This is a genomic window from Advenella sp. (assembly GCF_052108595.1).
Lineage (GTDB): Bacteria > Pseudomonadota > Gammaproteobacteria > Burkholderiales > Burkholderiaceae_B > Advenella.
Genome location: NZ_JBQEAU010000024.1, coordinates 1 through 40487, shown reverse-complemented (window position 1 = coordinate 40487; position 40487 = coordinate 1). Strand labels below are relative to the sequence as shown.

At 54.5% G+C, this 40487-nt stretch carries 43 protein-coding genes; 34 read left to right on the top strand and 9 right to left on the bottom strand.

Annotation, left to right across the window (positions count from 1 at the left end):
- Positions 1-74 precede the first annotated feature (74 nt).
- The 5 genes from ACTIKR_RS06485 (at position 75) to ACTIKR_RS06465 (ending at position 3819) form a co-directional block, all read left to right on the top strand.
- Positions 75-662 carry a TetR/AcrR family transcriptional regulator gene (locus ACTIKR_RS06485; protein WP_193089330.1) on the top strand — a complete coding sequence of 196 codons (588 nt, stop codon included), beginning with the start codon at positions 75-77 and terminating at the stop codon, positions 660-662.
- Between the two features lie 240 nt (positions 663-902).
- Positions 903-1406, top strand: a complete 504-nt coding sequence (locus ACTIKR_RS06480; protein WP_193089331.1) for a hypothetical protein — start codon at positions 903-905, stop codon at positions 1404-1406.
- Between the two features lie 119 nt (positions 1407-1525).
- Complete coding sequence (locus ACTIKR_RS06475; protein ID WP_442327401.1) at positions 1526-2161, top strand: hypothetical protein; 636 nt, start codon at positions 1526-1528, stop codon at positions 2159-2161.
- An 18-nt stretch (positions 2162-2179) separates the two neighbouring features.
- The gene (locus ACTIKR_RS06470) at positions 2180-3046 is read left to right on the top strand and encodes a cytochrome b/b6 domain-containing protein (RefSeq protein ID WP_442327400.1); all 867 of its coding nucleotides are present in this window, start codon (positions 2180-2182) and stop codon (positions 3044-3046) included.
- Entirely contained in the window at positions 3043-3819 is a 777-nt protein-coding gene (locus ACTIKR_RS06465; protein ID WP_442327399.1) for a molybdopterin-binding protein, read from the top strand. The genes ACTIKR_RS06470 and ACTIKR_RS06465 overlap by 4 nt, the downstream gene beginning before the upstream one ends.
- 234 nt (positions 3820-4053) lie before the next feature.
- Here the strand turns inward: ACTIKR_RS06465 and ACTIKR_RS06460 are convergent, their stop codons facing one another.
- Positions 4054-4911 (bottom strand): SDR family oxidoreductase, encoded by an 858-nt coding sequence (locus ACTIKR_RS06460; protein ID WP_442327398.1) that lies wholly within the window; start codon positions 4909-4911, stop codon positions 4054-4056.
- A 211-nt stretch (positions 4912-5122) separates the two neighbouring features.
- On the opposite strand from ACTIKR_RS06460, the gene ACTIKR_RS06455 reads away from it, so the two are divergent.
- From ACTIKR_RS06455 to ACTIKR_RS06440, 4 genes are all read left to right on the top strand, one after another.
- Positions 5123-6031 carry an AraC family transcriptional regulator gene (locus ACTIKR_RS06455; protein ID WP_442327405.1) on the top strand — a complete coding sequence of 303 codons (909 nt, stop codon included), beginning with the start codon at positions 5123-5125 and terminating at the stop codon, positions 6029-6031.
- A 235-nt stretch (positions 6032-6266) separates the two neighbouring features.
- Entirely contained in the window at positions 6267-6803 is a 537-nt protein-coding gene (locus ACTIKR_RS06450) for a TetR/AcrR family transcriptional regulator (RefSeq protein WP_442327397.1), read from the top strand.
- 60 nt (positions 6804-6863) lie between these two features.
- On the top strand, positions 6864-7742 hold the full coding sequence (locus ACTIKR_RS06445; RefSeq protein WP_442327396.1) for a DMT family transporter: 879 nt from the start codon (positions 6864-6866) through the stop codon (positions 7740-7742).
- Positions 7743-7794: 52 nt separating this feature from the next.
- Positions 7795-8502: an alpha/beta fold hydrolase gene (locus ACTIKR_RS06440; RefSeq protein WP_442327395.1), complete on the top strand. Its 708-nt coding sequence runs from the start codon at positions 7795-7797 to the stop codon at positions 8500-8502.
- Positions 8503-8540: 38 nt separating this feature from the next.
- Here the strand turns inward: ACTIKR_RS06440 and ACTIKR_RS06435 are convergent, their stop codons facing one another.
- Entirely contained in the window at positions 8541-9467 is a 927-nt protein-coding gene (locus ACTIKR_RS06435) for a LysR family transcriptional regulator (protein WP_442327404.1), read from the bottom strand.
- Between the two features lie 142 nt (positions 9468-9609).
- On the opposite strand from ACTIKR_RS06435, the gene ACTIKR_RS06430 reads away from it, so the two are divergent.
- The 8 genes from ACTIKR_RS06430 (at position 9610) to ACTIKR_RS06395 (ending at position 15550) form a co-directional block, all read left to right on the top strand.
- Complete coding sequence (locus tag ACTIKR_RS06430; protein ID WP_442327394.1) at positions 9610-10623, top strand: zinc-binding alcohol dehydrogenase family protein; 1014 nt, start codon at positions 9610-9612, stop codon at positions 10621-10623.
- A 25-nt stretch (positions 10624-10648) separates the two neighbouring features.
- Positions 10649-11071 (top strand): GlcG/HbpS family heme-binding protein, encoded by a 423-nt coding sequence (locus ACTIKR_RS06425; RefSeq protein WP_442327393.1) that lies wholly within the window; start codon positions 10649-10651, stop codon positions 11069-11071.
- Between the two features lie 72 nt (positions 11072-11143).
- Positions 11144-11542 carry a putative quinol monooxygenase gene (locus tag ACTIKR_RS06420; RefSeq protein ID WP_442327392.1) on the top strand — a complete coding sequence of 133 codons (399 nt, stop codon included), beginning with the start codon at positions 11144-11146 and terminating at the stop codon, positions 11540-11542.
- 45 nt (positions 11543-11587) lie between these two features.
- A complete protein-coding gene (locus ACTIKR_RS06415) occupies positions 11588-11884 on the top strand; it encodes a DUF1330 domain-containing protein (RefSeq protein WP_442327391.1) in 297 nt (98 codons plus the stop codon).
- Positions 11885-12375: 491 nt separating this feature from the next.
- Entirely contained in the window at positions 12376-12549 is a 174-nt protein-coding gene (locus ACTIKR_RS06410) for a DUF1330 domain-containing protein (RefSeq protein WP_442327390.1), read from the top strand.
- A gap of 138 nt (positions 12550-12687) precedes the next feature.
- The gene (locus ACTIKR_RS06405; RefSeq protein WP_442327389.1) at positions 12688-13308 is read left to right on the top strand and encodes a TetR/AcrR family transcriptional regulator; all 621 of its coding nucleotides are present in this window, start codon (positions 12688-12690) and stop codon (positions 13306-13308) included.
- Between the two features lie 48 nt (positions 13309-13356).
- Positions 13357-14565 (top strand): MFS transporter, encoded by a 1209-nt coding sequence (locus tag ACTIKR_RS06400; RefSeq protein ID WP_442327388.1) that lies wholly within the window; start codon positions 13357-13359, stop codon positions 14563-14565.
- A gap of 49 nt (positions 14566-14614) precedes the next feature.
- On the top strand, positions 14615-15550 hold the full coding sequence (locus ACTIKR_RS06395; RefSeq protein ID WP_442327387.1) for an alpha/beta fold hydrolase: 936 nt from the start codon (positions 14615-14617) through the stop codon (positions 15548-15550).
- Positions 15551-15966: 416 nt separating this feature from the next.
- Here ACTIKR_RS06395 and ACTIKR_RS06390 read toward each other — a convergent pair whose 3' ends face one another.
- On the bottom strand, positions 15967-16863 hold the full coding sequence (locus tag ACTIKR_RS06390) for a LysR family transcriptional regulator (protein WP_442327386.1): 897 nt from the start codon (positions 16861-16863) through the stop codon (positions 15967-15969).
- A 165-nt stretch (positions 16864-17028) separates the two neighbouring features.
- On the opposite strand from ACTIKR_RS06390, the gene ACTIKR_RS06385 reads away from it, so the two are divergent.
- From ACTIKR_RS06385 to ACTIKR_RS06365, 5 genes are all read left to right on the top strand, one after another.
- Entirely contained in the window at positions 17029-17628 is a 600-nt protein-coding gene (locus ACTIKR_RS06385; RefSeq protein WP_442327385.1) for an NADPH-dependent F420 reductase, read from the top strand.
- 3 nt (positions 17629-17631) lie between these two features.
- On the top strand, positions 17632-18135 hold the full coding sequence (locus ACTIKR_RS06380) for an SRPBCC domain-containing protein (protein WP_442327384.1): 504 nt from the start codon (positions 17632-17634) through the stop codon (positions 18133-18135).
- 120 nt (positions 18136-18255) lie between these two features.
- Positions 18256-19050, top strand: a complete 795-nt coding sequence (locus ACTIKR_RS06375) for an SDR family NAD(P)-dependent oxidoreductase (protein ID WP_442327383.1) — start codon at positions 18256-18258, stop codon at positions 19048-19050.
- A gap of 89 nt (positions 19051-19139) precedes the next feature.
- Positions 19140-19634, top strand: a complete 495-nt coding sequence (locus ACTIKR_RS06370) for an SRPBCC domain-containing protein (protein WP_442327382.1) — start codon at positions 19140-19142, stop codon at positions 19632-19634.
- Between the two features lie 51 nt (positions 19635-19685).
- Positions 19686-20111, top strand: coding sequence for an acyl-CoA dehydrogenase family protein (locus tag ACTIKR_RS06365; RefSeq protein WP_442327381.1), 426 nt, complete (start codon positions 19686-19688; stop codon positions 20109-20111).
- Positions 20112-20128: 17 nt separating this feature from the next.
- On the opposite strand, the gene ACTIKR_RS06360 is transcribed toward ACTIKR_RS06365, so the two are convergent.
- Positions 20129-21037 (bottom strand): LysR substrate-binding domain-containing protein, encoded by a 909-nt coding sequence (locus ACTIKR_RS06360; RefSeq protein ID WP_442327380.1) that lies wholly within the window; start codon positions 21035-21037, stop codon positions 20129-20131.
- 110 nt (positions 21038-21147) lie between these two features.
- On the opposite strand from ACTIKR_RS06360, the gene ACTIKR_RS06355 reads away from it, so the two are divergent.
- Positions 21148-21855: an SDR family oxidoreductase gene (locus ACTIKR_RS06355; RefSeq protein WP_442327379.1), complete on the top strand. Its 708-nt coding sequence runs from the start codon at positions 21148-21150 to the stop codon at positions 21853-21855.
- Positions 21856-22140: 285 nt separating this feature from the next.
- Here the strand turns inward: ACTIKR_RS06355 and ACTIKR_RS06350 are convergent, their stop codons facing one another.
- The 3 genes from ACTIKR_RS06350 to ACTIKR_RS06340 all read right to left on the bottom strand — a co-directional run bounded on the left by ACTIKR_RS06350 (position 22141) and on the right by ACTIKR_RS06340 (position 26105).
- Complete coding sequence (locus ACTIKR_RS06350) at positions 22141-23100, bottom strand: Bug family tripartite tricarboxylate transporter substrate binding protein (protein ID WP_442327378.1); 960 nt, start codon at positions 23098-23100, stop codon at positions 22141-22143.
- 456 nt (positions 23101-23556) lie between these two features.
- Positions 23557-24525 (bottom strand): tripartite tricarboxylate transporter substrate binding protein, encoded by a 969-nt coding sequence (locus tag ACTIKR_RS06345; RefSeq protein ID WP_442327377.1) that lies wholly within the window; start codon positions 24523-24525, stop codon positions 23557-23559.
- A 122-nt stretch (positions 24526-24647) separates the two neighbouring features.
- A complete protein-coding gene (locus tag ACTIKR_RS06340) occupies positions 24648-26105 on the bottom strand; it encodes a short-chain fatty acyl-CoA regulator family protein (protein WP_442327376.1) in 1458 nt (485 codons plus the stop codon).
- 174 nt (positions 26106-26279) lie between these two features.
- On the opposite strand from ACTIKR_RS06340, the gene prpC reads away from it, so the two are divergent.
- The 4 genes from prpC to ACTIKR_RS06320 are packed head-to-tail and all read left to right on the top strand — an operon-like array spanning position 26280 to position 32168.
- A complete protein-coding gene (prpC, locus tag ACTIKR_RS06335) occupies positions 26280-27434 on the top strand; it encodes a bifunctional 2-methylcitrate synthase/citrate synthase (protein WP_193089368.1) in 1155 nt (384 codons plus the stop codon).
- A gap of 5 nt (positions 27435-27439) precedes the next feature.
- Positions 27440-30043: a Fe/S-dependent 2-methylisocitrate dehydratase AcnD gene (gene acnD, locus ACTIKR_RS06330; RefSeq protein WP_442327375.1), complete on the top strand. Its 2604-nt coding sequence runs from the start codon at positions 27440-27442 to the stop codon at positions 30041-30043.
- A gap of 17 nt (positions 30044-30060) precedes the next feature.
- The gene (gene prpF, locus ACTIKR_RS06325; RefSeq protein ID WP_442327374.1) at positions 30061-31251 is read left to right on the top strand and encodes a 2-methylaconitate cis-trans isomerase PrpF; all 1191 of its coding nucleotides are present in this window, start codon (positions 30061-30063) and stop codon (positions 31249-31251) included.
- Positions 31252-31307: 56 nt separating this feature from the next.
- Positions 31308-32168, top strand: coding sequence for an isocitrate lyase/PEP mutase family protein (locus ACTIKR_RS06320; protein WP_442327373.1), 861 nt, complete (start codon positions 31308-31310; stop codon positions 32166-32168).
- 201 nt (positions 32169-32369) lie between these two features.
- Here ACTIKR_RS06320 and ACTIKR_RS06315 read toward each other — a convergent pair whose 3' ends face one another.
- Entirely contained in the window at positions 32370-33203 is an 834-nt protein-coding gene (locus ACTIKR_RS06315; protein WP_442327372.1) for a helix-turn-helix transcriptional regulator, read from the bottom strand.
- Positions 33204-33306: 103 nt separating this feature from the next.
- Between ACTIKR_RS06315 and ACTIKR_RS06310 the strand changes: the two genes are divergently transcribed.
- The 3 genes from ACTIKR_RS06310 (at position 33307) to ACTIKR_RS06300 (ending at position 36828) form a co-directional block, all read left to right on the top strand.
- The gene (locus ACTIKR_RS06310) at positions 33307-34833 is read left to right on the top strand and encodes an MFS transporter (RefSeq protein WP_442327371.1); all 1527 of its coding nucleotides are present in this window, start codon (positions 33307-33309) and stop codon (positions 34831-34833) included.
- Between the two features lie 245 nt (positions 34834-35078).
- Positions 35079-35519: a DUF2231 domain-containing protein gene (locus tag ACTIKR_RS06305; protein WP_442327370.1), complete on the top strand. Its 441-nt coding sequence runs from the start codon at positions 35079-35081 to the stop codon at positions 35517-35519.
- Positions 35512-36828, top strand: coding sequence for a PQQ-dependent sugar dehydrogenase (locus ACTIKR_RS06300; protein ID WP_442327369.1), 1317 nt, complete (start codon positions 35512-35514; stop codon positions 36826-36828). Before ACTIKR_RS06305 ends, ACTIKR_RS06300 begins: the two co-directional genes overlap by 8 nt.
- 62 nt (positions 36829-36890) lie before the next feature.
- Here the strand turns inward: ACTIKR_RS06300 and ACTIKR_RS06295 are convergent, their stop codons facing one another.
- On the bottom strand, positions 36891-37604 hold the full coding sequence (locus ACTIKR_RS06295) for a haloacid dehalogenase type II (protein WP_442327368.1): 714 nt from the start codon (positions 37602-37604) through the stop codon (positions 36891-36893).
- Between the two features lie 552 nt (positions 37605-38156).
- On the opposite strand from ACTIKR_RS06295, the gene ACTIKR_RS06290 reads away from it, so the two are divergent.
- The 4 genes from ACTIKR_RS06290 to ACTIKR_RS06275 all read left to right on the top strand — a co-directional run.
- Positions 38157-38468 (top strand): BufA1 family periplasmic bufferin-type metallophore, encoded by a 312-nt coding sequence (locus tag ACTIKR_RS06290; RefSeq protein ID WP_442327367.1) that lies wholly within the window; start codon positions 38157-38159, stop codon positions 38466-38468.
- Between the two features lie 39 nt (positions 38469-38507).
- Positions 38508-39425, top strand: a complete 918-nt coding sequence (gene bufB, locus ACTIKR_RS06285; RefSeq protein WP_442327403.1) for an MNIO family bufferin maturase — start codon at positions 38508-38510, stop codon at positions 39423-39425.
- Entirely contained in the window at positions 39391-40179 is a 789-nt protein-coding gene (locus tag ACTIKR_RS06280) for an HvfC/BufC family peptide modification chaperone (protein WP_442327366.1), read from the top strand. Before bufB ends, ACTIKR_RS06280 begins: the two co-directional genes overlap by 35 nt.
- A 41-nt stretch (positions 40180-40220) precedes the next feature.
- Positions 40221-40487: DoxX family membrane protein (locus ACTIKR_RS06275; RefSeq protein WP_442327402.1), on the top strand; the 267-nt coding region annotated here is incomplete at its 3' end.

The following is a 40487-nucleotide window of genomic DNA, read 5'->3' as shown; positions in this document are numbered from 1 at the left end:
ACGTCATCGCTGAGAAACGATTTTAGTGTCTTGCAGTCAGTATATGTCTGGACGCCAACTTAATAGAATTCATTATGAGTGTAGAACTTTCCCCCAGGGCAACTGAAATTGCCGAGCACACGAAGCAGTTGATCGCCGCAGGCGGCTACAACGGGTTTAGCTATGCCGATATCTCCGAGCGGGTGCATATCGGTAAAGCCAGCATCCATCATCATTTCCCGAGCAAGGCAGATCTGGTGCATGCCGTTGTCGTGCGGCACCGCGAACAGTCGCGGGAAGGGCTGGCTGCACTTGATCAGCACATCAGTGATGCGCCGGGGCGCCTGAAGGCCTACACAGATTACTGGGCCGGTTGTATTCGTGACGGTCAATTGCCTATTTGCATCTGCGCCATGCTGGGCGCAGAATTGCCCATGCTCCCACAAGAGGTTGCCAGCGAGGTTCAGCGGTATTTTGAAGACCTGACCGCCTGGCTGCAAGCCGTGCTGGAGACAGGCGTGGCACAGGGAAAGTTTCATTTGCGTGATAGCGCTTTTGTTGAGGCGCAAACCTTTATGTCTGTCGTACACGGCGCGATGTTGACGGCACGGGCCTTGAATAGTCCCGAGGCATTCGAGGCAATTTCACGAACGGCGATCAGGCAGCTGACCGCATCGAACTGATCTGTCTGTATTGTGAAGAGATGAGTGCATAATTTTTTATCTACGTAACCTATCAACTAGTTGGTTGTTATTTATCAATTGTTTAGTAGTCAATTGTTTATTAGTCAATTGTTATTAGTTGATTGATCCAAAAGTAAATCGGCGCGCAGCCTGACAGGCTCATCTGTTTATTTATCGGGCTGGCATCGTTGGTATTAAGCCGACCAGGCCCAAGCAATATTTTCAAGGAGTTTTCATTTCATGCCTCATCCTATTTCCGCCTTAGGCGCAGGCCATACAATTATCAGCCTCATTCCGCTCATAGCCGGCGTCTACAGCTTTGCCCGCTACCGCAAAATTGACAACACAGTGCCTGCTGGCAAGATTTATCTCATCGGCCTGGTGCTGGCAGTGTTGACGTCGTTTGGGCTATCGAGCACCGGTGGCTTTAACGTCGGTCATGCGCTGGGCATCCTGGCGCTTTTGGCCACAGGCGGCGCGCTATACGTGCCGCGGGTGTCTTTTCTGGGACGCTTGCGGCCCTATCTATCCCAGTTTGGTCTCACATTCAGTTTCTTTCTGCTGATGGTGCCAGGAATCAATGAAACCCTGACACGTCTGCCTGTCGCGCATCCCCTGGCAGCGGGACCCGATTCCCCGGCGGTGCGCGGCACATTGGCTGCCTGGACCATGCTCTTTGTCGTGGGATTCGCGTTGCAGAGCTGGTGGACGCGCACGCAGCACAGGGGCACCGGTCCCGCTTAGTCAGACACCGTTTTCGCTATTTATTATTGAGAGCTTTTAAGGCGCAGCTTTCGGTACTTTTCTTAGCTCATGCGCCCTTTATTTACAGTGCGATATTTCTATCGCCAAGGAGATTTACCATGTTTGTTTTACGACTTCGCCATTTTTTCGCAACCGGCCTGACAACGGCAGTACTTGCGACCGGCGGTTTGACCGCCGCCTCTGCCGCCAGTGCGGCTGAACAGGGGGTTCGCGTGCGAGGCACCGTTGTCGCGCTGGCGGGTGATCAGTTGCAAGTGAAATCGCGTGATGGCCAGGCTATCGATGTCAAACTCAAGGACGGCTGGATGGCCTCCGCAGTAAAAAAAGCCAGTTTCAGCGATATCAAGTCCGGTGATTTTGTCGGGATCGCATCGCTTCCCAAGTCTGCAGGCGGTGATGGCGCCCTGGAAGTCTTGATTTTTCCGCCTGCGCTCAAAGGTAGGGGAGAGGGCAGTTACAGTTGGGACTTGAAACCTAACAGCACAATGACCAACGCCACGGTAGGCGATTCGGTCAAATCAGTGGATGGTAGCGTTGTCACGCTTAACTATCATGGCAAAGAAAAGAAAATTTCTGTTCCTGACGGTACCCCGGTTGTTACGCTTGCGCCAGCAACGCACGATGATGTCAAACCCGGCACCGTCGTTTTCATCCCTGCCCAGAAGGGTGCAGACGGTACCCTGTCAACCGGCCAACTGATCGTGGGTAAAGATGGAGTCGTCCCTCCTATGTAATGGGGGACGAGTGTTCATATGGATAAGCCTAAATTGAAATGCCTGCCAGCATCACGTGCACCAGCAGGTTCCCGCCAGTCTGTGCGGCGGCATTCGGGGGTCGTCCGTATGACCCATTGGGTAAATGTGCTGTGCTTTTCTGTCCTGCTAATGAGCGGGCTACAAATTTTCAATGCACACCCCAGGCTGTATTGGGGGCAATACGGTGCTGATTCGGACCAGGCATTTATTGCCATTGGATCCGAACAGCATGGCGACAGACTGAAAGGATTTTTTCAGATTGGCCGGCTGAAAATCGAGACGACGGGTATTCTTGGCGTCTCCCGTGAGGGCGATGCGGCCACAGAAAAGGCATTTCCTTCCTGGCTCACGATTCCTTCCTACCACGACCTGGGGGCGGGCAGAAATTGGCACTTCCTCTTCGCCTGGTTGCTGCTCATCAATGGTTTTGTGTACCTGGCACACGGATTATGGCGAGGACATATTCGCCGGGATCTGTTGCCGAACCGGGACCAACTGGGATGGCGGCACGTATGGCGAGAAGTGGTAGACCATGCGCGCCTTCGTTTCGCCAAAGGCGAGCACGCGCGGCGCTACAACAGTCTGCAGAAGATGACCTATCTGCTGGTGGCATTGGTATTGCTGCCGCTGATGGTTCTGACAGGACTGACGATGTCGCCCGGTTTAAACGCGGTTTTTCCATTCCTGCCTGATCTGTTTGGCGGGCGCCCCTCTGCGCGAACACTGCATTTTCTGACTGCGTCTTCGCTTGTCCTGTTTGTAGTGGTTCACGTACTGATGGTTGTCCTGTCAGGTTTCTGGAATAACCTTCGCTCGATGATGAGCGGGCGTTATGTTATCGATCATTCAGGAGATACAAAATGACGCAGAGGTTCTCTCGCCGCCGGATTCTGACCGGTCTGTTGTCTGGCGTTGGCGTCTCCATGCTGGCAGGATGTGATCGTCTGACGCAAAGCGCCGGTTTTGGACACGTGTTACGCCAGACCGAGAAACTGACCATGGGTAGCCAGCGACTGCTGCTGGACCGAAAGACACTGGCGCAAGAATATAGCACGTCCGATCTTTCGCCAGTGTTTCGCGCCAATGGCACACAATTACCCGATTCCGAAGAGTACGCGCGCCTGCTTGAAGAGGGCTTTGTCGATTGGCGCCTGCAGGTGGACGGCCTGGTAAATCGACCGCTTAGCCTGTCGCTTGAACAATTGAAGCGCCTGCCGGCGCGCACGCAAATCACCCGACACGACTGTGTCGAGGGATGGAGTGCGATCGGACAATGGCAGGGCGTACCCCTTGGGCGGATTCTTGATCTGGCGCAGTTGAAGCCGGGCGCGCGCTATGTGGTATTCCATTGCGCAGACGAGCTGGAAGTCACCTTCGATGGCAGCGGGCGCTACTACGAGAGCATCGATCTTATGGATGCGTATCACCCTCAGACCATTCTTGCCTATGGCATGAATGGCAAGCCTCTGCCGGTAGCGCACGGCGCCCCTTTGCGACTTCGGGTCGAAAGGCAACTTGGTTATAAGCATGCTAAATACTTGATGCGCATTGAGGTGGTCTCCGCGTTCGACACACTGTGGGGAGGGCGGGGCGGCTACTGGGAGGATCGTGGCTACGAATGGTATGCGGGCATCTGAATTCATATAGTGATGCTCAATTTTGATTGTTGGCAATAGCGTAATACTGAATGTGCTTTATCAGTTTACTTAGCGTGGCTTAGCCGTATTTTGTGTCGAAGACAAGCGCTGAGAAATAACCATGGAGTCAAGCTTTCCCGCGGCTCGTTCGGATTATGTCAAACATGGCATAAGCTTTTTGCCGGGCTGAGATGGCCGCGTGGCGAATCGCCACACGGTCTATACAAGAGAGAATCAGTCGATGAAATCAGTGGCGTCCGAGGCATCTCGCCACGTATCCAGATCACCACGTAACGCCTGCATCTTCTGCTCGACTAGCATGGTGGCGATCTTGCCCGCAAACAGATGCACCGGCGGTTTGACAGCATCGGCCGCTTGCAGGATCAGCGTTGCCACTTTCTCCGGATCACCCGCCTGCTTGCCATCCAGACCGTTCAGATGCAGATCAAGCGAGGCTTGTGCTTCGGTGTAATCGGCAATTGAACGCTGTGCCACGACCAGCGTATTCTTTGATAAAAAGCCCGTGCGCACCGGGCCAGGATAGACTACGGTCGCCTTGATGCCCAGCTCGGCAACTTCGGCAGCCAGGGTTTCGGTCAATCCGGCCAGCGCGAACTTGCTGGAGACATAGCTTCCCCATCCTGCGTAACCGCCCTGAAAGCCGACGATGGAGGCCACGTTGAAGAGATGGCCGCTGCGCTGTCGGCGCAGGTGCGGCAAGGCATGGCGCAGCACATTTAATGGTGCGAACACGTTAATGTCAAAATTGCGGCGCAGTTCGACATCGGTCAGCGCCTCGATCGTACCTTGCTGGCCATAGCCGGCATTGTTCACGACGCGGTCGATGCGGCCGAAGGTGGCAATGGTTTTCTCGATGGCTGCCTGTACGCTCGCCTCACTGACAAGATCTACCTCTAAGGCGAGCAACTGTGCGCTGTCTTTGCCGAGTGTCTGGTATAAGCTGTCGATCGCGCGCGAGGTGGCGGCCACGGCGTCACCCTGCGCCAGCGCCTGGCGGGCAAGCGACAGGCCGATACCGCGGGCGGCGCCAGTAATGAACCAGACCTTGGCATAGGATTTTTGTTGTTGCATGGATTGTTACTCCTAATGATTGTAAAGACCAGAAGAAATTGTAGAATTACCGAGCCGCTCGGACTAGGCGAAAAGCTCTTGCGTTATTGCCTATTTCTATTTATATGATTATTATTTGAATATTATTTATATTAAAAATATGATTTTCATATCATTTGTTGGGAAATTAATTATGCGTAGTCACCAGCCAGACACGGCGCGACAGCGTGAAATGGTCACTCTGATCCAACAACTGGCTCCGCACGAAGGCCATACCCGATCATTGCTCGATGGCGTGCGGCTGATGCGGGCCGATCGGCCCCTGGGTCGTACACCTGTGCTCTACGAGCCGAGCATCGTGATTGTCTGCCAGGGGCATAAGCGCGGCTACCTGGCTAATCGCATCTACCATTACGACCCGCTGCATTATCTGGTGTTATCGGTACCGCTGCCGTTCTCGACCGAGACCGATGCCAGCCTGGAAGAACCCTTGCTGGCTGTGTCGGTGCGGTTGGACATGACCGCCGTGGCAGACTTGGTCATCGATGTGGATCAATATGCTTCCAACGCTATCTGCCCACCGGCTGGCATCGTTTCTACAGAGTTAGACGCCACGCTGGCGGATACGACAGTGCGCCTGCTCCGTGCATTACGCTCACCGCTCGAAGCCCGGGTGCTGGGACCGGCCATCGTGCGTGAGCTGTGCTTCCGTGTCCTGCTCGGCGAGCAGGGGGGGGCCGTCAGGGCGGCGCTGGCCAGCCATGGCAACTTCGGGCGCATTGCCCGCGTCCTGCGGCACATCCACAGCGATTACGCTCAGCCGCTGGACGTGGGCTCGCTGGCGAGCGAAGCAGGATTGAGCATCCCAGCCTTTCATGTACACTTCAAGGCCGTTACTGCTACCTCTCCCATTCAGTACATTAAATCAGTGCGATTGCACTATGCGCGACTGATGATGATACGGGACAATGTCACTGCGGCTGGTGCCGCGGTAAGGGTTGGCTACGAGAGTGCATCGCAGTTTAACCGCGAGTTCAAGAGATTCTTCGGTCGCAGTCCTGGAGAAGAGGCGCGCGAAATGCGCTCAGCCTTTGCTCTCATGGCTCCTGCTCAACTTGAAGCGATCGCAGTGACTCTTTAGTGCGCGCAAGCCGAATTGACGCCCCAGCCGACCCTATGTGCTGCCTTTCTAATAAGTAGAAAACCGGGTAGGCAAGGCCAAACTTGACATAGATTCGTCAATAGCTATCGATGGTCGCTTTACATTTCTGGACTAATCGATCTATAATTTCCCGATGCTCAACACAAAAACTGTATCCGACCGACAGAGAGGGCGTCCTCGCGAGTTCGATCCTGACCAGGCTATCGAACAAGCCATGCAGATTTTCTGGACAAAGGGCTATCAAGGCACCTCCTTACCGGATCTCATGGGGGCGACCAAGCTTTCCCGCGGAAGCCTGTACGCCGCCTTTGGCGACAAGCACGGTCTATTTCTTCTGGCCCTTGATCGCTACATCAGTCAGGCGCTCAATCGTCTGGACCAAGAGCTTGCTTCTGGTCGGAATGCCCTGGAGGGTCTCAAGGCGTGCATGGACGGCTACGTCGCGCGTACTGACGGCGCGGCTGGCCAGCGCGGCTGCCTGGTGGTGGCGACCGCCATGGAGCTTGCCGCCTGGGATGAGGAGATTTCGCACCGAATCGCTCATTTTTTCGGGGCGATGCAGGGGCGTTTAGTCAAGGCCTTGGTCCGTGCACAAGAAGAGGGCAGTTTGGCCCGGCACGTCAGCCCGGCTGCAGCCGCTCACATGCTGGTTTGCTTCCTCGAAGGCTTGCGTGTCGTTCGCAAGATCGACGTAGCGCCGCAAAAAGCAAGGGCTGCCGTACATGTTCTGATTAGCAGCCTCGCAGCCTGATCACTAAAGATGTAGGTGTAAGGTGTTTTTTTTATTAATTTTAGACTGATCGGTTTATAAATGAACGTTTTTCATATCGTGGCAGCGCTGCTTGTACCGTTGCTGTGGGGCATTCAATATGTTGTTATCAAGTCCGGGCTCACAGTGCTGCCGCCACTGTTCTTTGCCGGACTGCGATTCGCAGTGATCGCGGCGATTCTCATTCCTTTTGTCGGGCGCATCCGAAAGCCGGAGATTCGGCCGATCTTCTTGATCTCTCTTTTCATGGGCGGCGTGAACTTTGCTGGTGCCTTCATCGGTCTGACCCAGGCACCAGCTGGTATTGCCGGGATTGCCAACCAGCTTTGGACTCCATTCACACTAATGCTTGCCTGGCCCATGCTCGGCGAGAAACCTTCTGCTCGCGTGATGCTCGGCGTTGGTGTTGCGCTGTGTGGTGTCGCATTTGCCGTTGTCGATCCCGGCTTGGAAGTCCCCCTGGTCCCGATGCTCTTCATCCTGGTCTCTGCGATTGGATTGGCAGTCGGAAATGTGCTTGCGAAAAAATTCGGTCCATTTGACCCGGTGAGGCTCTTTGCCTGGATGTCGTTCTTCACGGGTATCCAGCTTCTTGGGCTTTCGCTGATCGTGGAGAGCGATCAGATGCACGCTTTTCAAAGCGCATCAAGTTCAGAGTGGCTCGCTTTTGCCTTCACCGTCATGCTCGGCGGCATCGTCGCATTTATCACTTGGTTCTGGTTAATTGCCCGGTTCTCAATGGCCCGGGTCGCGCCCTATGCCTTGCTTCAATCATTCTTCGCGATCGGCGCGGGCGTCGCCTTCAGGCATGAACCGTTGACCCCAATGCTGATGCTGGGTGCCGTTATTTGTGTTTCTGGTGTTGCGCTCAGTCAGTGGCCAGTATCTATTGGACAGCACACAAGAAATAAGGCGCAGTGAATCATGCCAGAGGGCAGCACGCGCGTGTTTATATTAATTATAGGAATCAATCATGGCGAAATTCGTTTTAGTGCACGGCGCTTTTCAAGGCGGCTGGGTTTACGCAAGGGTCGCCCGCAAGCTTCGCGAAGCGGGTCACGATGTCTACACGCCTACGCTGACAGGTCTCGGAGAGCGGGCTCACTTAGCTGACCGAGCGATCAATCTGGACGCCCATATTCAAGACATTGTGAACGTATTCAAGTACGAGGCTCTTTCCGACGCCATATTATGTGGTCATTCGTATGGTGGACTGGTCATCACCGGCGTTGCGCATGAGATTGGAGATCGCATCCGAACGCTCTTCTATCTTGATGCCTATGCGCCAGCAGATGGACAGTCCCTTATCGATATCACAGGCGCCGAAACAGCGCTGGCTTTCTTGGCGCAGGCAAATCGCAATGGCGGAATGATCCCACCGATTCCAGCTGCGGTATTTAACGTGAATGAAGCAGACGCGGTCAGAGTCGACACAATGTCTGTACCGCAGCCGCTGGCTACCTTCGTGCAAGGTGTGAAAGCAGGCGTGGATTCAGCGCCGGTTGCCAACCGTACCTACGTGTTCGCTACGAAGAATGGCGGGGATTGGTTTGTGCAAACGCATGCGCGCTTGAAAGGTGATCCTCGGTGGACTGTCCATGACATTGCGTGCGGACATGCAATCATGCTGGACCGGCCGGACGATCTGGTCGCGTTGCTATTGACCGAAGCGGCCAAATGACGTTGCGCTAGCTGTCGCTCTCGTGCCGCCTGGTCAATTCAGCCAATGTCGTCTCGCGGTGGATGGCTAGCCAGCAAGGTATCACAACGTTCCCTCAGGAAACGATGTAATTCGTTGATCGCGGGCGTCAGCCGCGAGCGGTGGGCACAGATCAGGTTCAACGGCGCAGGCTCGCAATGCGCTGGTGCAAACAACTCCACCAGCCGCCCGGCCTTTAGATCGTCGATGAGATCCAGTCTCGATTTGTAGACCAGGCCTTCACCAGCAATGGCCCAGCGGCGCACGGCATCGGCATCGTCGCTCATCCGGTTGCCCGTAATCGCTACGGTACGCTCACCGCCGGGCAGGGTAAAGCGCCAGCGTTCATGCACTTGTTCGCTCCATACGTACCGAAGGCAGTTGTGTTGCCGCAGGTCGTCGGGCTTGGTTGGCGCGCCGTGCCGTTCGATGTACGCTGGTGCGGCGCACAACGCACGCCGGTTGTTACCGGCCAGAACCAGGGCCAGAAGCGATGAATCGGGCAGCGTGCCATAGCGTACAACGGCATCTAGCGGCTGGCGGATGAGGTCAGCGGCGCGGTCGCTTATTTTTAGGTGCAACGACAGACCTGGATGCTGGTGCTGGAAGTCGTCCAGCCACGGCAACAGGAGGTTGCGTCCGAAGTCGGAGGGGACCGATAGCCGCAGCGGGCCGGTCAGTGCCGATCTACCGCCAGCCAAGGCCAGGTCGCCTTGCTCCCGCGCGTCCACCATAAGCCGCGCATGCGGCAAATAGCGCTCACCGGCCTCCGATAGTTGCATGCTGCGCGTGGAGCGCGTGAACAAGCGGGTATCCAGGGCCTTCTCGAGCCTTTGCACACAAGCGCTCGCTTGCCCGGGCGCGATGTTCAGCTGGCGTGCCGCTTCCGAGAAACTGCCGGCGTCTGCTGTGCGCACAAAGATCTGAACGTCATCAAGTCGAATGATTTTCATTGAATCACAGAAAGTGTTTTGGTTTTCAGCGGGTTTATCTGCAAATTGAAGAAGAATAACATGAAGCTCTTCCATCCCCGAAAGCTAATGGCCTTACGGGATCTCGTTCTCTTCCGATTATCAAAGGAGTTTTCTCATGAAGGCAATAGGCTTTTCTCAAAATCATCCAATCAGCAACCCGCAGGCCCTGCAAGACATTGAGGTGGCCAACCCCGAACTACGTGACTATGACCTGCTGGTCGAAGTCAAAGCGGTATCGGTCAACCCGGTGGATACCAAGGTCCGGCTCGGCGGCGATATTCCTGCGAGTGGATCTCGTATCCTTGGCTGGGACGCCGCAGGCATCGTTCGTGCCACAGGACCGCTGGCGACCCGCTTCAAGCAAGGTGACCGCGTGTGGTATGCCGGCGACATTACGCGACCGGGCAGCAACAGCGAACTGCAGGCCGTGGACGAGCGCATCGTCGGGCCGATGCCAGTCTCGCTGGATTTCGCCGAAGCCGCATCGCTGCCGCTGACGGCCATCACTGCCTGGGAGTTGTTGTTTGACCGTCTGCGTGTTCAGGCCGCCGATCCGACCGACAACAACATCCTGCTGATCATCGGCGCGGCAGGCGGCGTAGGCTCCATCCTGACCCAATTGGCGCGCACCTTAACGGGCATGACCGTTATCGGCACAGCGTCGCGGGCAGAGACCCGTCAGTGGGTTCTGGAGCATGGCGCGCATCACGTGATTGATCACCGCCAGCCGTGGGCGCCGCAATTGGCCGAGCTCGGCATCCAGCAGGTCACCCACGTCGTTGGACTCAATCAAAGCGCCGTCTATGTTCCGCAGATCGCCGCCGTGTTGCGTCCCGAGGGCCAGTTCGCGCTCATCGACGACCCGGTGGATCTGGATATCGGACCATTCAAAGGCAAGTCCATTTCAATCCACTGGGAGCTGATGTTCACCCGAGCCATGTTCACCACCGGCACCATCAGTCGCCAACATGCCTTGCTGCGCCGAGTGGCCGAACTGGTTGATCGGGGAGACATCAAGCACACCCTGACTCAGCGTATCGACGGCATCAGTGCGGCGAGCCTGAGACACGCACATGCTCTGGTCGAGGCCGGAAACATGATCGGCAAAGTTGTGATTGCCAACGCCTGAACCTGACTGGAAAAGAAGCACGCATATGACACAGAAAATTATCGACACGGCAACGATCAGCCTGGAAGCTGCACAAGCATTGCTGGCCGAAGCGCGCCGCGCCTGTGCCGCGCGGGGATTCGCTGCGACCATCGCCATCACCGATGCAGGAGGTCACCTGCGTGCTTTTGAGCGCGCAGATACGGTTCCTTTTCTCACCGTCGGTGTTGCCACTGACAAGGCCTGGACGGCGGCCTCGTTTGGCATGACCACGCATCAATGGAACCAGTACATGGCAGACCCCACCGTGGCTGGTCTGGCCCATCATCCGCGCATGACACCGGTGGGTGGTGGCGTGCCCATCATTGATGATGAGCGCCTTGTAGGCGGTATCGGTATCTCCGGCGGCACCTCTGTCCAAGACCACGAGGCTGCCGAGGAGGCGCTGCGTAACGCCGGTTTTCTATAACGAGGCGAATTTTACAAAAAATGCAGGCTATTTATAGATAGATAGCCTGCATCCATCTGCATGGATAAACACATGAAAAAAACGCGCTTATGTGCACTGTCGCTCGTCGTCGCTGCGCCCATGGTCCTGTCGTCCACCGCTGGCGCCCAGTCGCCGGACAATGTCTCGACCGCTCTTGATGCAGCCCGCTACGGCTTGCTCGTGAAGCTTCCTGTTCGGCCGGAAAGCCGCGCTGACTTCTTGCGGATCATTAAGGATCGTGTCGCGGCAAGTCGTCAACGTTCCGAGGTTGTTGACTTTCGAGTGCTTGCAACGCCCGACCCCAATGTCTACATCGCATTTGAAAGTTTTCGAAATAAAGATGCATTTAGTACCTTCGAGAAACTGCCGGAATCGCAAAATTTCCTGAATGTGCTTCAACCGCTTTTGAGCGGCTCCCCCGAAGTGTCAATTTTGCAACCTCTGCCCTGAAGACGCACACAATTTTCAACGAACGATTATTAATAAGGTAAAAAAATGAGCGCTTACATCGTCTTTCAGCGAGTAATCACGACAAACAAGGCCAGCCTGGCACAATATTCACAAGAGGTTGGCGACTCTTTCAAAGAGACGCTGGTTGATTTTCTGGTGGCTTATGGGAAACAGGAAACACTTGAAGGTGCGCCAACAGAAGGTACCGTAATCCTTAAATTTGGCAGTATGGCTGCAGCAAAGGGGTGGTACTACAGCGATGCCTATCAAAAAGCAGCACAGCACCGGTTTTTGGGCGCTCAATACAACGCAACGCTCGTAGAAGGGACGGATACAGAGTAGATTTAGGGTTTGGGGGAACAGCATTTTGTCCCATAGAAATTTATGAAGACCAAAGCGTGTAAAAAGTCAGTCTGGAGAAAAATAGGATATCAATAAGAAAACTAGAATCTTATAATTAGTTGTTTTTTTTAAAAAGCCAATATCGATATCCCGAAACTTCGACAGGGGGCTATCGATTGTTATTGAGTTCTGAAGTTTCGTCACTCAGTTCTGAACTATTCTTCGTAAAGATATGGGGCGCCATGCACGATTGCTTCGCGCGTGGATGTACTGCCGAGGGCTTGCTGCCAGGGGCATTCAAGGTAAGACGTCGGGCGGCAACATAGCACAAGTTGCTGACTACATCTATAACTTGGGGGGAAATTTGCCTGATCCTATTTCAATCACGGAGTGGGTAAACCTATTCGCTCTTGCGATTAACCAGGAAAATGCAGCCGACGGTAAAATAGTACAAGGATAATATTCTGGCCCGCGGAGGGTAGTATCGCACCATGGAAGGCCCCAAAAATTTTCAACGATATGTGGTAATTGAGTTTCCTACATTTGAACAGGCTGTAATGTGTTTCGAATCCTCTGAATACAAAACTGCCGCGGCTTTCCGTCGCGCTGGAGCCGGCGTCGTGGAAAACACCATCGTTGAATCAGGCGATGCCACCGTGTGCTGAAAATATAGAAATCGGCATATGACAAAAGTTGGCGTTGTAAGTATGAGAGCTTGCGTTTCTCTATCACTGAAGCACCTTATATGGGATGGGGAACTGTTTAACTTGATTTGGAAATGATTATTTCCTATAATTACACGCATGACTTCACCAAGTATCTCACATCAGCCACGCCGTGGTGCGGGGCGACCCCGCGAATTCGACATAGACGCATCGCTCGACGGCGCTATTCTGGTGTTCCGTAAGCGAGGCTACCATGCAACGTCGGTGGAGGATCTCTGTTCTGCGATGAACCTGACCGCCGGTAGCATATATAAAGCTTTCAAAGATAAGCGAACTGTTTTTCTGGCCGCTTTCGATCGATATACAAGTCAGCGAAGTACCCAATTGCAAATCCGCCTCAAAGACAAGACAAGTGGATTGGAAAAAATCCGTGCCGTGCTGCATTTCTACGCCGAGTCTTCCTCTGGCAACGAAGGCACACACGGATGTCTAGTCGTAGCCAGTGCAACGGCTCTAGCCACATTCGATGAAGAAATGGCAAATCGAGTTGAAGATACCTTATTGCGACTGGAGCGCATGTTGAGGGATTTCGTTCGTGAGGGGCAAGAAGATGGTTCAGTATCTCCTGCCATCGACACTTTCGCAGCGGCACGCAGTCTGCTGTGTCTGTTGCAGGGGTTTCGGATCATTGGGAAGCTCGGGCGCAGCCGTAGCGAAATGGTGGCAGCGGCGGACGAGGCGATACGCGCGTTCGTCTAAATTTTTTATCTAATTAGGAAATGTATATTTCCATATTAAAGGATTTTTATGCAAACTCCATCGATCCATGGGCAAGCGATTCAAGCACCTGGCAGCTGGGTGTTCCTGCTGCTCGCCACCGCCTGCGGCATGATCGCTGCCAATATCTACTATGCACAGCCGCTGATCGGGCCGATCGCAGTTTCACTCGGCCTATCAGTGCAGTTTGCGGGCTTGGTCGCGACAGTGACGCAGGTAGGCTATGGCATCGGGTTATTGTTGATAGTACCCCTGGGCGATCTGATGGAGAACCGGCGCTTGGTCATCACGACTCTCGGTGTCACCACGCTCGCTCTGGTTGCTACGGCATCGGCTACCCATGCGTTCACATTTCTAGCTGCCGGAGTACTGATCGGCCTTGGGTCTGTAACCGTGCAGCTATTAGTGCTTTACGCAGTACATCTTGCGCCCTCGGCTTTGCAGGGCCGCATTGTCGGTATTGTTACTGGCGGACTAATGCTTGGTATTATGTTCGCGCGGCCCGCAGCGAGCTTCATCACCGGCATGGGGTCGTGGCGTACGGTATTCATGGGCTCGGCTGTAACCATGATAGTTCTGGCAGCCGTATTGCGGATCGCACTGCCGATTCGCCTCCCGGTACAGGGGCTACGCTATGGCAGTCTACTGGCATCCATGGGGCCCTTGATCTGGCACACCCCTGTGCTGCGCCGCCGGGCCTTTTATCAATCCTGTTTGTTCGGTGCGTTCAGCCTCTTCTGGACCACAGTCCCCCTGCTGTTGGCTGACAATTTCCAATTTTCCCAGACCGATATTGCAGTGTTTGCGCTTACTGGCATAGCCAGCGCCTTGGCTGCTCCGCTGGCGGGCCACGCGGCTGATCGCGGTTGGGACAGATCTGCCACCTGCATCGCCATGCTTGCCGTTGCGGCTTGCTTTGTATTTGGGCGATTGGGGTCGTCCGCAAGCGTAATCGGTCTTATGGGCCTCGTCTTGGGCGCGATTTTCCTTGGCTTCGGTGTTTCTGTGCATGCTGTGCTCGGACAGCGTGCCATCTTCTCGCTGGATCCGCAATCGCGCGGCCGGCTTAATGGCCTATTCATGGCTACTTATTTTACAGCAGGCGCGTTAGGCTCAATCCTCGGCACCTGGGCATACACAAATGGTGGCTGGCCGCTAATAAACTGGATCGGTTTCGGCCTGTCTGTGCTCGCCCTCATCAGCCTGTGCACAGAACGAAATCATTCAACGCCACGTTAGATTATCCAACGCCGTAGGTCTTGCGGCCTTCACCTTAAGGAGTATTACCATGTCAACACAAAACACCATTTCCCAGCTAGCGACCCAGCATATTGAAGCAATGCCAAACTCCCAGCCTGTATCGGGCATGGCTGGCTTCGAGCACCGGTACGAGACCGTTCACGGGATTAGACTTCATTACGTCATCGGCGGAATAGCCGACGGCGATACCGTCGTACTCCTTGCCGGCTACCCGCAGAGCGGGTATGCATGGCGCAAGATCATGCCTATACTTGCACAGCGCTACCGCGTCATTGCTCCAGACATCCCCGGGCAAGGCGACTCGGACCGCCCCATTGACGGTTACGATACCCAAACGCTGGCCATCATGACCCACGCATTACTCCAGCAACTGGACATTTGTCAGTATGCACTTGCCGCACACGATATCGGTGCCTGGGTAGCCTACCCCTATGCAATGCTTTTTGGCGACGAGATCAAGCACCTGGCGCTGCTCGATGCAGGAATTCCTGGCATCACACTGCCCGACGCCTTGCCAATTGCACCGGACCGCGCCTGGCGCACTTGGCATTTCGCCTTCCATTCGATACCGGACCTGCCCGAAGTGCTGATCACCGGACGCGAGCGCGAATACCTTGAATGGTTCCTGCGCCGTAAGACAGCCAATCCAAGTACCTTCACCGAGGCTGACATTGAAGAGTATGTGCGCGTTTTCAAGAAAGATGGGGGCCTGCGTGCCGGATTGGGGTATTACCGTGCCGTACCGTTGTCGGCACGCCAAAACCGAGAGCTAAGTGCAAAGGGCAAGCTGAAGATGCCAGTCCTTGCACTCAGCGCAGACCAAGGCTCCATCCCGGATATGGCTGGGCCACTGCGAGCTTACGCGAAAGAGGTTCACGCCGCCATGATTGTTCAATGCGGTCATTTTTTACCCGAGGAACAACCCGATGCCGTTGCCGGCGAACTGATGGCGTTCTTCGGGTAGGGCTCCGAGCCAATACGTTCTGAACCGCCTAATTCTAGGGTGCAAGTTTTACGGCGTTAGGATTGCCATTACTGTGACCATCGCTCTTGCGGGGCCGCGTTGATGTTTGCTCTGGTCATAAAGAGCAATCCTGACTCCATCGCGAAGCTCGAAGCGATGTAGCTGTCGTTGCACAAAGCTGGTTTCCAACTCATTACCTCTGAGCTTGTCGAGATAGCGGAAAAATTCCCCTTGGAGGGATTGCCAGAAGACACATTGCCTAGGTTGCAGAAACGCTAAGAGTTAATTGATTTTTAAGGGAACTCAATATCGATATTCCGAAACTTCGACAGAGGCTGTCGATTGTTATTGAGTTCTGAACTTTCGTCACTCAGTTCTGATCTATTTTTCGTAAAGATATGGGGCGCCATGCAGGGTTACTGCCATAACGTCTTCAAGTGGTCGACGAACCATTTACCGGCAGGTCCAGGTGGTTGCGATGGTCGGTGAAATGCCGACATTGTCAACATCCACCCAGTAGGCGGCATTTCGTCTACATCCAGAACGACCAACGTGCCTGCAGCGATGTCTTTCTCGACCATATGCGAGGGCATGCCTCCCCACCCGACGCCATCTTTGAGAAAGGCATGCTTGGTCGATAAATCGGCCAGACGCCAGGTCGATGTGGATGCGACCCCGAAGTCATGACCGCTTGTCAGGTCGGATCTGTCGGTAAGCACAAGTTGAACGTGTTTTGCCAGCTCATGCCGCGGTATTCGTTGATTGAAGCTTGCGAGCGGATGCGTTGCCGAAGCGACTGCGATCAGTGGTAATTCTCCCAGCCGCTCGCTGACCAACGAGGGAAATGCCCGTGGCAGTGGTGGGAGTATGCCTAAACTACATCGGCCGTCCAAAACAGGCTGATAAGCCGCTCCCAGACCCTCCACAAAGAGACGTAATGGGGTTAGCGGAAATTGAGTCACGAACGCCTTGGCGACGGAGCTTATCACCGACGTCGGAAAGAATACATCGATCACCACTGAGAGTTCGGCCTCTACGCCTGAGGTCATAAGTTTGGCTCGCGCCTTCAACGTGTCCACGCGGGAAATGATGGCACGGGCATCTGCAAGCAGCAGCACACCTTCCGGCGTGAGTTTGGGAAAGCGGCCCGAGCGGTCAAAGAGCTTGACCCCTATTTGTTCTTCCAGTCCACCGACCCAGCCGCTTACCGCTGATTGAACTCTGTTGAGTTTGCGGGCCGCAGCCGAAAAGCTGCCTTCATCCACCGCAGCAATGAAAGTTCTGAGTTGATCCAACGATACGCCATCTAGCATGCTTTTTTAATCCATCTTTAATATAGATGGATTATATCTCAATATATTGGCTATTCAGATATATGTTCGGATCTTAAAATGCCTGAACACATAGCCGATCCCGTACGTAGAGCAGCAGCGACTTTGGCATGTGCACATTCAAGACAGTTAAATTAAGGAATTATTATGACTTATGCAATTATTGGTAGTGGCAACGTCGGAAGGGCCCTGGCCAGTCAATTTGCCCGTAACGGTATCACTATTGGCATGGCAAATACGCGCGGAGCGGATTCGATGGCATCGGTTGCGAAGGAGTACGATAATAAGGTGCTCCCGCTGACGATCCAGGAAGCAGTCAAGGCTGATGTGATCATTCTGGCAGTGCCATTCTGGGCGCACCGCGACATCGCCCGGGCAGTCGAGACTTGGCAGGGGAAAATTGTCATCGATGTCACCAATGCCTTTGGTGTACCACTATCAGACCTGGATAATCTGCCCTCGTCGGCTGTAGTGGCAAATGCGTTGCCAGGAGCACGCCTCGTTAAAGCGTTTAATCATCTGCCCGCCGGCGTGCTGGCGCAAGAGCCGGCTTCGGCCGGGGGGCGCCGGGTAATCTTTGTCTCAAGCGATCACGAAGATGCAAGCACGACAGTTGCCTCCCTGGTCGACAAGCTCGGATTTGCACCTGTCAGTCTTGGCAAGATTGCGCAGGGTGGTCAGCTCGTTCAGGCCCGAGATAAGCGCTGGGCGCCTTTGATTTTCCAGGATTTATTCAAAAGAGATTGAGTCATGTATAACCATGTAATCTGGCCTGAGCGTTTTGATCCAAAAACGTCGGCTATTTACGCACTCAACGACATTGACGTAAAAGCGCCGCCTGAAGTCGTGTGGGCGTTGCTCGTAGATGCGGAAAACTGGTCGCGTTACTTTCCTGCTGAGGACCAGGTGAAAATACTAAACAACGATAGGAGATTGGCGTTTGGAACCCACTACAGTCGGGTAACTGTTGGTTTTCCCATGAGCCTTATCGTAACGGAGTTCGAGCCATTCCGAAGGCTCGCCTGGGCGACGACGGTTGACGGCGATGAGAGTGGTTCGAGTGCTTACCACGGCTGGGTAATAACACCTACAGACGAGGGGTGTCACGTGTTGACGGAAGAAACGCAACAAGGTCCCTGGTTCCTCGATCTTCTTGGACAGAAATATCCTGGTGGACTTTATCGCTATCACCAGGAATGGGTCGAACGCCTCGCTGGTGCCGCCGAGGCGCAAACAGAAAAGTTAGCGCGCTGACTGGTTCTCACCCTGAGCGCAGTGTGTGAAATATATCTTCGCGCGAGTGTTTTTTGGCAGAACGTGCTGCGGCTCGCGGCAGCGACTCTATGGCTCTGCCTGCAACTGGAGAAAAATTGCATGAACATCGAACTTAAAGGCCGCAAGGCAATGGTTACCGGATCAACTGCAGGTATCGGTCGCGCGATTGCCGAGGGGCTCGCGCGAGCGGGCGCTTCGGTCATCATTAACGGACGTGGAGAACAGCGTGTCGCTACCGCGTTAAAAGAGCTGCGCGATCTGTTACCCAACGCCAATATTACTGGCATAGTTGCTGATCTCTCGACGGCGGAGGGATCCGCCGCGCTTGCCGAGCAGGTGCCGGATGTTGATATCCTCGTCAATAATCTGGGTACCGCACTTCCTAACGGTTTCTTTGATCAGGACGACAATGAGTGGCTAGATCTCTTCCAGCTCAATGTTATGAGCGGCGTGCGTGCCGCAAGGCACTATGTGCCAGCGATGGTTAAACGCGGTTGGGGAAGGGTGGTTTTTATCAGTAGCGAGTCGGCGATCAACATTCCCAAGGAGATGATCGACTACGGCATGACAAAAACGGCACAGCTCGCCGTATCTCGGGGGCTGGCAGAGCTGGTTGGAGGAACGGGTGTCACCGTTAACGCTGTTCTTCCTGGCCCGACCCGCTCCGAAATTTTGTCTAATTGGATGAAGGGCACCGCTAAGGAGCAGGGCATCACGCAGGAGGAGGCAGAGCAAAATTTTCTGAAAACAATGCGTCCAACGACACTCATTAACCGTTTAACGACGACTGAAGAAATCGCAAACATGGTGGTTTACGTCTGCTCTGAGCAAGCCTCCGGTACGACCGGTGCAGCACTTCGCGTTGACGGCGGCGTCGTGCGCTCGATCCCTTGAAAGGGACTGGGTGCAGGACCGCTGGCGCGAACAACGCCTCCTGGCTGCTGAAAATCAGGCGGCCTAATAAAAAGTTTTAGGACAATAGTATGTTTGAAGCAATTAACTGGCCGGCAGATATGAAACCTAGCCGATCTCCCATTCATTTTACTAATGAGCTCGAAGTTGCTGTCTCTACTGAGACGATCTGGTCGCTTCTTATTGATACGATAACTTGGCCCCGATTTTATCCGGGAGTCAAACAGGTCGACCTGTTGGACGGACATGAGATGTTGCAACACGGTACTCGCTTTGAGACCAATTTGGCAGGGCAGGATATCTTGGCGTCGGTGCAAGAGTTTGAACCCTTAACCCGCATAGCCTGGGGCGGGGGTCCAAAAGTTTCTAGTGAATCAAGAGCCTATCACGCCTGGATCATCACGCCAATCGCGGGTGGCTGTCACGTCTGGACGGAAGAGACAATGCAGGGACCACTTTGGCTAGAATTGGCCAAGCAGGCGCCGGACGTCTTTTGGCGTACACATGAAAAACTTCTGGAAGATCTCGCTAAAGTGGCGCTCGAACGCGAAGCGCTGAGCATTTAAAAGAGCGCTTGCTGTATACAGGAATGAGACATCCTGCGAACTGGCATCAAGATGAGTGTGGGTCGCATCCTGGTCGGCGCGACAGGGCTGGGCCTCGCTCGCCGCGCCATCGACCTTGCCAAATCCTTTGGTCGCGATCGCAAGGTTTTTGGCAAGTCCATCCTCGAGCATCAAGGTTTATCGTTTCCGCTTGCCGATATATTGACCAAAATCCATGCGGCGGAGCTGATGGTTCGTAACGCGGCCACTTTGGTCGACGAAGGACGCCCTTTTCGCAATGAGACCGGCATGACAAAGCTATTTGCCAGCGAACTGGCAGTGGAAGCCGCGTTGAAGGCCATCCAGGTCCACGGTGCCTACGGCGTGTTTGAAGAGTATCCGGTATCCGGTCTTTTGGGAGAGGCCAAGGTATTGGAGATCGTCGAAGGCACGAGTGAAATCCAGCGGCTGGTGATCGCCCGGGAATTGCTCGATTAAGCACGCTGCAACGATCATTATTCAAAATGCTGAATATCACCATTTTTAAAACTCAGGAGCCATTCTCCGACGACTCTGGTTGGCCCATCCCAGCGATGTCTCGGGGCGACGATATAAAAATCCGATCTGCCTCGCAGAGACCCTTCGTAGAGCCGGGTCAGCCTGCCTTCTTTGATGTCCTGCTCAACGAAAAAACTGTTGGTCAGCGCAATGCCCTGACCGGCAATGGCTGCCTCTATGGCGTGTGCGGTTTGATTGAACTTAATGCCAATGTTCGAAGGCACCGATGCCGGTCCGATTACGGATTGAATAAACTCGGGCCAGAAATTGTGAGTATCGCCCAATAAGAGAAACTGCTTCAGATCATCCGCGTTCTTTGGTCTGCCGCCCATTTTAGATAAAAGGCTGGGACTGCAAACGGCAATAATATCTTGCTGGTATAGAAGTTCTGTATGCAGCCCCGATCCAAATGGAGGCCGACCGTACCTGATGGCAAGATCCACTTTGTCCAGGTGAAAGTTTGATATCCGTTCAGTGGCAACGATCTGTAAATCCAGCGACGGGTTTCTTGAAAGAAAGTCCGGCAGGCGGGGGATTAGCCATTTGGAAGCGAACGTAGGTGTGACACTGAGCGTGATTCGTCTTGGCTCGGGTTTTATTTGGAGCGTTGCCTCGGTGATGATGTCAAATGCGCGGCTGATACCGGCAATATAGGTTCTCCCTTCGCTGGTCAATTGTAGCGAACGAGATAATCGATCAAAGAGTTTGATGCCAAGCTCCGCTTCCAGTTTTCGGATCTGTTGCGCGACCGCGCTTTGGGTGACCCCCAGCTCTTCGGCTGCGAGACGGAAATTCAGGTGCCTGGAAGCGGATTCGAATATCCGCAGGCCGTTTAACGAGGGAAGCGGTTTGGTTTTGTCATACATACAATAGATTTTCTACAGAAAATTTAAAATTTAAGTGCTCAATGCCGAATCCGGAAAATGATATTCTTTACAGACATATTTATCTTACTGCATATTCACGGAGCATTTTAATGACTGTAGAAAAAGTTGCACTTGTTATGGGCGGGGGCAGTGGTATGGGCGCAGCGGCAGCGCGTCGGCTGCACAATGATGGGTATCACGTCGCTATCCTGTCTTCTTCCGGCAAAGGTGAAGCATTGGCCAGGCAGTTGGGCGGGATTGGCATCACGGGCTCAAATCAGTCCAATGAAGATATCAGGCTTCTTGTAGACGAAACGGTAAAAAAATGGAACCGTATTGACGTGCTGGTCAATAGTGCTGGGCATGGACCCCGTGGTCCTATACTGGAAATGACAGATGAACAGTGGCATGAGGGCATGGACGTGTATTTCATGAATGTTGTCCGGGCAACAAGGCTGGTGGCGCCCATCATGCAAGCGCAAAAGTCTGGCTCGATCATCAATATATCCACTGCCTGGGCGTTCGAGCCGGCATCCATGTTTCCCACATCTGCCATTTTCCGTGCAGGCCTGGCCTCATTTACAAAACTCTTTGCCGACCAATTGGCCGCTGACAATGTTCGCATGAACAACGTTCTGCCAGGCTGGATAGACAGTTTGCCCGAGCTGGACGAGCGACGGCAGGCAGTTCCGATGCAACGGTATGGCCGCAGCGAAGAAATCGCCGCAACTATTGCCTTTCTGGCGTCTGATGGCGCCGGATACATTACAGGGCAGAATATTCGAGTGGATGGCGGCCTGACCCGCTCCATTTCCTAGATCTGACCCAATTGTTCTATTTAGGTGTGCGTGGTTTGCAGCTTTAACCGAATCTGTCAGGCATGCGCACCCAGCCCATTCCTCCAAAAATTTCTAATAATTGTTAGCACGTAAATATATGCCAGCTGAACCCATTTGTATATTTCAAATAGAATATCCTTTTTCAAGGTGAGACTGGCATGATGCCAGTCTCACCTTGAACCACTTGGATTTTCTGTACGCCGCAGGTTGCGGATGCGCTTAGCGCGATCGCATTGACGAACAGTAAAATTATCGGCCTTTGGATCACTTCACCGTAATGTCGTTTTCCTTGATAATTTTTTCGTAAAACGACGAATCGGTTTTGATCAACTGTGCCAGTTCAGCAGGCGTGCTGCCAACGGGAACAAACCCTGCCGCCTTGAACTTTTCCTTCACGTCAGGATCTTTTGCTACCTCAATCAAGTTTTTGGATACGGTGTCGATGATATCCTGCGGCGTGCCTTTTGGTGCCATGAGCGATGCCCAGGATTTCATGATAAAGCCCTTGTATCCTGCCTCTTGCATGGTCGGAATATCTTGTTCGTCTTCCCAGCGCTTTGCAGAGGTAATCGCCAGTGCTTTGAGCTTGCCCTGTTTCGCGTATGCCATAGGAACTAATATCGGGTCAAAGACCATGGAGACCCGACCGGCCAGAAGATCGGACAAAATAGGCGCACTGCCTTTGTACGGGACATGTGTCATTTGAATGCCTGCCACTTGCGCAAAGTTTGTGCCAGTCAGATGGGCGCTGGATCCAATACCGCTTGATGCGTAGGTCAGGCGGTTTTTCTTTCCATATTCGACCAGCTCTTTCAGGTTATTTGCCGGAATGGTGTTGTTGATGAACAGGAACAGCGGCAGGTCGGCCATATGTGAAACCGGCACGAAATCATCATCGCTATAGTTAAGTTTATACAGGTGAGGGTTGATCGAATGAGCCGCCAATACGGTAACGAATGTGTAGCCATCCGGTTTTGCCCTTGCCGCCTGGCCGGTACCGATCGTCCCGTTCGCGCCAGGTTTATTTTCAATGACGATGGGCTGCTTCAAGCGCTCGGACAGTTTTTGCATAACTACCCGGCTGACTGTATCGGTTGCGCCACCAGGTGTGTAGGGGACGATGACTGTGATGGGTTTTTCAGGCCATGCTGCTTGCGCTGTAACGGGAGCAGCAAGTGCAGCGAGCATGGAAATGATGAACAGATATGTCCCTGTTGTTTTCATTATCGTTTTATCCTTGGTTAGGTTTAATGCTTTTTAGAATAACAAAAATTCAATAAAAGATAACGAGGGATTTCACTAGAAAAGCATGCGATTCTGCTTGAAATGCAACACTAAGCCGAAAATGAGCAAGGCCGGGCAAGCGAGACTTTTGCACAGCGGAACATGTTCTCGGGTTCGTGGCCTGATCAGCGTCGGTGGCGTTGTTTGTCGCAGATTGACTGTCCAAGTGGGTGCAGTACTTGATGTGTCAAGAATAGATCTGTCACTGTCAGTTTTCAAATGTTCACCAGATTTGCAGCTATAGTGCGCGACGACATTAAGCACTGGTTTTTTAGGCTTGGTCGATATACGTCTCGGGTAAAAAAACGCCCCGGCAAAGCCAGGGCGACACAGCGTACCGATCCGATACCGATTGAAGACGGCGTCAAAGCCGAACTTCAATCAGGCTTGTGGCGTTCACTTATTGTTTTCGTTCATTTTGCTCACAATATCCTTTTCCTCGGCGAACGTTTTTACAGCAAACTCGGCGTACTGCGTGTGATTCATGTAATAAGTCTGAATCCCGTAGGCGCCGATGGCTTTCAAAAATACCGGATCCTTAACTGCTGCAGCAACCGCTGCATCCAGTTTTTCCACGATCGAGGAAGGCATGCCTTTTGGTCCTGCCAACCCCAGAGGGGAGGGGATGACGACAGGATAACCGGCTTCCGTGAATGTGGGGACGCCGTCGAATGCCTTGAGCCGCTCCTTGGATGCGACCGCCAGGACACGGACGCTTCCCGCTTCCATATAGGGCAGGATGCTATTGGTGGTGATGGCCGCTTTGATATGGCCACCCAGCAGTGCCGTGATCGCCTCGGCATCGCCCTTGTAGGGGACGTGCGTTAATTTGGCGCCGGTGGCATTGCCCAGCTCGACCATGACCATCTGGTTTCCGGTAAAGCGCCCGGGTGTGCCGACACTGATCTCGTCAGGATGCTGCTTGGCATAATCGACAAATTCCTTGACGGTTTTTACTTGTGATTTGGCATCCACGACAAGCGCAAAATCATAGGTTGAAAACGATGCAATATAGGTCAGGTCCTTTATCGGATCATAGCGGGTCTTTTGCAGATAGGGTTGTCTGAAAATGCCATGGGGCGCCAGTGTCAATTTGTAGCCGTCGGGTCGGGCCCGGACCATTTCCTGTGCGCCCATGGAGCCCGCAGCGCCTGGCTTGTTTTCGATGACGATTGTTTGTTTAAGGTATCGTCCCATACTTTCGCCCAGCGCGCGTCCGATCAGATCCGTCGAGCCGCCTGCCGCATACGGGACCACGATGCTGATGGCTTTGTCGGGATAATTGCCGGCTGCATGAGCAAGGCATGGTGCGATAGCCAGGAGCGCGATATTCATAAACTTGATTGGATTGATCATTTTCTTCATGTGTTGCCTGTGGTTATTAACGCAGACAGAAGCTGCCTGCTGATGCAATTAAACGGCAATTATAAATGTATTAATTTCAAACACATAACGGGCTGTAGCGCGTTCTGCGTACCGGAATTTTTTTAGTTGTTCATGGGGTAGGGAGACATGCTGCTGACGTTTTCATTGACATCCAGTTCCCGACCAATATAGGGAAATGCACGTTGCGCGCATTGCGGCCGCTCGCACACCCGGCACCCCATGCCGATGGGTGTCGGCGTATCCGGATTGCTGAAATCCAGTCCTTTTGCATAAACAAGGCGATGCGCGTGCTTCACATCGCACCCTAGCGCCACAGCGAAATCCTTTGTCGGTTGTCCGAATCCGCCGGTCTGGTGACATACCGTACGCGCAATCCACAGGTAAACGCGCCCATCCGGCATGCGGGCCAGTTGCCTGAGAATCCGGCCTGGACTCGAGAAGGCTTCGTATACATTCCATAAAGGACAGGCCCCACCGACACGAGAGAAATGAAAGTGAGCCGCAGACTGACGTTTTGAGATGTTACCCGCGCGGTCCACCCGAATAAAGAAAAACGGCACGCCGGTTGCGTCGGGCCGCTGCATGGTGCTCAGGCGATGGCAGACTGTCTCGAAGCTGACGCCAAAGCGTTGCCCTAACAGGTCAATGTCGTATTGCAATTGCTCGGCGGACTCCAGGAACTGCCGGTAGGGCAGGATAAGCGCTGCCGCAAAATAGTTGGCCAGACCCAGGCGTACTAATTTGCGTACAGCCTGACTGGAAAATCGAGGCGCGTCCACCATGCGCTCCAGCATGTTGTTCAGTTCCAGAAATGCCAGTTGTGTTCCCATTTGAAAGGCCCGCTGTCCGGGCGTTATATGTGGGGGCAGGCTAAGGCGACGAAGCGCCGGGTCGTAAGCACGCTGCAAACCCTTTTCTGCGGGCAGCGTGTCTACAATGACGCCGTGCTGCTCGCGCAAACGCTGCGCCAGCCGTTCGGCCAGGCCTTGTGGGGCGACGTCAGAAAGCCCCCAGGATAGATGGCATTGCTCAGCGTGAGCATCCAGTTCCGAGAAATGGTTGTGATGGGTGAAGAAAAAATCGCGCGCTTCCTCGTAGGGTTGTGTCTGTATCATCAGCGCGTCTGCAGGATCCTCGGGATCCTTATAGGTCATCTTTTCTGCCATCGCTTCCAGTCGGTCCGCCGCTTCGCGGTGACGTCGATGCAGGTCGATCAAAACCCGGCCCACGGCGGGCATGTTCGTTGCGATTTCGCGCATTTCAGCATGAGAGATTCGCGCCGCTTCGCGTCCGCCAAGCGCAGACGCCGGCAGGGTAGCCGCAACCTCATGCAGCGCAGCCACCATACGCGTCTGCTCGTCGTCTGAAAACGTATTGACGTCCATATTGAACACTTCGCTCAAACGTAACAGGACCGACATCGTCAACGGCCGCTGGTTCTGTTCGATCTGATTCAGGTAGCTGGCTGACAGGCCCAGCATGCGAGCCAGCCCTATCTGGGTCAGTTTTCGCTCTTCGCGCAAACGGCGTAACCGTACGCCCATAAATATTTTTCGCATGGTGCCCCATTCTATAAAAGCCGCATTCTTATTAAATTCGCAAAATTCGCAAATTCTCAGTAAGGAGTTTACCAACATTCGCCTTCTTATTGATGCAATTGCCGGTTGTTTTGCGTAAACTGCAAATCTTGATTGTTGCGCAATATTTCTATTGCATAGAAGAGGGTGGATACGATGACACAAGCATCTGAAGTAAAGGGCTTTAAACCAAAGAAATCGGTCGCGCTGTCCGGCGTGGTGGCCGGCAATACCGCGCTATGTACCGTGGGCCGCAGCGGGAACGATCTGCACTACCGCGGTTACGATATTCTGGATATTGCGCAAACCTGTGAATTCGAAGAGGTGGCCCACCTGCTCATCCACGGAAAACTGCCCAATAAGGCAGAACTGGCATCCTATAAATTGAAGCTGCGTCGCTTACGCGGCCTGCCGGCTCAATTGCAACATGCGCTTGAAGCCTTGCCCGCTTCCAGTCATCCAATGGATGTTATGCGCACGGCGGTATCGGTCTTGGGGTGTGTGCTGCCTGAAAAAGACGATCACAATCTGCCGGATGCGCGCGACATTGCAGACCGCTTGATGGCCAGTCTGGGCTCGGCCCTGCTGTATTGGTACCACTACAGTCATAACGGCAAGTGCATAGACGTTGAGACCAACGATGACAGTATTGGCGGGCATTTCTTACACCTGCTGCATGGCGAGGAACCCTCCGATGAGTGGGTTCATGCCATGCATACTTCACTGAACTTATACGCTGAACACGAGTTCAATGCTTCCACTTTCACGTGTCGTGTCATTGCCGGTACGGGTTCGGATATGTATTCGGCTATTACCGGTGGGATTGGTGCGCTGCGTGGCCCCAAGCACGGTGGTGCCAATGAAGTCGCTTTTGAAGTACAAAAACGCTATGAAACACCGGATGAAGCCGAAGCCGATATCCGTCGTCGCGTAGAAAACAAAGAGGTGGTCATCGGCTTTGGTCATCCTGTGTATACTGTTTCCGACCCACGCAACAAGGTAATAAAAGAGGTTTCGCGCAAGCTGTCGGCAACGCAGCAGAACATGAAGATGTTCGACATTGCTGAGCGCCTGGAAAGCGTCATGTGGGACAGCAAGAAAATGTTCCCCAACCTGGACTGGTTCTCGGCCGTGTCCTATCATATGATGGGTGTACCTACTGCCATGTTCACACCGCTGTTCGTTATTGCGCGCACCGCAGGCTGGGCTGCTCACATTATCGAACAACGTATCGATAACAAGATTATTCGTCCGACGGCCAACTATACTGGTCCGGAAGATCAGACATTCATCCCGCTGGACCAACGCTAATTCCTATGAATACTATAAACCGCAAGCCACTGCCCGGCACGGGGCTGGATTACTTCGATGCGCGCTCGGCGGTCGATGCGATTGAGCCCAATGCCTACGATACATTACCGTATACCTCCCGCGTATTCGCTGAAAACCTGGTGCGTCGTTGCGACCCTGCGACGCTGACGGACTCACTGCGGCAACTGATTGAACGAAAGCGCGACCTGGATTTTCCGTGGTTTCCAGCGCGCGTGGTGTGCCACGATATACTGGGTCAGACCGCGCTTGTGGACCTGGCCGGGTTGCGCGAGGCCATTGCCAAACAAGGTGGCGACCCAGCCCAGATCAATCCGGTGGTCCCTACGCAGTTGATCGTAGACCATTCATTGGCCGTCGAATATGCTGGTTTCGACAAGGACGCCTTTGCCAAGAATCGCGGCGTCGAGGATCGCCGCAATGACGATCGCTTTCATTTTATCAATTGGACAAAGAAGGCATTCAAGAATGTCGATGTCATTCCGCCGGGCAACGGCATTATGCATCAGATCAATCTGGAGCGGATGTCGCCGGTCATCCACAGTCGCGACGGGGTCGCCTTCCCTGATACCCTTGTTGGTACCGACAGCCATACCCCACACGTAGATGCGCTGGGCGTCATCGCTATTGGCGTGGGTGGTCTGGAGGCCGAGAGCGTGATGCTGGGTCGCGCCTCCTGGATGCGTTTGCCAGACATTATCGGTGTCGAACTCACCGGGCAACTGCAGCCTGGCATTACCGCCACTGATCTGGTTCTGGCGTTGACCGAGTTTTTGCGCAGCCAGAAAGTGGTATCGTCGTACCTGGAGTTTTACGGCGAAGGTGCGGCCCGCCTGACGCTGGGCGATCGCGCCACGATTTCGAATATGACGCCCGAGTATGGCGCCACCGCAGCGCTGTTTTATATCGATCAGCAAACGATTGATTATCTGAAGCTGACCGGACGCGACGATGAGCAGGTCAAGCTGGTGGAGACCTATGCCAGGCAGGCTGGTCTATGGGCCGACAGTTTGCAAACAGCCCAGTACGAGCGCGTACTGACATTCGATTTGTCATCTGTGGTGCGCAATATTGCAGGCCCATCCAATCCACATCGTCGTGTGCCCACCTCCGAGCTTGCCGGGTTTGGGATTTCTGGCGTGGTCGAAGACCAGCCTGGTTTAATGCCCGATGGGGCCGTGATCATTGCAGCGATCACCAGTTGCACCAACACGAGTAACCCACGGAATGTGATTGCGGCCGGGCTGTTGGCGCGTAACGCCAACGCGCGAGGCCTGTTACGCAAATCCTGGGTCAAATCATCGCTGGCGCCTGGTTCCAAGGCGGTCCAGCTCTATCTGGAAGAAGCAAATCTGCTGCCAGAACTGGAGAAGCTGGGCTTTGGCATTGTGGGCTTTGCCTGTACCACCTGTAATGGCATGAGTGGCGCCCTGGATCCCGTAATACAGCAGGAAATTATCGACCGCGATCTGTATGCCACAGCGGTCCTATCAGGCAACCGCAATTTCGACGGTCGTATCCACCCATACGCCAAGCAGGCTTTTTTGGCATCGCCGCCTCTGGTCGTGGCTTACGCCATCGCCGGCACCATCCGCTTTGACATAGAGAAAGACGTTTTAGGCACGGACCAGAACGGTCAGCCCGTTACGCTCAAAGACATCTGGCCTACCGATGAAGAAATCGATGCCATTGTCGCCAGTAGTGTCAAACCCGAGCAGTTTCGCAGCGTATACGAACCGATGTTTGCGCTTAGCGTGCGTGATGGCGAAGCGGTCAGTCCTTTGTATGACTGGCGCCCGCAGAGCACCTACATTCGCAGCCCACCATACTGGGAAGGTGCGCTGGCAGGCGAGCGTGCACTCAAGGGCATGCGTCCGCTGGCGGTGCTGGGGGACAATATCACCACAGACCACCTGTCGCCGTCCAACGCCATCCTGCTCAACAGCGCTGCAGGCGAATACCTGGATAAGATGGGCCTGCCGCAAGAGGACTTCAACTCTTACGCAACGCATCGGGGCGATCATCTGACGGCGCAACGGGCCACCTTTGCCAACCCCAAGCTGCTTAATGAAATGGTGCAGGAAAACGGCGCTATCAAACAAGGCTCCCTGGCTCGCATTGAACCGGAAGGCAAGGTTGTGCGCATGTGGGAGGCCATCGAAACGTATATGGAACGCAAGCAGCCACTGATTATCGTGGCGGGGGCAGATTATGGCCAGGGTTCTTCACGAGACTGGGCAGCCAAGGGTGTACGTCTTGCTGGTGTAGAGGCCATTGTTGCAGAAGGCTTTGAACGCATCCACCGTACCAATCTTGTCGGTATGGGCGTATTGCCGCTTGAATTCAAACCCGGCGTTAATCGCCAGACGCTTAACATTGATGGTACAGAAACCTACGATGTGGTTGGAACGCCCGAACCAAGATCAACGCTCACACTTGTGATCCTTCGTAAAAACGGTGAACGCCTGGAAGTGCCGGTTACCTGCCGTCTGGACACGGCCGAAGAAGTGTCCATCTATGAGGCCGGCGGCGTCTTGCAACGCTTCGCGCAGGACTTCATTGAGATGCCGGCAGCCAGCCAGGGAGCATGACAGACATGGAAAAACCAATGACTCACGCACCACAGATTAAAATTGCCGCGACCTATATGCGTGGTGGCACCAGCAAAGGGGTTTTTTTTCGGTTGAATGATCTGCCCGAATCCGCTCAGGCACCCGGCGCCGCGCGCGACGCGCTCTTGTTGCGTGTGATTGGCAGCCCGGATCCTTACGGCAAGCACACCGACGGCATGGGCGGCGCCACATCGAGCACCAGCAAGGTTGTCATCCTGTCCAAAAGCGAGCGCGCCGGGCACGATGTAGACTACCTGTTCGGCCAGGTATCCATCGACAAACCCTTCATCGACTGGAGCGGCAATTGCGGAAACCTTTCGGCCGCCGTGGCGCCGTATGCCATCAGCAACGGATTGATTGACGCCGACCGTATCCCGCAAAATGGGGTTGCCACCGTGCGCATATGGCAGGCCAATATCGGCAAGACCATCGTGTCGCACGTGCCCATCACCAACGGCGCGGTACAGGAGACCGGCGATTTTGAGCTGGATGGGGTTACCTTTCCCGCAGCCGAAGTGCAGCTCGAATTCGTGGACCCGGCCGCAGAAGAAGACGGTGCGGCAGGCGCCATGTTTCCAACTGGCAATCTGATCGATGACCTGGACGTGCCCGGTGTCGGTAAGTTGAAGGCCACCATGATCAATGCCGGTATTCCTACCGTCTTTGTGAATGCCCGGGATATCGGCTTTACCGGCACAGAGTTGCAGGATGCGATCAACAGCGATGTCAAGACGTTGGCCATGTTTGAAGCCATACGCGCCCATGGGGCACTGCGTATGGGACTCATTGCCAACATTGAAGAGGCCGAACATCGTCAGCACACGCCCAAAGTGGCCTTTGTCGGTCAGTCTGCCGACTACACCGCATCCAGCGGCAAGCAAGTTTCAGCCGGCAACATTGATCTGGTCGTACGGGCGCTTTCCATGGGAAAATTGCACCATGCGATGATGGGCACCGCCGCAGTGGCCATCGGTACGGCAGCGGCCATTCCCGGCACCCTGGTCAATCTGGCTGCCGGCGGGAGCGAGCGCCAGTCCGTGACTTTCGGCCATCCATCGGGTACGCTGCGGGTTGGCGCGCAAGCGATTGAAGAAGCAGGGCAGTGGACTGTGAAAAAAGTGCTTATGAGCCGAAGCGCCCGCGTATTGATGGAAGGCTATGTCCGGATTCCTGCGGGTACACTTTGAAAAGTGTACGAGAAAATTTAACTTTTAATACCCTCAAATAAAAAAGGATTTACTGCATGTCGACAAGAAAGCAACTCAGGTCACTCGTCGAAGCTCGCCGTGGCATTATCGTTCCAGGCGCATTCAATGCCTTGTCGGCCAAAGTTATCGCCGATCTTGGCTTTGAAGCCATCTACGTGACGGGCGCAGGCGTGACCAATATGTGGTTTGGCATGCCGGATCAGGGGTTCATGGGTTTGCACGAGATTGCCGAACACACCGCAAGGATTCGCGATGCGGTGGATGTCCCATTGATCGTTGATGCCGATACGGGCTTTGGCAATGCGTTGAACGTTCGCCATACCGTGCGGGTTCTGGAGCGTGCGGGCGCCGATTGCATCCAGCTGGAAGATCAAGTTGCGCCCAAGCGCTGCGGCCATTTTTCAGGCAAAGAGGTGATATCCACTGAAGAGGCGGTCAGCAAGATCAAGGCTGCGGTCGATGCACGCCAGGATCCGGACTTTTTGATCATGGCACGCACCGATGCGGCAGCCACGCTCGGGTTTGAGGCGGCGATAGAGCGTGCAGAGAAATTTGCCGAGGCCGGCGCCGACATTCTGTTTGTGGAAGCAGTAACAGAAGCTGAGCAAGTACGGGTGCTGCCCCAGCGTCTTGCCAAACCTCAACTTATGAACATGGTGATCGGTGGTCGTACGCCCATTTTCAATGCCGATCAACTTGGCGAGCTGGGCTATGGCATCGTACTGTATGCCAACGCTGCCTTGCAGGGCGCGGTAGCGGGCATGCAGAAAACACTGACGGTGCTGCGCGACGAGAAGGAAGTGCAAGAATCCAGCGGGCTGGTAGCATCTTTTGCCGAACGTCAACGGCTGGTTGGTAAACCTGAATGGGACGAGCTGGAAAGTCGCTACAGCTGAACCAGTCAGTTGGTATTGATTTGCGCAACGTTGTTTCAAGGCTCACGTGCGCTATCGGGTTGACGCGCCTGGCCGATATGGGGGCGCAACACAAAAAAGTCCTTGATCAATTGGCCCGGGTAGCGCCACGCATATCCGGGCGTTTGCCATGATCCCGCATCGCGCAGCATGCTATTGTCACGAGGCGTCCAGCGTTATTGTTCAGCATCGGCGCCATAGTTTTGCTATCCTTGATCGTTGCGTTTGATCGGCAAAATACACCACCATTTTGAGATGCCGGTGTTCATCCACCACAAGCGTTTCATGGCGGAAATTCTGGCACGTGTTATTGGCTGTCATGATCGATCTCATGGCGCGCCGGGCCGGCTCATTGCCAGACGCTTGCCACCAGCGCCGAAAACCCGGTGACAACTGCGTTAAAGAATCAACCAAAGCGAGCATGGAGGAATCGTCAGGAGCCATGGCGAAGTCGTAGCGGAATTGGGCCAGCAGCTTTGGCGCGTCTTCACGCCAGGCGCAAAAGCGCCATCGCATGTCGGGGTCGGCGAACACCATACGCAATATGTTTCGCCTCTCATGCTCCTGCGAGCTGAACTCGAATAAATCATCGGCCGCGGCGTTCCAGGCAATGACATCCCAGCGCAGATTGATCACATAAGCTGGTCTTGTGACCAGATCATCCATTAATTGCTGGATGAGTGGCGAGACGGTTAACCAATGATTTGCCTCTGGTGGCGGCGGTCGCTTGTGAGCCAAAAGAAACAGATGACTGCATTCTGTGTCGTCAAGCTTGAGGGTATAGGCAATATTCAGCAGGAATTTCTCTGATACCTGGATGTCCCGTCCCTGTTCAAACCAAGTGTACCACGTGAGTCCTACACCAGCCAGCGCAGCGACTTCTTCCCGTCGCAGACCCGGCGTGCGGCGTCGTCCATTATCGGGCAGGCCCACATCGGCCGGCGTCAGCTTGTTGCGGTGTCGAATCAGAAATTCGGATAACTCGGTTTTGGTGCGATGCAGGCTTCGCTCGATCATGGCTATTGTTACCAGTAATAGGATAATTACTTAAATTGTAATGGGATGATTTTGCGCTGAAAATGTAGTTTCCGCAACAAACGCAGTAAACCTGGAGCTACTTGTGATTGCATTTGATGATTCATCTCCCTTGTCTGAAAGACGTGCCGGCGTTCGTGAGTGGGTCGGACTCGCGTTGCTGGCCCTGCCGACCATCCTGCTCGGGCTTGACCTGACGCTATTGCATTTGGTGTTGCCGGCACTTGCGATAGACTTGCGCCCGACAAGTACACAGGCACTTTGGATTATCGATGCCTATGGTTTCATGATTGCCGGCCTGCTTGTTTCAATGGGAACGCTGGGCGATCGCATCGGACGGCGCAAACTACTTATGGTGGGTGCAGCCGCCTTTGGCGCGGCTTCCGTGATGGCGGCCTGCTCAACGAGCGCTTCCATGCTGATTGTCGCACGCGTATTGCTTGGCGTTGCGGGCGCCACCCTGATGCCGTCAACACTGGCGCTCATCAGCAATATGTTTTTTCATCCACATCAGCGCGCCCTGGCCATAGGCTTGTGGGCGACCATGTTTGCGCTAGGCATGGCGGCCGGGCCTGTGGTCGGTGGCGTGTTGCTGGAACACTATGGGTGGGGCGCCGCCTTTCTGGTTGCGCTTCCATTTGTCGGGCTTTTGCTCGTTGCTGCTCCGTTTCTCCTGCCTGAGTACAGTTCCCCGCAACAGGGGCGCCTGGACATACTCAGCGTCATCTTGTCGTTGCTTGCCTTGTTGCCTATCGTCTACGGCATCAAGCACATGTCCAAGGACGGGATCGATATCATCGCCACGTCAGCGATGGCCATTGGGCTGTTCTTCGTGGCGCTTTTTGTCCGTCGCCAGCGTCGACTGGCCAGTCCGTTACTTGATCTTGATTTGTTCTCCAACCAGGCGTTCTGTATTGCCCTTGTGGTGCTCCTTGTTGGTCTGGTCGGTGTCGGCGGGACGATGTTGCTGGTTACCCAGTACTTGCAATTGGTTGTCGGCTTATCGCCGTTGTCAGCAGGTCTGTGGATGGGTCCCCCGGCGCTTGCCATGCTGGCGGCAGGCATTGGCGCGCCACTGCTTGCACGGCGGATTCGCCCGGGTTATGTAATCGCCGGGGCGCTGGGGCTGTCGGTTATTGGCTACCTGATGCTGACGCAACTGAATCATTCGTCGCATGGCGTTGCTTTGGTCACTGCGGCATTTTCGCTGGTATATCTGGGCCTGGGCACCATCGCCGCGCTGGGAACAGAAATGGTTGTGGGTGCTGCACCAGCTGAGAAGGCAGGTTCAGCATCGGCCATGTCCGAGACGGTGCAGGAGCTTGGTCTGGCCGTGGGCATTGCCATATTAGGCAGCATGACGACTGCCGTATATCGATCCCGGATGGCCGATCAAGTGCCTGAAACGCTGTCCAACGGCATTCGGCACGCCGTGTCAGATAGTCTTGCCGGAAGTGTCGCTGTCTCGCGCCAATTGCCGGCCGGCCTGTTAGAACAGGCGCAAGCGGCATTCATGGCAGGGTTCAATGTATCCGCTACAGCGAGCGCTGCCGGCATTGCCTGCCTGGCGGTGTTGGCGGCGATCAAACTGCGGCATATAACTGCAAGTTGATTCAGATGCCTGAATCAAGGCTGAATGCGAGACTGAGCCTCAATCTACAGACCTGTGTCTGTGGATGCAAATATGTCGATACTGGTTGGGTTCGGTAAACAAATATATTCAACGCCTCTTTTGTTGATTAACTCGGTCAAGTGTGTTCGAATGACAACTGTGATTACGAAACATGGTCGAGCCGGTTCCTGTTTCTGTTTGCCGCTTGAGTGTTAGCGGCTATTACCTGCAAAGAGGAGGTGTTTATGACTGCCCCTACACAGCGGTTACGGTCATCATTGGCTAATTCTGTCTATCAGTTGTTCAATCCCATTCCTTTCGGATTTTTCGTCGCGGCATTGATCTTTGACGTCGTGTATTTCCAGACTGCCGAGATGATGTGGAGTAAAAGCGCAGCGTGGCTCATTACTATTGGTCTGTTCTTTGCCATTATTCCGCGTCTGATTAATCTGATTCATGTGTGGATCCCGCGAGGCCGGTTGGTCCTGGGCGCAGAAAAGCTCGATTTCGGTCTCAATCTCATCGGCATTTTGGCTGCCATTCTCAACGCGTTCGTTCATAGCCGGGACGCATACGCGGTCATGCCCTCCGGCATGATTCTGTCTGTCGTTACGGTCGCGTGCATTGCGCTATCTCTCATTATCGCTTCGACGTTTTATGCACCAAGGAGGGCGAATCATGTCTAAGCTCAAATGGGGAATGCCCCTTGTTGTTGTGCTCAGCGTATTGCTGGTGGCATGTGACGACAAGGCGCCAATGGGTCCGGACGAACAGCTGGGAGCCAATCCTTCGCTGCCTGAACCGCAAAACTTTTTTTCTCCTCCCATGCAAGTGCCGCGCGGTGTCGGTTGGGCAGCAGACAAGAAACCAGTAGCCGCCAGCGGATTGCAGATCGAAAAGATCGCCAGTGGCCTGCTTCATCCGCGACAGCTTTATACGCTGCCCAACGGAGATGTACTGGTTGTAGAATCAAATTCACCGGGCACCGCTCCCATCACGACACCGAAAAAGCTCTTCGCCGGCCAGGTGATGGGGCGCTCGGGCAAGGGGGGTAAAGGCGGAAACCGGATCACGCTCTTGCGACAAAACAGCCAGTCAGGCGAGTGGGAAAAGCACACTTTCCTGGAAAATCTTGATTCGCCCTTCGGTGTCCAGCTCATTGGCGACACGTTGTACGTTGCCAATACCGGAAATATCATGAAGTATCGTTACGTGTCCGGGGAAACGCGCCTGTCGGACCCCGGCACGCAGTTTACTGATTTACCCGACACCATCAATCACCACTGGACCAAGGCGCTGCTGGCAAGTGCCGATGGCACAAAACTCTATGTTGGGGTGGGCTCCAACAGCAATATTACCGAGAACGGCATGGCCATCGAGTATCGTCGTGCAACGGTCCTTGAAGTGGATGTGGATAATGGCGCAAGCAGGATTTTTGCGTCCGGTCTGCGCAATCCCACCGGCCTGGACTGGGAACCTGAATCTGGAAAGCTTTGGACAATCGTCAACGAACGCGATGAGATCGGGCCAGACCTCGTGCCCGATTACCTCACGTCGGTAAAGGACGGGGGATTTTACGGCTGGCCTTATAGCTACTTCGGCCAGCATATTGATACTCGCGTCAAGCCTCAGCGCCCGGATCTTGTCAGCAAGGCGATTGTGCCTGACTATTCCCTGGGCTCGCATGTTGCGCCCCTTGGCGTGCATTTTTATACCGGCCAGCAGCTTCCGGAAAAATACCGCGGCGGCGCCTTTGTCAGCGAGCATGGCAGCTGGAACAGAACGCCGTTAAATGGCTATCGGATCAGCTATATTCCGTTTCGCGATGGCAAGCCCGCGGGAAAAGCCGAGACTGTTGTCTCTGGCTTCCTGTCTGAAGATGAGGCGAGTCTTTATGGCGCACCGGTGGGTCTGACCCAGGCGAAAGACGGCGCACTTCTCTTTGCGGACGACGTGGGCAATACAGTCTGGCGCGTCACGGCCGCCAGCCAGTAGTATTGGCGCTGGCAGTGCGGTGTTTAGGATTTCCAGGGCCGCCGGTGAGCAGCCCTGGAATTTTACTTCAGAAGCGCAGCCAGTTCGATTAAATCGTTTGCCATGTAATCCCAAGCTTCGAGCGATTTGACAACTTCAGTCTTTGACGGATCATGCGCATTCGTGCGAACGACATACGCGGTCTTCAATCCGCATTGGCGCGCGGCGTCCAGATCGTAGTCATGGGCGGCGACCAGTATCGCTCTATCCGGGTCTACACTCATCAGCTCGCAAGCACGAAGATAAACCTGTGGCATCGGTTTATAGGCCCCTGAGACATCAGCGCCAAGGATGGTGTCCCATGGCAGCCCCGCATGTTTTGCCATGTCCACCAGCAGTCGGGTGTTTCCGTCGGACAGCGGTGAGATGATGAAGCGTTCCTTCAAGCTGGAAAGACCCTCTACCGAATCCGGCCAAGGCTTGAGGCGGTGCCAGGCCATATTGAGTTCTGCCAGTTCGGCTCCCGGTAAAGTCGAGGGCGTCAGCCCGAACCCTTTCAGGCATGCTTCCAGGTTCTCCATGTTCAGGAGATCGAGTGGCGCAAAGGGTCGCTGACCGCAGCGAATAGCTTCAACCGAGGCGTCATAGCGCCCGACCCAGGCATCAGCGAAGGCACCTGCGTCGATATGCAAAGCGTTGTGTCGCTTCAAAAAGGCACCCGCCTCTGCTGCTATGCTGCCACGCCAATCGACGACAGTTCCCAGAACATCGAAGAACAATACTTCAATTTTCGACATTTCACCTCTCCATAATTGTTGAATTTATGTCTGAGCTATTTGACCATTGGATCTTAAATCGCCCCCTCAGATTGCTTCATTATAGGGCGCAATGGTCTTTTACCGCCTTCTCAAACTGCGGTTTGAGCAACGCAAACCTGTCGTCCAGGGTCAGAGGATTTTCGCGGTGCTGAGCAATTATTTCCTCGCAGACCTCGCCTCCACGGATCACCTGTAAGGTTTTGGTTTCTATGCCGTCGATGATGGCCTGGGCAACGGCGGAAGCTGGTTCGTGATTGAAACCCAGATTGGGGTCCGCACGCGAGCACTGCTCGAAGGGATGGTCCGCCCCGTGCTAGTACTAACCTGGCCGAGACAGATCACTCTCCAGGACTGCGCGCGACGTATTTCATACGTTTTGTCGCGCGAACAATCAGCTTGAGACAAGTACCAGATCATTATCTGAGCCATAGAAAAAATATTTTTCCTGTGTTGTAACCGAATCATCACGGCGGCCGAACTAACTTATGTGTCCGCTCAGGATGCGCCTTACTTCAACTACAGGAGAAATTCATGTCAGCCAAATTTACAGTTACTTCGACCTTGCTCGCCAGCGCCGTTGCCGGCATTCTTGCATCCACCGCCCATGCAGCACCGCTCACCAAGGCTGAAGCCGATGCAGCTGTCGCTGCGAAAAAGGAGAAATGCTACGGTGTTGCCCTTAAGGGCCAGAACGACTGCGCCGCCGGTCCTGGCACTACCTGCCAGGGCACCTCGACCATGGATTTCCAGGGCAACGCCTGGAAGTTTGTTCAGGCAGGTACCTGCAGCAGTATTCAGATCCCTGGTGGTGGCCACGGTTCGACGATGCCCGGCAAGGCCTGATTTTAGCGGCCAGAGAGGGTCACCGTGTACCACCCCCCGATAGTCACGCCGGAAGGCGTGCGCCGCCAATCCCTTTGTACTGGCGCGGCGCGCCTGCTGGCCGGTGTCAGTTTCAAGCATGAACATCTTGGTGCGATACAGGAAGATGGCCTGGTCGATGCATTCTTCGAAGTTCACGCGGAAAACTATATGGGGGCGGGTGGGCCGCCGCAGCGGGCACTGGCGGCCATTGGCCGGGATTATCCGCTGTCCATTCATGGCGTGGGCATGTCGATTGGTGGCCCGCAAGCACTGGACCCTCAGCATCTGCGCCGGTTCGCCGATCTGGTTCGGCGCTGCGAGCCAGCACTGGTGTCAGAGCATCTGGCCTGGTCTTCTTATGGTGATACGTTCTACAACGATCTGCTGCCCCTACCTTACACAATGCAAACGTTGCAAACCGTATGTGCGCATGTCGATCAGATCCAGCGCGCGATTAAACGCCCGTTATTGATCGAGAACCCGGCGACGTACATTCAGTTTGCCTGCTCGGACATGAACGAGACTGCGTTTTTGTGCGAAGTTGCACGCCGGACCGGTTGTGGTCTACTGCTGGATATCAACAACGTCTATGTTTCTGCGACCAACCACGGCTTTAGCGCACAGGAGTATCTTGCTGATTTTCCGATAGATCGGGTAGGGCAGATCCATCTGGCCGGCCATAGCGTGCAGCAGGATGATGAAGGGCAGCCACTGCTTATTGATAGTCATGACGGTGAAGTCAGCCCTGCGGTATGGGACCTGTATGCGAATGTGATTGTCAGGACAGGACCCATCCCCACGCTGATCGAGTGGGACAGCAATTTGCCGGCCTGGTCTGTTCTGAAAGCGCAAGGGCTGCGGGTCCGGGATTTCTTGATCGAATGCACTGCGCAGGCTGCACATGAGTCGCAAGAAGGGGGCGGTGATGATGTATGAATATGCAAAAGCGTTCAGCCCCGGCTTGATCAAGCCCGACTATCCCGTCCCCGAAAATATCACGGCTGGGACAGGCAAGGGCGTTCAGAAGCGCTACAACGTTTACCGAAACAATGTGACGGTGAGCTTGATTGATGCGCTGGCGGCCATCTACCCCGCGGTGCAACGTATCACCGGCACTGAGTTTTTCCGGGCGATGGCGCGCTTTTATGTGCGGGCTACGCCGCCTGTGTCACCGTTGTTGTTCGAATACGGGCGTGATTTTCCTGCCTTTATCGAATCTTATGAGTTTGCCCAGGGCATGCCCTGGCTGGCCGATACGGCACGCATCGAACGCGCCTGGCTCGATGCCTATCACGCCGCCGACGAGCCGGTACTGACCGCGCAAGAATTGGCCGCTGTGCCTGCCGAGGCACTGGCGCAGTTGCGCTTTTGCGCGCATCCGGCCACCCGGATCGTGCGCTCGGTGTATCCGGCGGTGGCGATTTTTGTTATGAACAAGCGCGATGGACCGGTGTCTCCATTGAGATCGGGCGCGGCCGAAGATGCGTTGATCACGCGCCCCCAGCAGGATGTCATGGTCTCGCGCCTGCCCGCGGGCGGCGCTGTCTTTCTCCTGGCATTGCTCGAAGGCATGCCACTGGGCATGGCCGCAGACACCGCATTCGAACACGCTCCTGACTTTGATCTGTCGGCCAATCTGGCCGACATGATCACGTTGGGCGTGTTCACCACCATTGATACGGAGATTTGACCACAATGTCAGAACATCAACATGAATCTGTCACTTTGCCGATGCTGCTTGCAAGTTGGCAGGCCAGCGCCGTCAAGCGGGTGCAATGGCTCGCGCAACCCTGGCTGGTTCAACTGCTGCTGCGCCTGGCCATCGCCGTGCCGTTTCTGAATTCTGGGCTGCTTAAGTGGCAAGGGTTTTTGCAACTGAACGAGACGGCCATTTACCTGTTCACCGATGAGTTTCAGTTGCATCTGCCCGGCGGGCCGTATCCGTTTCCTGCGCCGGCATCAATTGCATTTCTGGCCGCGTGTGGCGAAGTTCTGTTG

Bases quoted from the DNA above. Each gene is read 5' to 3' on its own strand.
- ACTIKR_RS06485 (WP_193089330.1), top strand. From the start codon at position 75: ATGAGTGTAGAACTTTCCCCCAGGGCAACTGAAATTGCCGAGCACACG.
- ACTIKR_RS06480 (WP_193089331.1), top strand. From the start codon at position 903: ATGCCTCATCCTATTTCCGCCTTAGGCGCAGGCCATACAATTATCAGC.
- ACTIKR_RS06475 (WP_442327401.1), top strand. From the start codon at position 1,526: ATGTTTGTTTTACGACTTCGCCATTTTTTCGCAACCGGCCTGACAACG.
- ACTIKR_RS06470 (WP_442327400.1), top strand. From the start codon at position 2,180: ATGGATAAGCCTAAATTGAAATGCCTGCCAGCATCACGTGCACCAGCA.
- ACTIKR_RS06465 (WP_442327399.1), top strand. From the start codon at position 3,043: ATGACGCAGAGGTTCTCTCGCCGCCGGATTCTGACCGGTCTGTTGTCT.
- ACTIKR_RS06460 (WP_442327398.1), bottom strand. From the start codon at position 4,911: ATGCAACAACAAAAATCCTATGCCAAGGTCTGGTTCATTACTGGCGCC.
- ACTIKR_RS06455 (WP_442327405.1), top strand. From the start codon at position 5,123: ATGGTCACTCTGATCCAACAACTGGCTCCGCACGAAGGCCATACCCGA.
- ACTIKR_RS06450 (WP_442327397.1), top strand. From the start codon at position 6,267: ATGCAGATTTTCTGGACAAAGGGCTATCAAGGCACCTCCTTACCGGAT.
- ACTIKR_RS06445 (WP_442327396.1), top strand. From the start codon at position 6,864: ATGAACGTTTTTCATATCGTGGCAGCGCTGCTTGTACCGTTGCTGTGG.
- ACTIKR_RS06440 (WP_442327395.1), top strand. From the start codon at position 7,795: ATGGCGAAATTCGTTTTAGTGCACGGCGCTTTTCAAGGCGGCTGGGTT.
- ACTIKR_RS06430 (WP_442327394.1), top strand. From the start codon at position 9,610: ATGAAGGCAATAGGCTTTTCTCAAAATCATCCAATCAGCAACCCGCAG.
- ACTIKR_RS06425 (WP_442327393.1), top strand. From the start codon at position 10,649: ATGACACAGAAAATTATCGACACGGCAACGATCAGCCTGGAAGCTGCA.
- ACTIKR_RS06420 (WP_442327392.1), top strand. From the start codon at position 11,144: ATGAAAAAAACGCGCTTATGTGCACTGTCGCTCGTCGTCGCTGCGCCC.
- ACTIKR_RS06415 (WP_442327391.1), top strand. From the start codon at position 11,588: ATGAGCGCTTACATCGTCTTTCAGCGAGTAATCACGACAAACAAGGCC.
- ACTIKR_RS06410 (WP_442327390.1), top strand. From the start codon at position 12,376: ATGGAAGGCCCCAAAAATTTTCAACGATATGTGGTAATTGAGTTTCCT.
- ACTIKR_RS06405 (WP_442327389.1), top strand. From the start codon at position 12,688: ATGACTTCACCAAGTATCTCACATCAGCCACGCCGTGGTGCGGGGCGA.
- ACTIKR_RS06400 (WP_442327388.1), top strand. From the start codon at position 13,357: ATGCAAACTCCATCGATCCATGGGCAAGCGATTCAAGCACCTGGCAGC.
- ACTIKR_RS06395 (WP_442327387.1), top strand. From the start codon at position 14,615: ATGTCAACACAAAACACCATTTCCCAGCTAGCGACCCAGCATATTGAA.
- ACTIKR_RS06390 (WP_442327386.1), bottom strand. From the start codon at position 16,863: ATGCTAGATGGCGTATCGTTGGATCAACTCAGAACTTTCATTGCTGCG.
- ACTIKR_RS06385 (WP_442327385.1), top strand. From the start codon at position 17,029: ATGACTTATGCAATTATTGGTAGTGGCAACGTCGGAAGGGCCCTGGCC.
- ACTIKR_RS06380 (WP_442327384.1), top strand. From the start codon at position 17,632: ATGTATAACCATGTAATCTGGCCTGAGCGTTTTGATCCAAAAACGTCG.
- ACTIKR_RS06375 (WP_442327383.1), top strand. From the start codon at position 18,256: ATGAACATCGAACTTAAAGGCCGCAAGGCAATGGTTACCGGATCAACT.
- ACTIKR_RS06370 (WP_442327382.1), top strand. From the start codon at position 19,140: ATGTTTGAAGCAATTAACTGGCCGGCAGATATGAAACCTAGCCGATCT.
- ACTIKR_RS06365 (WP_442327381.1), top strand. From the start codon at position 19,686: ATGAGTGTGGGTCGCATCCTGGTCGGCGCGACAGGGCTGGGCCTCGCT.
- ACTIKR_RS06360 (WP_442327380.1), bottom strand. From the start codon at position 21,037: ATGTATGACAAAACCAAACCGCTTCCCTCGTTAAACGGCCTGCGGATA.
- ACTIKR_RS06355 (WP_442327379.1), top strand. From the start codon at position 21,148: ATGACTGTAGAAAAAGTTGCACTTGTTATGGGCGGGGGCAGTGGTATG.
- ACTIKR_RS06350 (WP_442327378.1), bottom strand. From the start codon at position 23,100: ATGAAAACAACAGGGACATATCTGTTCATCATTTCCATGCTCGCTGCA.
- ACTIKR_RS06345 (WP_442327377.1), bottom strand. From the start codon at position 24,525: ATGAAGAAAATGATCAATCCAATCAAGTTTATGAATATCGCGCTCCTG.
- ACTIKR_RS06340 (WP_442327376.1), bottom strand. From the start codon at position 26,105: ATGCGAAAAATATTTATGGGCGTACGGTTACGCCGTTTGCGCGAAGAG.
- prpC (WP_193089368.1), top strand. From the start codon at position 26,280: ATGACACAAGCATCTGAAGTAAAGGGCTTTAAACCAAAGAAATCGGTC.
- acnD (WP_442327375.1), top strand. From the start codon at position 27,440: ATGAATACTATAAACCGCAAGCCACTGCCCGGCACGGGGCTGGATTAC.
- prpF (WP_442327374.1), top strand. From the start codon at position 30,061: ATGACTCACGCACCACAGATTAAAATTGCCGCGACCTATATGCGTGGT.
- ACTIKR_RS06320 (WP_442327373.1), top strand. From the start codon at position 31,308: ATGTCGACAAGAAAGCAACTCAGGTCACTCGTCGAAGCTCGCCGTGGC.
- ACTIKR_RS06315 (WP_442327372.1), bottom strand. From the start codon at position 33,203: ATGATCGAGCGAAGCCTGCATCGCACCAAAACCGAGTTATCCGAATTT.
- ACTIKR_RS06305 (WP_442327370.1), top strand. From the start codon at position 35,079: ATGACTGCCCCTACACAGCGGTTACGGTCATCATTGGCTAATTCTGTC.
- ACTIKR_RS06300 (WP_442327369.1), top strand. From the start codon at position 35,512: ATGTCTAAGCTCAAATGGGGAATGCCCCTTGTTGTTGTGCTCAGCGTA.
- ACTIKR_RS06295 (WP_442327368.1), bottom strand. From the start codon at position 37,604: ATGTCGAAAATTGAAGTATTGTTCTTCGATGTTCTGGGAACTGTCGTC.
- ACTIKR_RS06290 (WP_442327367.1), top strand. From the start codon at position 38,157: ATGTCAGCCAAATTTACAGTTACTTCGACCTTGCTCGCCAGCGCCGTT.
- ACTIKR_RS06280 (WP_442327366.1), top strand. From the start codon at position 39,391: ATGAGTCGCAAGAAGGGGGCGGTGATGATGTATGAATATGCAAAAGCG.